General features: G+C 61.9%; 52 protein-coding genes (1 of these 52 cut by a window edge). 18 read left to right on the top strand and 34 right to left on the bottom strand.

The features are described from left to right. The 11 genes from paaE to M6D32_RS11285 all read right to left on the bottom strand — a co-directional run. Nucleotides 1-799, bottom strand: the 5' portion of a protein-coding gene (gene paaE, locus M6D32_RS11335) for a 1,2-phenylacetyl-CoA epoxidase subunit PaaE (RefSeq protein WP_298256026.1). 278 nt of this gene lie to the left of the window's left edge; 799 of the gene's 1,077 nt are visible here — the first part of the coding sequence; its start codon is at nt 797-799; its stop codon lies off the left edge, out of view. Between the two features lie 2 nt (nt 800-801). Continuing rightward, the gene (gene paaD / locus M6D32_RS11330) at nt 802-1,305 is read right to left on the bottom strand and encodes a 1,2-phenylacetyl-CoA epoxidase subunit PaaD (RefSeq protein WP_298256024.1); all 504 of its coding nucleotides are present in this window, start codon (nt 1,303-1,305) and stop codon (nt 802-804) included. Beyond that, nucleotides 1,299-2,075: a 1,2-phenylacetyl-CoA epoxidase subunit PaaC gene (paaC, locus tag M6D32_RS11325; RefSeq protein WP_298256022.1), complete on the bottom strand. Its 777-nt coding sequence runs from the start codon at nt 2,073-2,075 to the stop codon at nt 1,299-1,301. Before paaC ends, paaD begins: the two co-directional genes overlap by 7 nt. Before the next feature lie 142 nt (nt 2,076-2,217). Further along, nucleotides 2,218-2,505 (bottom strand): 1,2-phenylacetyl-CoA epoxidase subunit PaaB, encoded by a 288-nt coding sequence (paaB, locus tag M6D32_RS11320; RefSeq protein ID WP_298256020.1) that lies wholly within the window; start codon nt 2,503-2,505, stop codon nt 2,218-2,220. Between the two features lie 9 nt (nt 2,506-2,514). Beyond that, complete coding sequence (gene paaA / locus M6D32_RS11315) at nt 2,515-3,525, bottom strand: 1,2-phenylacetyl-CoA epoxidase subunit PaaA (RefSeq protein WP_298256018.1); 1,011 nt, start codon at nt 3,523-3,525, stop codon at nt 2,515-2,517. 73 nt (nt 3,526-3,598) lie between these two features. Further along, nucleotides 3,599-4,465 (bottom strand): phenylacetic acid degradation operon negative regulatory protein PaaX, encoded by an 867-nt coding sequence (gene paaX, locus M6D32_RS11310; RefSeq protein ID WP_298256015.1) that lies wholly within the window; start codon nt 4,463-4,465, stop codon nt 3,599-3,601. A 225-nt stretch (nt 4,466-4,690) separates the two neighbouring features. Then, nucleotides 4,691-5,458, bottom strand: coding sequence for an alpha/beta hydrolase (locus M6D32_RS11305; protein ID WP_298256014.1), 768 nt, complete (start codon nt 5,456-5,458; stop codon nt 4,691-4,693). A 226-nt stretch (nt 5,459-5,684) separates the two neighbouring features. Beyond that, nucleotides 5,685-6,161 carry a phasin family protein gene (locus M6D32_RS11300; RefSeq protein ID WP_298256011.1) on the bottom strand — a complete coding sequence of 159 codons (477 nt, stop codon included), beginning with the start codon at nt 6,159-6,161 and terminating at the stop codon, nt 5,685-5,687. Nucleotides 6,162-6,351: 190 nt separating this feature from the next. Beyond that, complete coding sequence (locus M6D32_RS11295) at nt 6,352-6,948, bottom strand: GNAT family N-acetyltransferase (RefSeq protein ID WP_298256009.1); 597 nt, start codon at nt 6,946-6,948, stop codon at nt 6,352-6,354. Beyond that, a complete protein-coding gene (locus tag M6D32_RS11290) occupies nt 6,945-8,042 on the bottom strand; it encodes an alpha/beta fold hydrolase (RefSeq protein WP_298256007.1) in 1,098 nt (365 codons plus the stop codon). The genes M6D32_RS11295 and M6D32_RS11290 overlap by 4 nt, the downstream gene beginning before the upstream one ends. Beyond that, a complete protein-coding gene (locus tag M6D32_RS11285) occupies nt 8,039-8,419 on the bottom strand; it encodes a poly(R)-hydroxyalkanoic acid synthase subunit PhaE (RefSeq protein WP_298256004.1) in 381 nt (126 codons plus the stop codon). Before M6D32_RS11285 ends, M6D32_RS11290 begins: the two co-directional genes overlap by 4 nt. Nucleotides 8,420-8,654: 235 nt before the next feature. Between M6D32_RS11285 and M6D32_RS11280 the strand changes: the two genes are divergently transcribed. Together M6D32_RS11280 and M6D32_RS11275 are read left to right on the top strand one after the other, a co-directional pair. Beyond that, entirely contained in the window at nt 8,655-9,578 is a 924-nt protein-coding gene (locus M6D32_RS11280) for an alpha/beta fold hydrolase (protein WP_298256040.1), read from the top strand. A gap of 18 nt (nt 9,579-9,596) precedes the next feature. After that, on the top strand, nt 9,597-10,010 hold the full coding sequence (locus tag M6D32_RS11275) for a GFA family protein (RefSeq protein ID WP_298256002.1): 414 nt from the start codon (nt 9,597-9,599) through the stop codon (nt 10,008-10,010). Between the two features lie 164 nt (nt 10,011-10,174). Here M6D32_RS11275 and M6D32_RS11270 read toward each other — a convergent pair whose 3' ends face one another. The 6 genes from M6D32_RS11270 to M6D32_RS11245 all read right to left on the bottom strand — a co-directional run bounded on the left by M6D32_RS11270 (nt 10,175) and on the right by M6D32_RS11245 (nt 18,539). Continuing rightward, a complete protein-coding gene (locus tag M6D32_RS11270) occupies nt 10,175-13,408 on the bottom strand; it encodes a cytochrome P450 (RefSeq protein WP_298256000.1) in 3,234 nt (1,077 codons plus the stop codon). 114 nt (nt 13,409-13,522) lie between these two features. Next, on the bottom strand, nt 13,523-14,518 hold the full coding sequence (locus tag M6D32_RS11265; protein ID WP_298255998.1) for an alpha/beta hydrolase: 996 nt from the start codon (nt 14,516-14,518) through the stop codon (nt 13,523-13,525). Nucleotides 14,519-14,527: 9 nt separating this feature from the next. Beyond that, on the bottom strand, nt 14,528-16,078 hold the full coding sequence (locus tag M6D32_RS11260; RefSeq protein WP_298255996.1) for a wax ester/triacylglycerol synthase family O-acyltransferase: 1,551 nt from the start codon (nt 16,076-16,078) through the stop codon (nt 14,528-14,530). 67 nt (nt 16,079-16,145) lie between these two features. Then, complete coding sequence (locus M6D32_RS11255) at nt 16,146-16,943, bottom strand: alpha/beta hydrolase (RefSeq protein WP_298255994.1); 798 nt, start codon at nt 16,941-16,943, stop codon at nt 16,146-16,148. Next, a complete protein-coding gene (locus M6D32_RS11250) occupies nt 16,940-17,194 on the bottom strand; it encodes a DUF6489 family protein (protein WP_298255992.1) in 255 nt (84 codons plus the stop codon). The genes M6D32_RS11255 and M6D32_RS11250 overlap by 4 nt, the downstream gene beginning before the upstream one ends. A 103-nt stretch (nt 17,195-17,297) precedes the next feature. Further along, nucleotides 17,298-18,539 carry an FAD-dependent oxidoreductase gene (locus tag M6D32_RS11245; RefSeq protein ID WP_298255990.1) on the bottom strand — a complete coding sequence of 414 codons (1,242 nt, stop codon included), beginning with the start codon at nt 18,537-18,539 and terminating at the stop codon, nt 17,298-17,300. A 188-nt stretch (nt 18,540-18,727) separates the two neighbouring features. On the opposite strand from M6D32_RS11245, the gene M6D32_RS11240 reads away from it, so the two are divergent. From M6D32_RS11240 to M6D32_RS11185, 12 genes are all read left to right on the top strand, one after another. Further along, nucleotides 18,728-20,323, top strand: coding sequence for an ABC transporter substrate-binding protein (locus M6D32_RS11240; protein WP_298255988.1), 1,596 nt, complete (start codon nt 18,728-18,730; stop codon nt 20,321-20,323). Nucleotides 20,324-20,425: 102 nt separating this feature from the next. Further along, nucleotides 20,426-21,406 carry an ABC transporter permease gene (locus tag M6D32_RS11235; protein WP_298255986.1) on the top strand — a complete coding sequence of 327 codons (981 nt, stop codon included), beginning with the start codon at nt 20,426-20,428 and terminating at the stop codon, nt 21,404-21,406. A gap of 10 nt (nt 21,407-21,416) precedes the next feature. Continuing rightward, on the top strand, nt 21,417-22,376 hold the full coding sequence (locus tag M6D32_RS11230; protein ID WP_298255984.1) for an ABC transporter permease: 960 nt from the start codon (nt 21,417-21,419) through the stop codon (nt 22,374-22,376). Continuing rightward, a complete protein-coding gene (locus M6D32_RS11225; RefSeq protein WP_298255982.1) occupies nt 22,373-23,359 on the top strand; it encodes an ABC transporter ATP-binding protein in 987 nt (328 codons plus the stop codon). The genes M6D32_RS11230 and M6D32_RS11225 overlap by 4 nt, the downstream gene beginning before the upstream one ends. Beyond that, complete coding sequence (locus tag M6D32_RS11220; RefSeq protein ID WP_298255980.1) at nt 23,356-24,357, top strand: oligopeptide/dipeptide ABC transporter ATP-binding protein; 1,002 nt, start codon at nt 23,356-23,358, stop codon at nt 24,355-24,357. Before M6D32_RS11225 ends, M6D32_RS11220 begins: the two co-directional genes overlap by 4 nt. Before the next feature lie 259 nt (nt 24,358-24,616). Next, a complete protein-coding gene (locus M6D32_RS11215) occupies nt 24,617-26,419 on the top strand; it encodes a gamma-glutamyltransferase family protein (protein WP_298255978.1) in 1,803 nt (600 codons plus the stop codon). A 6-nt stretch (nt 26,420-26,425) separates the two neighbouring features. Further along, on the top strand, nt 26,426-27,136 hold the full coding sequence (locus tag M6D32_RS11210; RefSeq protein ID WP_298255976.1) for a DUF1028 domain-containing protein: 711 nt from the start codon (nt 26,426-26,428) through the stop codon (nt 27,134-27,136). Then, the gene (locus M6D32_RS11205) at nt 27,133-28,122 is read left to right on the top strand and encodes an ABC transporter ATP-binding protein (protein ID WP_298255974.1); all 990 of its coding nucleotides are present in this window, start codon (nt 27,133-27,135) and stop codon (nt 28,120-28,122) included. The genes M6D32_RS11210 and M6D32_RS11205 overlap by 4 nt, the downstream gene beginning before the upstream one ends. Before the next feature lie 199 nt (nt 28,123-28,321). Further along, nucleotides 28,322-29,401, top strand: coding sequence for a dipeptide ABC transporter ATP-binding protein (locus M6D32_RS11200; protein ID WP_298255972.1), 1,080 nt, complete (start codon nt 28,322-28,324; stop codon nt 29,399-29,401). Nucleotides 29,402-29,446: 45 nt separating this feature from the next. Then, a complete protein-coding gene (locus M6D32_RS11195; RefSeq protein ID WP_298255970.1) occupies nt 29,447-30,958 on the top strand; it encodes an ABC transporter substrate-binding protein in 1,512 nt (503 codons plus the stop codon). 171 nt (nt 30,959-31,129) lie between these two features. Next, entirely contained in the window at nt 31,130-32,071 is a 942-nt protein-coding gene (locus M6D32_RS11190; protein ID WP_298255968.1) for an ABC transporter permease, read from the top strand. A gap of 2 nt (nt 32,072-32,073) precedes the next feature. Then, on the top strand, nt 32,074-32,961 hold the full coding sequence (locus tag M6D32_RS11185; protein ID WP_298255967.1) for an ABC transporter permease: 888 nt from the start codon (nt 32,074-32,076) through the stop codon (nt 32,959-32,961). 64 nt (nt 32,962-33,025) lie between these two features. Here M6D32_RS11185 and M6D32_RS11180 read toward each other — a convergent pair whose 3' ends face one another. The 6 genes from M6D32_RS11180 to M6D32_RS11155 form a co-directional block, all read right to left on the bottom strand. Beyond that, nucleotides 33,026-33,781, bottom strand: a complete 756-nt coding sequence (locus tag M6D32_RS11180; RefSeq protein ID WP_298255966.1) for a hypothetical protein — start codon at nt 33,779-33,781, stop codon at nt 33,026-33,028. A gap of 323 nt (nt 33,782-34,104) precedes the next feature. Continuing rightward, nucleotides 34,105-37,200, bottom strand: a complete 3,096-nt coding sequence (locus M6D32_RS11175; RefSeq protein ID WP_298255965.1) for an efflux RND transporter permease subunit — start codon at nt 37,198-37,200, stop codon at nt 34,105-34,107. A 46-nt stretch (nt 37,201-37,246) separates the two neighbouring features. Next, on the bottom strand, nt 37,247-38,440 hold the full coding sequence (locus M6D32_RS11170) for an efflux RND transporter periplasmic adaptor subunit (RefSeq protein WP_298255964.1): 1,194 nt from the start codon (nt 38,438-38,440) through the stop codon (nt 37,247-37,249). A 2-nt stretch (nt 38,441-38,442) separates the two neighbouring features. Further along, complete coding sequence (locus M6D32_RS11165; protein WP_298255963.1) at nt 38,443-39,144, bottom strand: TetR/AcrR family transcriptional regulator; 702 nt, start codon at nt 39,142-39,144, stop codon at nt 38,443-38,445. A gap of 111 nt (nt 39,145-39,255) precedes the next feature. Next, nucleotides 39,256-39,846: a thiamine pyrophosphate-dependent enzyme gene (locus M6D32_RS11160; RefSeq protein ID WP_298255962.1), complete on the bottom strand. Its 591-nt coding sequence runs from the start codon at nt 39,844-39,846 to the stop codon at nt 39,256-39,258. Further along, on the bottom strand, nt 39,843-40,388 hold the full coding sequence (locus tag M6D32_RS11155; protein WP_298255961.1) for a phosphonopyruvate decarboxylase: 546 nt from the start codon (nt 40,386-40,388) through the stop codon (nt 39,843-39,845). The genes M6D32_RS11160 and M6D32_RS11155 overlap by 4 nt, the downstream gene beginning before the upstream one ends. Before the next feature lie 106 nt (nt 40,389-40,494). Here M6D32_RS11155 and M6D32_RS11150 point away from each other — a divergent pair, with 106 nt between their 5' ends. Both M6D32_RS11150 and M6D32_RS11145 read left to right on the top strand, forming a co-directional pair. Continuing rightward, nucleotides 40,495-41,724 (top strand): cytochrome P450, encoded by a 1,230-nt coding sequence (locus M6D32_RS11150; protein WP_298255960.1) that lies wholly within the window; start codon nt 40,495-40,497, stop codon nt 41,722-41,724. 102 nt (nt 41,725-41,826) lie between these two features. Beyond that, on the top strand, nt 41,827-43,323 hold the full coding sequence (locus M6D32_RS11145) for a hypothetical protein (RefSeq protein WP_298255959.1): 1,497 nt from the start codon (nt 41,827-41,829) through the stop codon (nt 43,321-43,323). Between the two features lie 35 nt (nt 43,324-43,358). Here the strand turns inward: M6D32_RS11145 and M6D32_RS11140 are convergent, their stop codons facing one another. The 9 genes from M6D32_RS11140 to M6D32_RS11100 form a co-directional block, all read right to left on the bottom strand. Next, entirely contained in the window at nt 43,359-43,676 is a 318-nt protein-coding gene (locus tag M6D32_RS11140) for an antibiotic biosynthesis monooxygenase (protein ID WP_298255958.1), read from the bottom strand. Nucleotides 43,677-43,759: 83 nt separating this feature from the next. Then, nucleotides 43,760-44,623, bottom strand: coding sequence for a sugar phosphate isomerase/epimerase family protein (locus M6D32_RS11135; protein WP_298255957.1), 864 nt, complete (start codon nt 44,621-44,623; stop codon nt 43,760-43,762). Beyond that, nucleotides 44,623-45,816, bottom strand: a complete 1,194-nt coding sequence (locus M6D32_RS11130; RefSeq protein WP_298255956.1) for a dihydrodipicolinate synthase family protein — start codon at nt 45,814-45,816, stop codon at nt 44,623-44,625. Before M6D32_RS11130 ends, M6D32_RS11135 begins: the two co-directional genes overlap by 1 nt. Before the next feature lie 15 nt (nt 45,817-45,831). Further along, entirely contained in the window at nt 45,832-46,983 is a 1,152-nt protein-coding gene (locus tag M6D32_RS11125) for a Gfo/Idh/MocA family oxidoreductase (protein WP_298255955.1), read from the bottom strand. Next, complete coding sequence (locus tag M6D32_RS11120) at nt 46,980-48,383, bottom strand: hypothetical protein (protein WP_298255954.1); 1,404 nt, start codon at nt 48,381-48,383, stop codon at nt 46,980-46,982. Before M6D32_RS11120 ends, M6D32_RS11125 begins: the two co-directional genes overlap by 4 nt. 12 nt (nt 48,384-48,395) lie before the next feature. Continuing rightward, complete coding sequence (locus M6D32_RS11115; protein WP_298255953.1) at nt 48,396-49,244, bottom strand: ABC transporter ATP-binding protein; 849 nt, start codon at nt 49,242-49,244, stop codon at nt 48,396-48,398. 150 nt (nt 49,245-49,394) lie between these two features. Then, nucleotides 49,395-50,375, bottom strand: a complete 981-nt coding sequence (locus M6D32_RS11110) for an ABC transporter substrate-binding protein (RefSeq protein WP_298255952.1) — start codon at nt 50,373-50,375, stop codon at nt 49,395-49,397. Nucleotides 50,376-50,438: 63 nt separating this feature from the next. Further along, nucleotides 50,439-51,248, bottom strand: a complete 810-nt coding sequence (locus M6D32_RS11105) for an ABC transporter permease (protein ID WP_298255951.1) — start codon at nt 51,246-51,248, stop codon at nt 50,439-50,441. A gap of 146 nt (nt 51,249-51,394) precedes the next feature. Further along, complete coding sequence (locus tag M6D32_RS11100) at nt 51,395-52,102, bottom strand: TetR/AcrR family transcriptional regulator (protein ID WP_298255950.1); 708 nt, start codon at nt 52,100-52,102, stop codon at nt 51,395-51,397. A 310-nt stretch (nt 52,103-52,412) separates the two neighbouring features. Here M6D32_RS11100 and M6D32_RS11095 point away from each other — a divergent pair, with 310 nt between their 5' ends. Beyond that, nucleotides 52,413-53,324, top strand: coding sequence for a sugar kinase (locus M6D32_RS11095; RefSeq protein WP_298255949.1), 912 nt, complete (start codon nt 52,413-52,415; stop codon nt 53,322-53,324). Between the two features lie 14 nt (nt 53,325-53,338). On the opposite strand, the gene M6D32_RS11090 is transcribed toward M6D32_RS11095, so the two are convergent. Then, nucleotides 53,339-54,559 carry an FAD-dependent oxidoreductase gene (locus M6D32_RS11090; RefSeq protein WP_298255948.1) on the bottom strand — a complete coding sequence of 407 codons (1,221 nt, stop codon included), beginning with the start codon at nt 54,557-54,559 and terminating at the stop codon, nt 53,339-53,341. Between the two features lie 5 nt (nt 54,560-54,564). Continuing rightward, complete coding sequence (locus M6D32_RS11085; protein WP_298256038.1) at nt 54,565-55,752, bottom strand: cytochrome P450; 1,188 nt, start codon at nt 55,750-55,752, stop codon at nt 54,565-54,567. Between the two features lie 302 nt (nt 55,753-56,054). Here M6D32_RS11085 and M6D32_RS11080 point away from each other — a divergent pair, with 302 nt between their 5' ends. Then, the gene (locus tag M6D32_RS11080; protein WP_298255947.1) at nt 56,055-56,849 is read left to right on the top strand and encodes an enoyl-CoA hydratase-related protein; all 795 of its coding nucleotides are present in this window, start codon (nt 56,055-56,057) and stop codon (nt 56,847-56,849) included. Nucleotides 56,850-57,064 lie beyond the last annotated feature (215 nt).

Here is a 57,064-nt window from a genome sequence, read left to right as displayed (position 1 = left end):
TCGGCGGCGCACTTGCGGGCGCCACCGCCTTCGGCCGCGGCTTGCCGCCGAGGCCGGACACGAAGCGCTCGACGTGGACGCGGTCGTCCGCAATGCCGATATCGCGGCAGGTCGCCTCGATCTCCTCGCTCATCCCGGTCGGGCCGCAAATGAAGACATGATCGACGTTGGCCGCCGGCACCAGCGAGCGCAACAGCACCCTCACCTTCTCGCCATCGAGCCGTCCATGAAGGATAGGAACGTCCTGCTCTTCGCCCGAGATAACGTGAAACACCGAGAAGCGCGCGATGAAACGATCCTTGAGTTGCCCCAGCGCTTCGCGGAACAGCATGCCGTCGGGCGAACGGTTGCCGTAAAACAGGAAGAAGCGGCTATTCGGTTCGCGCGCCAGCACGCCCTTGACGATCGAGAGAATGGGCGTGATGCCGGAACCGGCGGCAAAACCGACATGAATGCGCGCCGTCTCCGGCGCAGGCGCAATGCCGAAACGTCCGGTCGGCGTCATGACGTCGATCTCGTCGCCGCTTTTTAGTTCGTCCGCCGCCCAGCTGGAGAACGCGCCACCGTCGACCTTTTTTACCGCGATGCGCATTTCACCATCATCCGGCCCGGAGCAGATCGAGTAGGAACGGCGCACCTCCTCGCCGTCCATCGTCGTGCGCAGCGTCAGATACTGGCCCGGCGAGAAGCGGTAATCGTCCTTCAATTCATCGGGGATCGCAAAAGTCAGCGAGACCGCATCGCGCGTTTCCCGACGCAAATCCTTGACAGCCAGGCGATGGAAACGGGGTGTCGACATCTTTAGTGGCACTTGAAGTAGTCGAAAGGTTCGCGGCAGCTCTTGCAGCGCCACAACGCCTTGCACGAGGTCGAACCGAATTCGGAAAGCAATTCGGTGTCGCCGGAACCGCATTGCGGGCAGACAACCTGTTCCACGCCGAACAGCGCGCGGCGGGAAGTCGAGGCCATTGGCGGCGCGATACCGTATTCCCGCAGCTTGCGCCGGCCGTCTTCGCTCATCCAGTCGGTGGTCCAGGCCGGCGACAACACAGTGCGGATTTTTGAATCGCGAAAGCCTGCGCGCTCCAGCGCAAGCTCGATTTCAAGTGCAATCATGTTCATCGCCGGACATCCGGAATAGGTCGGCGTGATCGTGACCTCGACCCGGCCTTCGCTGACGGCAACCTCACGCAGCACGCCGAGATCGGCGATCGTCAACACGGGAATTTCGGGATCGACGACCCCGGCCGCGATGTCCCAGGCGCGCTGCCTCGTTTCCGCATGGTCGTCCAGATCGATCACCATGACGCACCGGGAAAGGTTCGCTGCATCGATTGCAATTCGCTGAGGAGATGACCGAGGTGCTCACTGTGACGGCCGCTGCGGCCACCTTTTTGCATCCACGCTGTGTTCGGCAACGCAAGCGTCGCCTCGCCGACAATTCCCGAAACCGTCCTAAGCCATTGCGGACGCAGCGTCGCCGGATCAATCGCGACATCCGCCTCGATCAACGAGCGCTCGCTGTCATCGGCCTCGAACATTTCGCCGGTAAACGACCAGAGATCGTCGATGGCCGTTTGCGTGCGCGCATGGCTCTCCGCGGTGCCGTCGCCGAGCCGGATCACCCACTCCGATGAATGGCGCAAATGATAGGCGCTTTCCTTTTCCGACTTGGCGGCAATCGCGGCCAGCGTCGCGTCCGAAGACTTCGTCATCGCGCGCCAGTAGGGGTCGGCGAACGACGAATAGAAAAACTGTCGTACGATCGTGTGGGCAAAATCGCCGTTCGGTTGTTCGGCGAGGAGAAGATTGCGGTATTGCCTGACATCGCGCAGGTAGGCAAACTTGTCTTCGTCGTTGCCCTTGCCTTCGACTTTGGCCGCGTAGGAATAAAGCTCCCGCGCTTGCCCCAAGAGATCGAGGCCCATATTGGCGAGCGCCATGTCTTCTTCGAGCATCGGCGCATGCCCGCACCATTCCGACAACCGGTGTCCGAGGATCAGCGCATCGTCGGCACGGCGCAGTACATACAGCACCAGCGGCGTTTCGGAGACTTCAATATTGGCAGCGACCATGGCTCTCAACTACAACCATCTCGCTCGGCCTCATCCTGAGGAGCCTGCACAGCAGGCGTCTCGAAGGATGGGTGGCCAAGCAACCATTGTGGCCTCATGGTTCGAGACGGCGCGCCGCGCCTCCTCACCATGAGGGTTAAAATCACATATGCCCGACTTCGTCGGGTACCTCGTAAAAAGTCGGATGGCGGTAGATCTTCGATTCCGCCGGCTCGAACATCATGCCCTTATCGGCCGGGTCGGACGCGGTGATGGCGCTTGAGGGCACCACCCAGATCGATCGCCCCTCGCCACGTCGGGTGTAGACGTCACGGGCAGCCTGGAGCGCGAGCGTCGCGTCGGCCGCATGCAGCGATCCGACATGCTTGTGTGCAAGACCGTTGCGGCTTCGAATGAAAACTTCCCAGAGTGGCGTGATCGGCGTGGCCACGGCGATCTCCTATTCAGATGCTTGCACCACGGCGCGTTGCCGGCGCTTTCCGGCGTAAGCCGCGGCGGCCTCGCGCACCCAGGCGCCCTCTTCATGCGCCTTGCGCCGCGCCGCCATTCGGTCGCGGTTGCATGGGCCGTTGCCGGCGAGCACTTGTTTGAACTCGGTCCAGTCGATCGCGCTGTATTCCCAGTGGCCGGTCGCTTCGTTCAGCTTCATGCCGGGATCCGGGATCGCAAGTCCGAGATAGTGCGCCTGCGGCACCGTTGCATCGATGAATTTCTGACGCAGTTCGTCATTGGAGAAGCGCTTGATCTTCCAGCGCGTCGAGGTGTCGCTGTGCTGGCTCGCGCTGTCCGGCGGACCGAACATCATCAAGACCGGCCACCACCAGCGATCAAGCGCGTCCTGCGCCATCGCCTTCTGCTCAGCCGAGCCGCGGGAAAGCATCAGCATGATCTCGTAACCCTGGCGCTGATGGAAAGATTCCTCCTTGCACACGCGGATCATCGCGCGCGCATAGGGACCATAGGAACAACGGCACAGCGGAATCTGGTTCATGATCGCTGCACCATCGACCAGCCAGCCGATCACGCCGATATCGGCCCAGGTCAGCGTCGGGTAGTTGAAGATGGACGAATACTTGGCCTTGCCGGCGAGCATCTGGTCGACGAGCTCTTCGCGGGAAGTGCCCAGCGTTTCGGCGGCGGCATAGAGATAGAGGCCATGGCCGCATTCATCCTGAACCTTCGCCAGAAGTGCTGCCTTGCGGCGCAGCGACGGCGCACGCGTAATCCAGTTGCCTTCCGGCAGCATCCCGACGATTTCCGAATGCGCGTGCTGCGAAATCTGCCGCGTCAGCGTCCTGCGATAGGCGCCCGGCATCCAGTCGTTCGGCTCGATCCGCTCTTCGGCATCGATCCGCGCCTGAAACTGCGCCGCCCGCGCGGCGTCCTCGACGACGCGCCCCTCACTTTCCGAACTATTAAGCGCCTGATCATTGAGGGCTTGGGTGTACATGCGCCAGCCTCCGGAGTTGTTATCGTTTAACGTATAACAAAATTATCAAATTGCAACACGTTTTTGTAACATATTAATCGCGGAACCGGCGCGCTAGGTCCGCGGCCGCCGCCGGCAATGCGCCGCTTTCGTTCAGGCCGTGATGGTCGAGCCATTGCTCGGAGGCCGGCAACACTGCGCGATAGACCTCCCTGCACAGCCCACGCGCAGCTTTTCCCGGCCAATTCTTGGGCAGCAGCGCCAATGGGAGCAAGGGATCGCGCAGCACCACCCTCCGGTAATGATGGATCAGCAAGATCCGCGCCGTGAAGGCTTCGAGTTCCGACAGGGCTGCGCGGCGGTCGAGCCGGGCTCGCAACGGCTCGAACATTTTCATGAACTTCAGATAGGCGTCGGCGGTGCGCTCCAGCGGCCAGCTTTCGGAAAGCAGACGTCGGCCGCTCTCGTCCTCCGCCGATACTTCCAGCCGGATCGCAGAAGCAGCCTCTTCCGGAACCGGAACGCCTGACGGCGCAACCCAAACGCCCGGCAACGGACTGCCAAAGCCGGCATTGCGCAGCGCCTCACGCGAGGCATCGCGATCAGCCGCCTTGGCAATCAAAAGCAGTTCGAACCGCCCGCTCCAGTCGGATGGCTGCGGATCATAGATGTGCCGCGTCGCCGCCTCGAAAGTTCGACGGCCGCTTGCCGCCAGACGATAGAAGCTGTTGCGGCCGACCTTCTCGCGCTCCAGCCAGCCATCGGCTGCCAGCCGCGACATCGCCGTGCGCACGACGCTACCGTCGATATCAAGTGCTTCGAAGAATTTCAGCAGCGTCCCAAGCCAGACCGAGCCGCCGCGCGGCACGATGGCGTCGCCAAACACGGTGATGACGATCGAGCCGGTGCGCGAAGGTTCGCGCTTTAGCTGATCGACGATGCGGGCAAGCGGCTGCGTCATACTAAACGCATACCGCGTTTTGCGGATTCTCGAAAATGCGGGAGCACGCCCCAGGTTTTCGAGGGCGCGCCTTTCCCTTCTCCCGCTTGCGGGGAGGAGGTCGGGACAAGGGGCAGTTTCCGCATGGGTGGTGAAAGATGCGCTCCGTGAGAGTCCCCCTCACCCGGATCCGCTTCGCGATCCGACCTCTCCCCGCAAGCGGGGCGAGGTAAGAGATGCACAGATCTACCGGTTCGGGTCGGGATAGACCAAGCTGCGCCAGCCCGTCCGATCGAACGGCTTCCACTGGCCTTCGGCCTGCGCGAGGCGATCGGCCACCGCATAAACGACGGCGGGATGATGACCCATGCCGCAATGGCTGCTTTCGACCTCGATGCTTTCCGCGATCGATGACGATTTCTCCATGCAGCCCTGCCAGGCGCAGATACCGTCGGTGCGGCTGAAGATCGCGGTGGTCGGCACCGGCGGCGGCTCCGACAGCGCTCCGCCGAAACGATGGTCCTCCTCGGCGCGGCGACCGCTGGCGAACTCATAGACGCGCCACGCATTGGTCGCCTTCGGGTGACCGGCGAAGGGACTGCCAAGCGTGATCACTGAACGCACCCGCTCGGGCATCATCTTGGCAAGCTGCCGCGCATAAAGGCCGCCGAGGCTCCAGCCAACCAGGCTGACCTTGCGTCCATGCGCGTCGCTGAGCTCGTGCACGAGATCGACCATCGCCTCCTGCACACCGTGGCGCAAGCCGAGATTGCGGCCCTGCCGCCAGCCGCTCACGGCGTACCCCTTGTTCTTCAGAAAGCTACGGAGCGGCCGGGTCGAAACATCGGAGGCGACAAGCCCGGGAAGCACCAGCACCGGATGTCCGTCGCCACGCGGCGCCAGGCTCAACAGCGGCAAGGCTCCGAGGAATGCACCGAACTCGTGAATGGCCCGGCCCTCGAGAAACATCAGGGTCTTTGACGGCGGGCGAAGCGTCTGGGCGGTCGCGGACATCGTGTCTCCCTCTCAGGCTCAGTCCTAAAAGCTATGGCGCTGATTCCATCATTCAAGCGGTTGCCTCCGGACGGGACAAGAGCCGGGGTCACAAAGGGTCGGAAAATTCAGCGGGGGCGCCTCTTGCAAAGCCGGGAATCCCCCTCTCCGCAACAATCCGTGCAGCGCAAAAAAGAAGGCCCGCAAAGCGGGCCTCAGAAACAACGCGACGCTACGGAAAGAGCGATCAGGCAGTCTTGGTGTAAACCTTGGTCAGGTTGTCCTGCGCGGTCTTCGCACCTTCGCTGACGAGCTTGCCGAAATACTCGGTCGACGCCTTGGCGCGCGACACGATGGTCTCGCCGTGGGCGCGGAGCAGGTCCGACTGGATCTGGACGGCTTCGTTGATCGATTTCGCAGAAGCGAGCTTGTCGATACCGGCGAAGAACGTCTCGGCATCCTGGTAGAGCGCCTGCTGGATGTTGCGGCCGATCTTGGCGGCTTCGCTGACCGAACCGGTCACGGCGGATTCGAACACTTCGCTGGCCTTCTCCGAACCGGCGTAGAAGTCGGCGGCGCGCACCTTGGCGGTCTCGGCCTGCTTCTTCACGAATTCACGGGCAGCCTCCGGCACTTCCAGGTTCTGGAAGTTCTTGAAAGCTTCGGTCACGGGCGCAAAGACTTCTTTGAAGCTGCCGAACACGGAATTGGTCTCGGTGGTCATGGGGTTCTCCTCATCCTCAGGGTTTGAGCTATGGGCTCACCCCGTCCGCTTGGCCCGGGGCAACACTTATATGGCACGGTTAATGGTGCGATGCAATATTGATGTTGCATCGCGATATCACGAATTCGTGATCTTGGGAACAACCAAAATGGGGGGCAATTTTCCCGTCAAACCAGCCCGTTATGCCCTTTCAGGAGGATGTAACCGCCCCCGGCAGGCCATAGGCCTCCAGCTGTGCCCGAACTTGCGCCACGTTATGCCCCAGCACGACGATGTCGTGCTTCTGGCCACCGGCGTCCCGGACATGGTCGCGCAGCAGCGCCTCAGCCTTGAAACCGAGGCTTTCGAACAGCGCAATTGCCGCACGCTGGTCGACGGTCATCTGCGCCGACAGTTTTTCCAGGCCCGAACTCAGCGCCAGCGCAAAGGTCTCCTGAGAGAGTGCCCTCCCAACCCCCTTCCCACGCACGTCGAGCGACACCACCATCCGGATTTCGCCGACATGGGGCGACCAGGAATGGGAATCCCTCACCAGGGTGCCGCAACCGACCACCGCGCCACCTTTGCGCGCGAGCAGACTGACGATGTCGCCGCGCTCGATCTCGTTGATCCAGGCCGACAGCACTTTCGGCTGGCTGATATTGCGCGGCAGGAACAGGAGGTCGTGCACCGGTAGCGCCTTCGCGAACTTCAGCACGGCGGCTTCGTCGGCCCGCCGCATCAGATCGAATTCGATTTCGCCGGCTTCCGTATTAACGCGGCGCGGATAGGAACGTGTCTCGCTCATGTCGATCTCTCGCAAAGCCAGGAATCGAGTTTGGGCCAGAGGCGGCGGATGGCGTTGGGGCCGGCGACCAGGCTGACATGGCCGCCCTTGAGGATCACCTCTTCCTTGTCGGTCGAGCCGATCTTCTCGATCAGCGGTTTCGCCGCCTCGTAGGGAACGATGTGGTCGTGTTCGGCGACCGCATGCAGGATCGGCACCTTGATATTGGCGATGTCGGCCTTCCTCCCGCCGACCGTCATGGTGTCGCTAAAGAGCTTGTTGTCCCACATCAGATCCTTGGTGATGGAGCGGAAGTATTCGCCCGCGAGCGGCAGCGTATCGGTCGCCCAGCGGTCGAACATGCGGTACGACTTCACGAACTCGTCGTTCCAGATGTTTTCCCACAGCTGCACCTGGCTCGCCGCACGCGAGGCCGGACGCAGCATTTCGAAGGACGAAAGGATCATCTCCGGCGGCACGTTGCCGATGCTGTCGACGAGGCGATCGACATCGAAGTAACGGCGGTCGGAAAAATTCTGGAACAGCTTCATGCCCCGGAAATCGATCGGCGTGGTAAAACAGATCAGGTTCTTCATCGGCCCGCCGGCAAAGATCGAACCGTAAAGCAGCGACAGCACGCCGCCGAAGCAATAGCCGATCACGGTGACGTCGTGCTCGCCGGAATCCCGCTGAACGCTGCGGATGCAATCCGGAATGAAGTCGAGGACATAGTCCTCCATCCGCAAATTTTTCTCTTCCGGCTTCGGCGCACTCCAATCCAGCATGTAGACGTCGTAGCCGCGCTTCAACAGAAACTCGATGAAGCTCTGGCCGGGCACCATGTCGAGAATGTAGCCGCGGTTGGTCGTTGCCATCACGATCAGGATCGGCACGCGGTAGATTTCATCCGCGATCGGCCGATAGTGATAGAGATTCATCGTGCCGCGGACGCTGAGAATGTCTTTCGGGGTCGAGCCGAGCGAGGGTCCCGATGTCGAGATGTATTCGACGCCCTTGATGCTGCGCTGGATCGCGCGCTGAACCTCGGACTGAATCCGCTCGGGGATCGAAGCAAGGTCGAAACCTGCAAGATCGGGAGCGGAGGCCGGTTTCATTTGGGCTCTCCGCTCGCAGGCGGCGGCCGCTTGGTGCGCGGCGGCCTGGGTGCATATCCGCTGGATGCACTGGCCGATGCGCCCCGCATCTGATGCAGCATCGCCTTGATCTCGTTGAGCTGACCTTCGATCGATTGCAGCCGCTCGGCCATGCCGACCATCTGGGAGCGGCTCGGCAGATTCATGGAGAGAAGGTATTTTTCCATGAGCTCGCTGAGCTGTTTTTGCGCACCCGCGGTCGCTCCGCCAACCTGGTTGACGACCTTGCTGAATTCCGGAGACCCCATCGCCTGATTGGCGAAAGCGTTAAAGCCCTTCTCCATCTCGCCGATCATGTTCTGCCATAGCGCGACCGGATCGTTGCTTTTGTCTGCCATCGGCGTTCTCCAGCATGACCACGACATCAACGTCGGTTAGGTCGACAAATCGGCTGGCTTATTCCGTGAAACGGGAAAGCTGCCTCAATGATCCCTCTAATACCACACCGTTGCGTGAGGCCGGTCAACCGCATGGCTTCAATTTAGCGCGGGGCTGCTTCTGCAACGCGAAAAAGCGTGCCATAAAATGGCATTGAGACATTTCCTCCCAAACGTGCCAAAGGAAGCGCCCGAGGTGAACCTGTCCGCCCACCAGCCGCCGCAGATGGCGCGCACCAACGGTATCGAGCTCTGCTACGAGACCTTTGGCGATCCGGCCGCGGAACCGCTGATCCTGATCATGGGATTGGGCGCCCAGATGGTTCTCTGGCACGACGAATTCTGCCAACAGCTCGCCGCGCACGGCTTTTATGTGATCCGGTTTGACAACCGCGACATCGGCCAGTCCAGCAAGCTTTCCGGCGGCAAACCGTTGGGCGCCCTGGAGATGCTCAAGCTGCGTCTTCTCAAGATCCCGGTGAAAGCGCCCTATCGGCTGCGCGACATGGCCGAAGATACCGTCGGCCTGATGGACGCGCTTGGCATCGCCTCGGCGCATCTGGTCGGCGCGTCTATGGGCGGCATGATCGCCCAGGAAATCGCGATCTCGTTTCCGCAGCGGGTGCGATCGCTCACCTCCATCATGTCGACGACGGGCAACCCAAGACTTCCCGGTCCGACACGTGAAGCCATGGCCGTGTTGATGGCACCGCCACCGAAGTCGAAAGAAGAATACCTCGCGCGTTTTGGCCAGACCTGGAAAATCCTGCGCGTTGGCGCCTTTCCGGAAGACGAAGCGCGCGATCGCGCCCTCGCCGAGCGTACATTCGCCCGCGGGCTTAATCCCGCCGGCGTCGGCCGCCAGCTCCGCGCCATTCTCGCCTCCGGTAGCCGCAAGCAGCGGCTCCGCGCCGTCAAGGTGCCGACGCTTGTCATTCACGGCACCGTCGATCCGCTGGTGCACCCCGCAGGCGGCAAGGACACCGCCGCGTCGATTCCGGGGGCGAAGCTGATCATGATCGAGCGCATGGGCCACGCGCTGCCAATCCCGATGTGGCCGCAGATCATCGATGCGATCGACCAGCATGCGCATGGCGCATCGATCAAAACGACACATTAGACGCTACGGGAGAATGCCATGAAACTGGAAGGCGGATGCTATTGCGGCCAGGTGCGTTTCGTCGCCGAGGGCGATCCGATGTTCAAGGGCCAGTGCCACTGCCGCGAATGCCAATATATCTCCGGCGGCGGTCCGAACTTCTTCATGGTTATGCCGGTCAAAGGCTTCAGCTACAGCAAGGGCTCTCCCAAGAAATTCAGCCGCAGCGACCTTGAGAAGGCCGTCACGCGCGAGTTCTGTCCCAACTGCGGCACGCATCTAACCACGCTCCGGCCCGGACTACCGGCCGTGATCGTGAAAGCCGGCACGCTCGACGATCCCTCGCTTTATGGCAACCCACAGTCGGCGATCTACACCTGTGACAAGCAGGCGTTCCACTTGATCCCCGAGGGAATGCCGAGCTTCGAGAAACTGCCGCCGCAACGAGGCTAGTGTCCCGATTCCGAAGTTCGTAGCATTTACGGAGCCACGTTTCGAACTTCGGAATCGAAAGGACACTAGCGAATATATCGATCTAGTGTGGCTTTGGTTCAGAAGCCCGCATAACGAACCCGCGGCACAATTAATGCGGACTTCTGAACCGCCACACTAGCGCGTCAGCCGCCCGCCCAGACGTCGAGCACGTAACGATTCTTCGTGCCGAGATCGTCGATCCAGCGCGCCGCGGCATTCGGGTCGGTGCCGCTCTTGTCGCGATAGATCGACATCAGCGTCGCCTTGACGTCTGGCTCCATCTTGCTGCCGTCGCCGCAGACATAGACGATCGCGCCCTTCTCGATCAGCACCCAGACGCGATCCTTCTCGGCCGCGATCAGGTTTTGCACATAGGTCTTGGGGCCGTCGCCGCGTGAGAAAGCGGTGTAGAGTTCGGTAATGCCGTCGGCCTCAAAGCCCTTCAACTCGTCGGCATAAAGAAAATCCTGCTCCGGATGGCGGCAGCCAAAGAACAGCATGGCGGGACCGAGCGCAGCGCCCTTCGCCTTTAGTGCGGCGCGCTCTTGCAAAAACCCGCGGAACGGCGCCAGTCCCGTGCCGGGACCGATCATGATGACGGGCACGCTCGAATCGGCCGGCAGGCGAAAGCCCGCCTTGGTTTCGCGCAACGTCGCATGGATCGTGTCGCCGGTGCGCCGCCGCGCCAGATAATTTGAGCAGACCCCCTTGTAGATCCCGCGTCCGGAGCTTGCGGGCGCCTCCACCACGCCGACGGTCACACTGCAACGCGTGGGATCGGTCGAAGGCGACGACGAGATCGAGTAATAGCGCGGCGCCAGCAGCGAAAGCATTTCAAGGTAGATGTGAAACGGCAGTTCGCAGGCCGGATATTCCTCAAGCAAGTCAAACAGGGATTTTCGCTTGTCGAGCACCTCGACCCGGTAGCGTTGGGCGGAAGTCTCATCATCGGCTGCGAAAGCCGCAAGTTTCGGCTTGGTGACGGGACAACGCGTGTGTTCGGACATGGTCTGGATTTGCTTGCGGGTCGCGACCTGCTGCAATTCGACGAATTCCGTCAGCAGCCGGCCCACCGATATCGCATCGCCGATCGGCAACTGCGCACGGCGGCCTTCCGCGACTTGCAGGCGGATCTGATCGGCCGGCTGGAAGCCGAAGCGGCGCGCAACCGCATCGACCAGCGTCGGATCGTTGCGCGGCACGACGCTCAAATGATCGCCGACGCGATAGGCGGCGCCGGACGGCAACTGCACCTCGGTATGACGGGTCGACCGCTCCGAAAGGTTGGCACCCGATTTGTTTTGCAATTCGTCGTTCGCCAGCACCTTCATCGGCACCGCGCCGCCCTGTGTGACGATGGTATTGATGGCAGCGGCCGCGACAGGCTCGATCGCATAAAGCGGATCGTCATCGGCGGTGCGGGTGAAGCTGGAGTCGACACCGAACTCTTTCACCGCCTGGGGCGCGGCTTTCGCAAACCATTGCTCGAACTGTCCGTCGAGGTCGCTGCGGGCATCTCCCTCGCCACGCGAGTACACGCTTTTGCCACCATGGGCGGCCAGCCGCTCGTCGATGCGCCGCGGAATCGACTGATAGGTCGCGGCCCAATCGCTATTGCCGCAACCGAATACGGCATAGCGCAACTTGGCAAATGCGTCCTTTGGCAACTCGCCGCCGAGCCATTGAACGAATTGGGTGGCGTTGTCCGGCGGCGCGCCATTATACGACGCGCAGAAAATCAGAGCGCCGCCTTGCGTCGGCAATTTACCGACATAATCGTCGAGCGGAGCGAGCGTGGTCGCGAATCCGTTGATCTCGGCCAGATCCGCGACGCGCGTGGCGAGTTCTTCGGCAGTGCCGAGATTCGACCCATAAAGCACGAGCAGTGGCGTGTTGTGGCCGGGGCGCGTCCGTGCGCGCTGCCCAGCCGTGTTCGCCGCCGGTGTCGCGGCGGCAGCTTCGGCAAAATTGCTCCGCTCCTGATCGGTTCGCGGGCGCACCTTGATCTTGAAACCGTCCGGCTTGATGGTTAGCGTTTCCTTCAGATGCATCTGGTAGCGATGCACATCGATAAGCTTGAAGCGTTGCAGGATCATGCCGATCGCCAGTGCCGCCTCATGCATCGCAAAACCGCGGCCGATACAGGCCCGCTGGCCGTTACCGAATGGCTTCCATGCGTTGGCGGGGCGCGCGGCTTCCGCCTCGCGCGAAAAATTCTCCGGATTGAACACATCCGGATTAGGCCCCCAGACCGAGGGATCGCGATGCAGCGCCAACACCAGCACCGTGATGAAGGTGTTCTTCTTGAGCCTGTATTTGCCGCCGATCACCTCGTCATTCAGCGGCGAAATGCCATAGGCCGGCGCCGGCGGCCACATCCGCAAGGCTTCTTTCAGAATCTGCGTGATATAGGTGAGCTGTCGCACCTGCTGATAGGTGGGTTTTGCACTGATATCGGGCCCTAGCACCCGATCGACCTCTTCATAGGCCTTCTTCAGCACCTCCGGGTGTTTCAGCAGCGCGTAGATCGTGCAGGACAACAACCCGCTCGTGGTCTCGTGACCCGCAATCAGAAACGTATTGATCTGGTAGCGGATGTTGACGTCGTCGAGTTGCGTGCCGGTGACGCGGTCGACGCCGGTCATCATCGCCGCAAGCATGTCCTTCTTGTCGTCGGCAGCCGCCGTGTTCTGCCGGCGCTCGGCAACGATCTCGTCCACCATCTTGTTCATGAAGTCGACGTCGCTGGAGAGATCGCGCCGCCGCTTCTGCATCCACAAGTTTTCCAGCGGTAGCCCGCGGATCATCATGATGGTTTCGAGCGAGCGCACCAGCGACTCGACAAACGGATGGTAGTCGCGGCGGTAGAACGAATTGAAGCGGTAGTCGAACCCGCAAAGACCGATGGTGTCGAGTGTCAGTGCGGTCATGTCGTGGACAACGTCGATCTCGTCGTCGGCGTTGAGCCGCTGCCATTTTTTCACGAGCTGCTCGGCGATATCGACCATGCTCGGGTGATAAGACTGCATGGCGCGGTTGCCGAACGGCTGCAGCAGGATGTTGTGCGCCTTGGTCCAGTTCGGCTCCGTGGTGTCCGCGGTGAAAAGTCCGTCGCCAGCAATCGCGCGGACGCGCCGGAGCGGCCCGCGCACCGCCTTGTCGAACCGCTTCTCGTCGCTGAGCTCATCAACCAGGTCATGCCCGGAGACGATGACGATCGGCGCACCCATCATGTCGAGCCAGAAGATCGGTCCCAACTCCTTGGTGAGCCGCGCCAGATTTTGCACCGGCGCGGTCGAATCCAGCGACAGCATGTTGCCGACCACCGGCTTGGTCGGCGGGTGCGGGATCGGGCTCAGCCTGTTCTTCGACGCCATCTTGAAATTGCCTTTCCTTGCTCGGTCATTCCGGGATGGTCCGAAGGACCAGACTCGGAATCTCGAGATTCCGGATTCGATGCTCCGCATCGCTCCGGAATGACGACTGCGTCGTCAACCAAACCGCTTCCGTCGCCATTCGATCAGCTTGGCGCTGACCTCCTGCGGCTTTTCCTGTTGCGTCCAGTGCCCGCTACCGCGCACCAGATACTTCTCCAGGTCAGGCACGACTTTCTCCATGCCGTCGGTCGCTGACGGCGGCAGCACCGCATCGTTCTCGGCCATGATCATCAGCGACGGTACCCGAACCGTGTGATCGAGACCTTCTGAGCGTTGCCAGTTGCGCGAGAAATTGCGATACCAGTTGATACCGCCGGTGAAGCCGGTCCTGGTGAAGGTATCGACAAAGACCTTCTTTTCGTCCGCAGACAGGATCGGCGTGCGCGGATCGTATCTGGCGTCGTAGGTCGCGATCATTTGCGGAAACGCCAGATTGAGTTTCGGCGACGCCCCGATGCCCGCGGTTGGCGGTTCTGTCGACGCGTCGTCGCCGCGTGGCAGCGGCTTGCGCATGAAGGCGTCGAAGGTTTGCTCCACCCGGCTGCCGAATATTCGGTCCGGCTCGCGCGCGGGGTCCTGAAACTGGACAATATACATGCTGTCACCGAAGCGATGGCGCATCAGTTCGATCGGATCGGCCGGCGCGCGAGGCCAATGCGGCGTGTTGACGCCTACGACACCTGCAACGCGGTCGCGATGCGACAACGCCATCCGCCAGACGACAAAGCCGCCCCAGTCGTGGCCGACGAAGATCGCCTTGTCGATTTTCAGATGATCGAGCAAGCCGACGAGGTCGCCGGTCAAATGCTCCATGTCGTAGGCCTCGACGGGCTCCGGCCGGTCGGTCGCGCCATAGCCGCGCTGGTCGGGTGCGATCACGCGAATGCCGGCCCCGCTTAGCGCCTTGATCTGATGACGCCAGGAGAACGCGATCTCCGGCCAGCCGTGACACAGGATCATCGGCGGGCGATCGGTTTTCGGACCCGCTTCGTAGAAGCCCATCCGAATCCCGTTGACGTCCGCATATTGCAGCGGGGGCATTTCGATCATGGCTTGTCCCTACTCGGCCGCGGGCTTCACATCGGCCGGCCGCGGCGCAAAGGCGGCCTCAAGCGCCGAAAACTCCTCCGGCACCATGTCGCACAGCACCTGCACATGCGGAATGATGTTGGCTCCCGCGATAAAGCCGAAGTCGAGTTGATCGCGGTAGCTTTGCACGGTGATGTTCAGCGCGAGGCCATGGGTCGATATCGACACCGGGAAGATGTGCAGCAATTCAGCGCCCGCAGCATAAAGCGTCTGGCGCGGTCCGGGAACGTTCGACACCGTGATATTGGCCGCCGGCGGCAGCACGTCGGAGAGACTTGAGCGGCTATAGAGCAGCGAGAGAATCTGGACGAAAATCGGCGCGCCCAGCATCGAGACATTCTGGATCTGCGGCATCAAGGCACGCAGCGGATGCGACATCTCCTTTGACTTGGTGGATTGTGCAATGATCGTCTCAAGCCGCGTTTTGGGATCCTCGACGTTGGTTGCAATCGAGCAGATCATGCCGAACACCTGGTTGTTGGCGTCGGTATTGCCCTCCTCGCGCAGCGAAATCGGCACACCGGCCGTCATCGATTTCGACGGTAACGCGCCGCGCTCCACGAGATAGCGTCGGACCACGCTGCTCGAGATCGCCAGAACGACATCGTTGAGCTTGCCGCCGGCCGCTTTCGCAACCGCCTTGGCGCGGGACAGCGGAATGGAGACGCCGGCAAAGCTGCGCTCCGACGAGATCTGTTTGTTGAGGATGGTCGGCGGCGACATCATGCTGGCAATGCTGTCGCGCGACCGGGGATCGGCGATCTTTCCGACCACTTCCGACACGCTTTTGAGCAGGGTCGGAACATTGCCGGCAAACTTTACCGCATTTTCGATCTGGAACATCGCATTGTCGAACAGGATCGAGCCGAGGTCGCTCTTGCCGGAGCGCGGCAGCTCAATGCCCTTTGCCGCACCGGAAGCGCCGAACGGCTCCCGCCAAAGCTGCTGATAGGAATCCAGAAGATTGGCCGCGATATCGCGCGGCTCCTGCCCAACTTTCGCGCGCTCGGTCGGCGGCTCGATTTTCCGCGGCACCGGTGTCACGTCGTAGATCATGTTGGTCAGCGCGGCTCCGGCTCCGCCGTCGATGCAGGCATGGTGCATCTTGGAATAGAGCCCGATCTCGTTGTCCTTCATGCCCTCGAAGACATAGAACTCCCAGAGCGGACGCGCGCGGTTGAGCAGCTTGGCGTGCATCCAGCCGACGATGCGCTCGAGCGTCGCGCGGTCGTGCGGCGCCGGCAGGCTGCCGCGGAAGATGTGGCGGTCGATGTCGAACTGGTCATCCTCGACCCATGACGGATGATCGATGTCGAGCGGCGCTTTTTCCAGACGTGCTTTCAGGATCGGCGCGACGTGCAGGCGCGAGGCGATCATCGCCTTGAAGTCTTCGAAGAAGTCGCCCTTGTAGTCTTCCGGCAGCCGGAAGATCGCCATGCTGCCGACATGCATCGGCATTTCCGGCGTTTCCAGATAGAGAAACGACGCATCCATGGCCGACAGTTTCCTGGCGTCACTCATAGGCTCCTCCCGCGAAAAGTTATGCTGCACCTAGGGTGGCGCACAGTCCCTTAAACCGGGCCGCTAGTCAGGATTGTGCCCGCTCTCGCGGCGCATATGCAATGGCAAAGGGTCCGGATCGGTCAAATTGGCTGAATTGACCTTCGTGCTGGGCCAGACGGTCCGCTACTGCCCACAATACCGCGGGGTTGACACCAAGCCCGACGTGGCTCGCGAGATAGACCTCGACATTCTCGGCTGCGACTGAGGGGCGCAGCAAACAGGTATGCCAGTTGACCACACCGTCGGCGCGCGAAAAAATCGAGGTCGTCGGAACAGGCAGGTCACCGCCGATCGCCTGAAGAAATTCGGGATCGTCGCCGACCACCTCGCCCGACAGCGCCTCATAGAGCCGGGTCGCATTCGTTGCCCGTACGTCGTTGGCAAACGGGCTTCCCAGCGTCACCACATAGCGCACCATCTCGGGTGCGCTGAGCGCAAGGTCGCGCGCATAGACGCCACCCAGGCTCCAGCCGACGACAGAGACCTTGCGGCCGGAACTCGCGTGGATCTCGGCAAGCCGATCGCGCAAGGCAGCACGCAGGCGCGTCATGCCGCCGAGGTTTCGGCCCATCTGCCAGGCATGAGCTTCGTATCCGAGTTCGGTCAGATAGCGGCGCAGCGGCGCCATCGAGAGATCGCCGGCGAGAAAGCCCGGCAAGGCCAGCACCGGATGGCCGTCCCCTCTCGGCGCACGCAGCAGGAACGGCGCGGTCATCAGGCTGGCGTTGAACTCGAAGATGCCGCGCATCTCGGCGAGAAGCATACCGAGGCCCGGCGCGCGAAGCGACCTTGCCGGCCGTTCGCCTCCGTCGGGCGACATCATTTCTTGTCGGGCGTTCGCGTGCCGCCAAGGCCCGTCATGGCGGCAAACAGGTCACTGAACCGCTCCGCGAATTTCGGGTCAAACGAGAGCCAGCTTTGCATCAAGGCCTCGGGCGAGACCTTCTGGATATTGTCGAGCATCTGGTTCTGGAGCTTTTCCATCACCGCCGTCTGCATCGGCTGTACGTCCGGAAGCCCGAAAAACTGCCGCGCCTCCTGCGGCGTGCAGTCGATTTCGACGTTAACCTTCATGGGTGCTCCTGTGATCACATCCGAAAGCGCCGTGCAGTCATGCCAGTATCACCGCGACGGCTGCCGGGACGCAAGCCGTCAGATAGGCGAAAGGAAGATGTGATCAGCCAAAGCGGTCGGCGGCAAATGGACGGGGGTCGGCGAACGGCGTCGCGCCCGTCATCATTTCCGCCAGGAGACGGCCCGCGACGGGGCCGAGCGTGAGCCCATGGTGCTGATGACCGAAATCGAACCAGAGCCCCGCATGGCGCGGCGCCTTACCGATCACCGGCAGCATGTCCGGCAGGCATGGCCGTGACCCCATCCAGGGCTTTGCGTCAACCGCCTCGCCCAACGGGAACAGCGCGTGTGCCCGCGGCAACGCTTGCTCGACCTGGGTCGGTCTTGGCGGCGCATCGCGCCGGGCAAACTCCACACCCGTCGTCAGTCGAATCCCCCGGTTCATCGGCGCGAGCAAATAGCCGAGATCGGAATCCAGGACCGGATGATTGAGCACCGCGTTGCCGCGCGGTTTCAGGTGCAGGTGATAGCCGCGCTTGATGCCCAGCGGAAACGAATAGCCGAGCGGGCCGAATATCTGGTCGGACCATGGGCCAAGCGCCACGACGACCTCGCGTGCGGCTGCCCCGTTGACGCGCCATCCGCCGCTTTCCTGCGTCAGCGTTCGCGCGTCCGCGACCACAAAGCGTCCGCCTTTGCGGACGAACAACTCCGCATAGGCTTTCGCGAGCGCCCCGGGATCGGCAATGAAGCCCGGGGTCGGAAAATGGATGGCCCCGGCAAAGTCGCCGGTCAGATGAGGCTCGCGCGCGGCGATCGATTTGCTATCGAGCACTTCGGTAGGAACGCCATATTGCTTTGCGCGCTCGGCATCGCGCATCGCCGCCGCAAGGCTCGCCTCGACACGAAACAGCTTGAGCCAGCCGTTGCGGCGCAGCAGTTCGCCAACGCCGGCCTCCGCGATCAGCGCCTCGTGCTCGACGAGGCTTCTCTGGATCAGCGGCAGCACGGCCATCGCGGTGTGCTTCACCCGCGCTGGCGAAGACGCCAGGTAGTAGCGTATGATCCAGGGCAGGAAATCCGGCAATTCCGAAATGCGGTACCGCGCCTGCGGCAGACGATTCAGCGCATATTGCAGGATCTGGCCGAAATCGCGCGGAAACATGTACGGAAACACCGAGGCGCACTCGATAAGCCCGGCATTGCCGTAGCTGGTCTCCTCGCCGGCCTGCTCGTGCCGGTCGACCAGAATGACGTCGCTCCCGAGCTTTTGCAGGTGCAGCGCCGCACCGACGCCCACCATGCCTGCGCCCAGCACAAGAACGTCGGCCTTTGCTTCCGCCATTCATCACTCCCATTGAATTGGCGGGCTCCACAAAACCGCCAGCGCTAGACTTAGGCAGGACCTGATACCCGCACACCATTGCAGCCAGAGGAAATCGCCTTTGCGCGGCGGCCAAACTCTGGCAACATGGATCGATTGTCATTTGTTGCATCGCCGAACTTGTACACCACCGCGGAGCGCGTTCACCAATGCCGTTACGTCAGATCTTGCTTGCAACGGCCACCCTTTCGATCCTCGCCCTTACTGCGCTGCCGGCCTCAAGCCAGACCATACGGTACGCCAACCAGGGCGAGCTTAAATCGCTCGATCCCTATACACTCAAGGAAACCACGACCATCGCCCATCATGCCCACGTCTATGAGGGGCTGGTTACGCGTGACAAGAATCTGAAGATCGTTCCGGCGCTGGCGGAAAGCTGGGAAGTTCTCGATCCGACCCACTGGCGTTTCCACCTGCGCAAGGGCGTCAAATTCCACAACGGCGATCCCTTCACCGCAGATGACGTGATCTTTTCCGCCGAGCGCGTCCGCGCCAAGGGTTCGAACTTCCTCACCAACGTTCCGGCCGACGCCAAGTTCATCAAGGTCGACGACTATACGGTCGACGTCAAACTCGATGCGCCCAATCCCATTCTGATTTCGCAGTGGGACGGCTGGTTCATCATGGACAAGAAATGGTGCGAGGAAAACAATTCCGTCGCCCCGACGCCGGCTTCCGCAACCACGCCAAGCTACGCATCGCTGCACGAAAACGGTACCGGCCCATTCAGCATCGAAAGCCATCAGCCGGGCGTGAAGACCGTGTTCAAGGTCAATCCGAACTGGTGGGGCAAGCCCGAACACAACATCAAGGAAATCATCTTCACGCCGATCGCCTCCGCCTCGACCCGCGTCGCGGCGCTATTGTCCGGCGAAGTCGACGTGATCGAGCCGGTGCCGACGCAGGATATTGCCCGCGTGAATGCGGGCGGCAACGCGACCGTCCTGACCGGACCGGAAGTGCGCACCATCTTCCTCGGCATGGACCAGGAGCGAAACGAACTGCTCTACTCCAACATCAAGGGCAAGAATCCGTTCAAGGATATCCGCGTCCGCGAAGCCTTCTACAAGGCGATCGATGTCGACCTGATCAAGACGCGCGTGATGCGCGGCCTCTCGACCCCATCGGCGCTGATGATCGCTCCGCAGCTGTTCCTGCTGTCGAAGGATTTCATCCGGCCCAAGGCCGACCCGGCGGCCGCGAAGAAGCTGATGGTGGACGCCGGCTATCCGGACGGCTTCGAAGTGACGATGGACTGTCCCAACGACCGTTACATCAACGATGCCGACATCTGTCAGGCCGTGGTCGGTATGCTCGCGCGCATCGGCGTCAAGGTGAACCTGCTGGCGCAGCCGAAGGCGCAGTATTTCGGCAAGGTGCTGAAGCCCGGTGGCTATCAGACCTCGTTCTATCTGCTCGGCTGGACGCCGGCCTCGATGGATTCCCACAACGTGCTCTACGATATCATGGGCTGCCACGATCCCAAGGAGCCCAGCCGTGGCGAAGCCAATCTCGGCGGCTATTGCAACAAGGAACTCGATGCGCTCGCCAACAGGATTCTGGTCGAGACCGACACCGCCAAGCGCGACGAGATGATCAAGCAGGCGTTCGAGATCGGGATCAAGGATTACGGCTATATCCCGCTGCACCAGCAGTCGCTGGCCTGGGGCGTTTCGAAAAAAGTAAAGATCACCCAGCGTGCCGACAACCAGGTGCTGTTCTACTGGGCCACCAAGCAGGAATAGCAGTATCTTGAGGTTTAGGATCCCGGAAGTTCATCTTCCGGGACCTGCTATGTTCGATCCAGTCTCAAGAGACGTGTTCCAGAGAAGAAGTGAAAGGAAGAGATGCTCGCTTTCACGCTTCGCCGGGCCATTCAGGCGATCGGGGTCATGATCGCCGTCGGGATCATCTCGTTCTCGATGTTCCGCTTCGTCGGCGATCCCGTGAGCCAGATCGTCTCGATCGACACTTCGGCCGCGGAGCGGGCAGAGATCAGAAAATCGCTCGGGCTCGATGATCCCGTCGCCGTCCAATTCTTGCGCTATTTCGCCAATGCGGCGCAATTCAAGTTCGGCGTCTCCTATCAGTTTCGTCTGCCCGTGTCCGATCTCCTCAAGGAACGCATGCCGGCGACGTTGGAGCTTGCCACCTGCGCCACGATCCTGGCGCTGATATTCGGCATCCTGATGGGCGTTTATTCCGCGCTCCGATGCGATACCTGGCTTGCCAAACTATTCCAGGCGATCTCGCTGATCGGCATTTCGCTGCCGACATTCCTGATCGGTATCCTCCTGATCTATCTGTTCTCCGTGACGCTGGGTTGGCTGCCCTCCTTCGGCCGCGGCGAGGTCGTGAAGTTGGGCTGGTGGACTACGGGGCTTCTGACGATTTCCGGTCTTAAAGCGCTGATCATGCCCTCGATCACGCTGGGTCTGTTCCAGATGACCTTGATCATGCGGCTGGTTCGCGCCGAAATGCTCGAAGTGCTGCGCACCGATTACATCCGCTTTGCCCGTGCGCGAGGGCTCACTACCCGCGCCATCCATTTCGGCCACGCACTGAAGAACACCCTCGTCCCCGTGATTACAGTAGCGGGCCTGCAATTTGGATCGGTTATTGCCTTTGCGATCATCACCGAAACCGTCTTCCAGTGGCCCGGCATGGGCCTTCTGTTCGTGCAGGCCGTGCAGAATGTCGATATCCCGATCATGGCCGCCTATTTGCTGATGGTGTCGCTGATCTTCGTCACCATCAATCTCGCGGTGGACGTGCTCTACACGGTGGTCGATCCGCGTCTGCGCGCGACCGTCGGCCGCCCTGCGTAAGAGAGCTGAAATGTCCGACGCCGCGCTCTCACATAAAACCGCATTACACCCGCCGGCGCCGGGCCTCGTCCGCCGCGTGCTCGACAGCGACATCTCTTATTCCTTTCGCCGCTCGAAGCTGACGATGCTGGCTGCCGCGGTGACGCTGCTGTTTTTTCTGTTTGCGATCGCAGCGCCCCTCATCGCGGTTCAGAATCCGTTTGATCCCAGCCAGCTTCAACTGATCAATTCACGCGTCGCACCGCTCTGGATGGCGGACGGCCAGAGCCCGTTCCTGCTCGGCACCGACGAGCAGGGCCGCGATGTCCTGTCAGCCATCCTCTATGGTCTACGCATTTCGCTGGCCGTCGGCATTCTGGGCGTGGTGTTTTCGGGCGTGCTCGGCATCGCGCTTGGCCTGATCGCCGGATACTTCGGCGGCGCGATCGACGCAGTGATCATGCGCATCGCCGACGTCCAACTCACCTTCCCCGCCATCCTGATCGCGCTGCTGATCAATGGTATCGCGAAGTCACTGTTCGGCAACCGCATGGACGCCATGAGCATGCTTGCCGTGTTGGTGTTCGCGATCGGCCTGAGTTTCTGGGTACAGTACGCGCGCACCGTGCGCGGCTCGGTGATGGTGGAAAAGAACAAGGATTACGTCGCGGCCGCGCAGCTGATCGGCCTGCCCGCGCCCGTCATCATGCTGCGGCATGTCCTGCCCAATGCCATGGGCCCGATCCTGGTGATTGCCACGATCAACCTCGCGCTCGCCATCATCACCGAGGCCACCTTGTCGTTTCTCGGCACCGGCATGCCCGACACCATGCCGTCGCTCGGCACCTTGATCCGCATCGGCAACAACTATCTGTTCGCCGGCGAATGGTGGATCGTGGCCTTCCCGGGCATCGCGCTCGCGGCACTGGTTCTCGCCGTCAACCTGCTTGGCGACTGGTTGCGCGACGCCTTAAATCCGAAACTCCGATGAGCGAACCCGTCCTTTCCGTGCGCAACCTGCGGGTCGAGTTTGCCACCCGCCATCAAGTGCTGCGCGCGATCGACGGCATTTCGTTTGATATCGCCAAGGGCGAGGTGTTGGGCGTCGTCGGCGAATCCGGCGCCGGCAAATCCGTAACAGGACTTGCCGTGATCGGCCTGATCGATCGGCCCGGCCGAATTGCCGGCGGCGAAATCCATCTTTCGGGCACGCGGATCGACGACTTGCCGCCGGAAGAAATGCGCCGCATCCGGGGAAAACGGATCGGGATGATCTTTCAGGACCCGCTCACAAGCCTCAACCCGCTTTACCGGATCGGCGATCAACTGGCCGAGACCATCCGCACCCACACCGAGCTGTCGGATCAGGCCGCACGCAAGCGCGCCATCGACCTGCTCGTCGAAGTCGGCATTCCCGCACCCGACAAGCGTATCGATTCCTATCCGCATGAATTCTCCGGCGGCATGCGCCAGCGCGTCGTGATCGCGCTCGCGATCTGTGCCGAGCCGGAACTGATCATCGCTGACGAGCCGACCACAGCTCTCGACGTTTCGGTCCAGGCCCAAATCATCGCTTTGATCAAACGGCTCGGGCGCGATCACGGCACCGCCGTGATGCTCGTTACCCACGACATGGGCGTGATCGCCGAGACCTGCGACCGCGTCGCGGTGATGTATTCTGGCCGCATTGCCGAAATCGGCCCGGTGCGCGATGTCGTGCAAAGTCCGCTGCATCCATACGCCAAAGGCCTGATGGGCGCGATCCCGACACTGGCAAGTGACGCCTCGCGCCTGGTCCAGATTCCCGGCAGCATGCCGCGCCTGTCTGCGATCCCGCCGGGTTGTCCGTTCAACCCGCGTTGTGCCTTTGCATTCGATCGCTGCCGCAGCGAGCGGCCCGAGCCGATCACCTGTGGTTCGCAGGCGGTCGCCTGCCATCTCCATGATGCCGCCGCGAAGGAAAGCGCGGCATGACAGAAAAGCCCTTTGTCGAGGTGAAGAACCTGCGCCGCGTCTTCGACGTTTCGAAGCCGTGGCTGAATCGCCTGCTCGAAGGCGGACAGCTGGAATTCCTGAAAGCCGTCGACAACATCAGTTTCGATATCGCCAAAGGCGAGACCTTTGCGCTGGTCGGCGAATCCGGTTCCGGAAAAACCACCGTCGCACGGATGGTGGTCGGGCTATTGCCGCCGAGCTCGGGCAACGTCCTCATCGATGGCGTCTCGATGACGGAGCCGCACCAGGTGCAAGCGAGACAGCAACTGCGCCGCCGCATCCAGATGATTTTCCAGGACCCCTATGCGAGCCTCAACCCGCGGCTTCGCGTCGATGCCGTCATCGCCGAGCCGATCCGCGCCTTTAGTTTGATGCAGAGCGAAGCCGATGTTCGCGGCCGCGTCGGCGAGTTGCTCGGCCTGGTTGGCCTGCATACCGACGACGGCTGGAAATATCCGCACGAGTTCTCCGGTGGCCAGCGCCAGCGCATCGCGATTGCGCGTGCGCTGGCTTCCGAATCCGAATTCATCGTCTGCGACGAGCCGACCTCGTCGCTCGACGTTTCGGTTCAGGCGCAGATCCTCAACCTGATGCGCGATCTGCAGGACAAGTTCGGCCTCACTTATCTCTTTATCAGCCACAACCTCGCGGTCGTGCGGCACATGGCAACGCGCATCGGCGTAATGTATCTCGGCCGCGTGGTCGAGATTGCGGAGTCCCGCGAATTATTCGCTGCGCCGAAAATGCCCTACACCAAAATGCTGCTCGGCGCGGTGCCGGATCTGGCAATGTCCGGCCGCCAGCGGATCCCGGTGAAGGGCGAGATCCCGAACCCGATCAATCCGCCCTTGGGGTGTTCCTTCAATCCACGCTGCCCGCTGGCGTTCGATCTTTGCCGCCGCGAGACACCGCTACTGGTCAACGGAGTGGCCTGCCACGCGGTTAACAACCGTGCGGAAGCGGCCGTCGGCGTATGATCACAACATCGGCCGCTGAGGAACGATAGTGGAGTGGATTTGACATTCGCTACCTATCCGGCCAAGCGTTCGTAAAGCGAATGTCAAATCCAAAACTCCACTAGAAACTTATATTTGCTGGTGGTCCTTTGATTCTAACATTCGCAAAAGTGTCCGCTGAGAAGGGATGCGAATGTTAGAATCGGACCACCAGTTGGCAGAGCGCCCTGGCTGTGGTCAATTGCGGACCCCGTCAATCCAAGAAACGTAAAAAATCACGATGAGCCACATCAATCCCAATCCCTTCACCACCCGCCCCGAGATCGATGGCATGTTTGGGGTGGTGACCTCGACCCACTGGATCGCAACGGCGGTGGGCATGGGTATCCTGGAAAAGGGCGGCAACGCTTTCGACGCCGGCGTCGCCACCGCCTTCACTCTTCAGGTAGTCGAGCCGCATCTGAACGGCCCTGGCGGCGACGTGCCGATCATCGTGCATGACGTCAAGCGCGGCCGAACTGAGGTGATTTGCGGCCAGGGTCCGGCGCCAGCCCGCGCCACCATCGCGCATTACCGGAGCGACGGCCTCGAGATGGTGCCCGGCACCGGGCTCCTTGCGGCCTGCATTCCCGGCACGTTCGAATCCTGGATGCTGCTGTTGCGGGATTACGGCACCATGGAGCTGCGCGACGTGCTGGAACCGGCGATTGCCTACGCCCGCGACGGCTATCCGTTCCTGGAACGCGCGGCCGCGACCATCAAGATCGTCGAGCAGTTGTTCCGGAAATACTGGCATACGTCGGCGGCCGTCTACCTGCCGAACAACGAAGTGCCGAAGCCCGGCGCGCTGTTCACCAACGCCAGGCTGGCCGAAACCTATACGCGCATCCTGAAAGAAGCCGAAAGCGCCGGCGGCAACCGCGAGGCGCAAATCGAGGCCGCCCGAAGCGCGTGGTCGAAAGGCTTTGTGGCGGAAGCGATCGACAAGTTCTGCCGCACCCAGGAAGTGATGGATGTGAGCGGATCGCCGCATCGCGGCGTGCTCTCGGCCGACGACATGGCACGCTGGCAGCCGACTGTCGAAGCACCTCTGACCTATGATTACCGCAACTACACCGTCTGCAAGGCCGGCGTCTGGAGCCAGGGCCCGGTGATGCTGCAGCAACTCGCGCTGCTCAAGGGTTTTCAGTTCGACGGGCTCGACCCTGCGGGACCTGAGTTCATCCATATCCAGATCGAATGTGCCAAGCTCGCCTATGCCGACCGCGAAAAATTCTACGGCGATCCGGAGTTCACCAAAGTTCCGATCGGGACACTCTTGTCTGATCCCTACAATGACCAGCGCCGCAAGCTGATCTCGGACAGGGCCTCGCTCGATTTCATCCCGGGTTCGGTCGAAGGTTTTGGCGGCGTGGTGAAGCTGCGCCGTCAGGAAGGAAGCCGCGAGGCCGTCGGCGCGATGGGCGCAGGCGAGCCCACCGTGGGACGGATGGGCGAAGTGAACGGCGACACCGTCCATTTCGATATCATCGATAAGGCCGGCAACATGATCTCGGCCACGCCTTCCGGCGGCTGGTTGCAGTCCTCGCCGGTCATTCCCGAACTCGGGTTCTGCCTCGGCAGCCGCGCGCAGATGTTCTGGCTCGAGGAAGGCCACCCCGCTTCGCTCGCGCCTGGTAAGCGCCCGCGCACCACGCTCTCGCCGACCATGGCGCTGCGCGACGGCGAGCCGTATTTGTCGTGGGGTTCGCCTGGCGGCGATCAGCAGGACCAGTGGATCACGCAATTCTTCCTGCGGCATGTCCACGCCAGGATGAACTTGCAGGAGGCGATCGACGCACCGGCCTGGCACTCCGAGCATTTCCCGATCTCGTTCTGGCCGCGTACCTCGCGCCCCGGCGTGATGGTGGTCGAAAACCGGGTGCCCAAGGCCGCGATCGATAACCTGCGCGAACGTGGACACACCGTGGAGATCGGTCCGGACTGGTCGGAGGGCCGCCTGACGGCCGCCTCGAAAATCGGACGACGACGCCGTGCCGCCGCCAACGCCCGCGGCATGCAGGGCTACGCCGCCGGACGGTGAAACTCCATGACCTGGTCGATCATTGCCAAGGACAATGCCACCGGCCAGATCGGAATAGCGGTGGCCACGAAATTCTTCGCGGTCGGCGCGCGCGTACCCCACATCGCTCCCGGCGTCGGCGGCATCGCCACGCAGGCGCTGGTCAACCCCTATTACGGCATCGATGGTCTGAAGCTGCTTCGCGAAGGCCGTTTCCCGCGCGACGTTATTGAGACGCTTGTTGCGAGCGACGCTGGACACGCCAGCCGGCAGGTCCATATCATGGACGCCAAAGGGCAGATCGCCGCCTTTACGGGCAAAGACTGCGTCGACTGGTGTGGTCATCTCGAAGGCGACGGCTATTCGATTGCCGGCAACATGCTCGCGGGTGCGCGGGTTCTGAACGAAACCGCAACAGCCTATGTTGCCAACATCGGTTTGCCTTTTACGCGGCGCCTGATCGCCGCCCTGCGTGCCGGTGAAGCCGCCGGCGGCGACAAGCGCGGCAAGCAGTCGGCCGCGCTTTTGATTTACGGCGAGGAGGAATGGTCCAACCTTGACCTTCGCGTGGACGACCACGTCGATCCCTTGGCCGAACTGGAGCGGTTGGAGGCGGTGAGCCGCGAGCGCTGGGTGCATTTCAGAAAGTGCCTGCCGACCCGGAAAAATCCGGCCGGGATCACTAATCGCGCCGTGATCGATGCCGGCGTTGCCAACGCGGTCGAAAGCCAGCAATGACCGACGCGCCGCTGATCGAAATCAGGGATTTGCGTGTCACGTTTCGCGGCGATGACGGCCGCGCCACCCATGCGGTCGATACTGTCGATCTGGCCGTCGCGCGTGGCGCGACGCTCGGGCTGGTCGGCGAGTCCGGCTGCGGCAAAAGCGTCACCTCGCTCGCAGTGATGGGACTTCTGCCCAGGCAATCCGCCGAAGTGACGGGATCAATCCGCTTTGACGGCTTCGATCTCCTCGACGTTCCCGACCAGGTCCGGCGCGATTTGCGCGGCAATCGCCTCGCAATGATCTTTCAGGAACCGATGACGTCGCTCAATCCGAGCTTCACCATCGGCGACCAGGTCATGGAATCCATTCTTCGTCACCGCGGTGGCAGCCGCAGCGCCGCGCGCAAACGCACGATCGAACTATTGCGGCAGGTACATATCCCTTCGCCCGAGCGGCGCATCGACGAATATCCGCACAAACTCTCCGGCGGCATGCGCCAGCGCGTGATGATCGCAATGGCGCTGGCCTGCGATCCGCATCTCCTAATCGCCGACGAGCCGACGACGGCGCTCGACGTCACCCTGCAGGCCCAGATTCTCGACCTGATGCGCGAACTCAAGGCGGAAAGCGGCGCGGCAATCATCCTCATCACCCATGACCTCGGCGTCGTCGCCGAGGTCTGCGACGAGGTCGCGGTGATGTATGCCGGCGAAGTGGTCGAGCGGACGAGCGTCGACGCGCTGTTCGCTAGCCCCCAACATCCATACACCGTCGGCCTGCTCGGCTCGATTCCGCGCCTCGATCGCCGCACCTCGCATCTTGCGACCATCGAGGGCATGGTCCCGAACATGAGCGCACCGCCAAAAGGGTGCCGCTTCGCCGCGCGCTGTCCGTTTGTAGAGAGCGCCTGCACTACGGCCCCGCCACCATTCGCGCAAATAAGCCCCGGCCATTGGTCGCGCTGCGTCCGCGCGCCGCTGGAAAGGCTAGTGTCGTGATGAGGGCGCGATCGGAGGCAGAAGCTGTCTTTCCCTCCCCCCGCGAGCCCTTGCGAGTGGTGGGGAGGGTCGGCGTATCTTGGCGATGCGAAGCATCGTCCAGAAACGCCGGGGTGGGGGGCCGATATCACAAAAAAAGTCCCCCGACCCCCGACCCCTCCCCGCCGCTCCTCTTCGCTACGCGTTGGGAGGGGAGAGAATGACCGCGCTGCTGGAAGCTAGGAACCTGGTCAAGCACTTCGTTGCAGCGCGCTCGGCGTTCGGACGGCCGACCGCCTTTGTCAGAGCGGTCGATGGCGTTTCCTTCACCGTCAACGCCGGCGAGACGCTGGCCTTGGTCGGCGAATCCGGGTGCGGCAAGTCGACCGTCAGCCGGCTGGTGCTGCGCCTGATCGAGCCCGATCAGGGCGAGGTCCGGTTCGGAGGCCACGACCTGCTGGCGATGAGCGCGAGCGAGTTGCGCGCCTTCCGCCGCGACGCGCAGATCATCTTCCAGGACCCGTATGCTTCGCTGAACCCGCGAATGACCGTCGGGCAGATTCTCACCGAACCGCTCGTGCTGCATGATCTCGTGCCGAGCGGGCGGCGTCGAGAGCGGGTCGAGGAACTGTTGCGGCTGGTCGGGTTGGAGCCGCGCGCGGCGCGCCGTTATGCCCATGAGTTCTCCGGCGGCCAGCGCCAGCGCATCGCGATTGCGCGCGCGCTGGCTGTCGAGCCGAAGCTGATCATCTGCGACGAGCCGGTCTCGGCCCTTGATGTCTCGATCCGTTCGCAAATCCTCAATCTGCTGCGCGACTTGCAACAGCGGCTCGGGCTCGCCTATATTTTCGTTTCCCACGACCTTGCGGTGGTCAAGCATATCGCCGACCGCGTCGCGGTGATGAATCTCGGGCATATCGTCGAGACGGCGGCTGCCGAAACCCTGTTTGCCTCGCCGCGCCACCCCTATAGCCGCGCGCTCCTGTCGGCCATTCCCGTGCCGAGGCCGCAGGCCAAGCGCGGCCGTCTGGTATTGCAAGGCGAGATGCCGAGCCCGATCGATCCGCCGCCGGGCTGCCGCTTCCACACCCGCTGCCCCTTTACGATCGACCGTTGCCGAACCGACGTGCCGCAATTGCTGCCGAGCGGTGCCGGACACCTCACCGCATGCCATCGCGCGGACGATTTACCTCCGGCGGACGCGATCGTTCCCACCGACGGTGCTTTTTCACCCGAGCTGGAGCGATTGGTCGCAGCCTTTAACCGCACGGACGGACGTGAACCGGGGTTTCGGGGTTAGTATGAGCGGCGCGGCTGCGTAACGATGTCAATGGAGACAGGTCCGATGAAGATGATACGATTGGCAGCCCTTGCAGCAGCGATGCTGCTCTCCTTCGAGGCGGTCGCCCACGCCCAAACCACGCTGCGCATCGGCCTTGCCGAAGATCCGGATGCGCTTGATCCCACCACCGCGCGAACCTATGTCGGCCGGATCGTGTTCGCGGCGTTTTGCGACAAGCTGTTCGACATCGACGAGAGACTCAACATCGTGCCGCAGCTCGCCCTGTCGCACGAGACCTCAGCCGACGGCAAGGAAGTTACGATCAAGCTGCGGCCGGGCGTTAAATTTCAGGACGGCGAGCCGTTCGACGCTGAAGCCGCCAAGTTCTCGCTCGATCGTCACCTCAATTCGCCGGTATCGTTCCGCAAGCCCGAACTCGCCGCGCTCGACCATGTCGAGGTGGTCGATCCGCTCACGATCAAGCTCGTGCTGAAAACACCGTACTCGCCACTGATCGCGCAGCTCACCGACCGCGCCGGCATGATGGTCTCGCCCAAAGCCGCCAGGGAAGAAGGCGACAAGTTCGGACTTCACCCGGTCTGCGCCGGGCCTTACAAATTCGTCGAGCGCGTGCAGGAGGACCGCATCGTCTTCGAGAAGTTCAAGGATTACTGGAACAAGGATAACGTCCTCATCGACCGCATCGTGTACCTGCCGATCGTCGATGCTACGGTGCGGCTTGCCAACCTCAAGTCCGGCGGACTCGACCTGATCGAGCGCGTGCTCGCAACCGACATCAAGGACGTGCGCGCCGATCCCAGGCTCAAGCTCTCATCCGCGCTCGAGCTCGGTTATATGGGCCTCACCATTAACGTCGGCAACGACAAGAAGAAGGGCGGCCTCAGCCAATCGGAGAAAGTGCGCCAGGCGCTCGATCTTTCGATCGATCGCGATGCGCTCAACCAGGTTGTCTTCAACGGCGAATTCACGCCGGGCAACCAATGGGTCAGCCCCGAGCATCCCTATTATCAAAAGGCGTTCCCGGTTCCGAAACGCGACATCGAAAAGGCGAAGGCGTTACTGAAGGAGGCAGGCGTAACGCCACCGATCGGCGTCGACCTGATGGTGCCGAAGGGCGCGGAGAACGAGTCGGTCGCCCAGGTTCTGCAGTCAATGGCGGCCGAAGCGGGCTTCGATCTCAAGATCCGCCTGATCGAATTCGCAACCTCCTTCAAGCAGGCGCAGGCCGGCGAGTTTCAGGCCTTTCTGATCGGCTGGAGCGGCCGCATCGATCCCGACGGCAATTCCTACGTCTTTCTCCACAGCAAGGCGCCGCAGAATGACGGCGTCTATTCCAACCCGGAGGTCGACAAGGGTTTTGAGGATGCGCGGCTCACCAGCGATCCAGCGCAGCGCAAGACAATCTACGAGAAGGTGACGGCGCAAGTGCTCAAGGACGAACCGATCATTTATCTCTATCATCGCAAGTTGCTGATCGCGCATACCACCAGGCTTGAGGGCTACCGACAGATGCCGGATGGACTGGTGCGCGTGGTCGGGCTGAAATTGAAGTGAAGCTGCTGGCTCCATACGGGTGTCCCGGACGCGGTCAGCGTTTTCCCGGCGATGCAACGCATCGTCCGGTACGCTGCTCCGCAGCGCTGGGACATATCGACCGGCTCACATGGGTCCAATTCAGCAGCGCAACATTTCATGGTGCGCTACGCCCGGGTCGCGGATAGCCGTATGCTGAACTTCCTTGGCAAACGCGTCCTGCAGCTGATCCCGACACTGTTCTTCGTGTCGGTGCTGATCTTTCTTCTGCAGCACCTCCTGCCCGGCGATCCCGCGCTGGTCATGGCCGGAGAAGAACGCAATCCCGCCGTGATCGCGCAAATCCGCGCGAAATATCGTCTCGATCAGCCGATCCCGGTGCAATATTTCTATTGGGTCAAAGGCGTTGCGTCCGGCGACTTCGGTGAGTCGTTGCGCATCAAGGTCCCCGTACGCGACCTGATTGCGGAGAAGCTGCCCGTGACGATGCAACTCGCCTCGATGGCGATCCTCATCGCTTTCCTGATCGGCATTCCCGCCGGCATCATCTCCGCGGTGAAGAAAGGCACGGTCTGGGACTATGGCGCCAACCTGTTTGCGCTATGGGGCATCTCGACGCCGAACTTCTGGCTCGGCATCATGCTTATCTTCCTGTTCTCGATCAAACTCGGCTGGCTGCCGGCCTCCGGCTACGTTCCCCTCACCGAAAACTGGCGCGCCAGCCTTGCTTCCACCATCATGCCCGCTTTCGTGCTCGGTAATGCCATCGCGGCGATCCTGATGCGCCACACCCGCAGCGCCATGCTGCAGGTTCTCGAAAGCGACTATGTCCGCACCGCCCGTGCCAAGGGTCTTTCCGAGCGCGTCGTCATTCTCAAGCACGCCATGCGCAACGCGCTGACGCCGATCATCACGCTCGGCGCGCTTGAACTCGGCACATTACTGTCGGGCGCGGTGCTGACTGAACAGATTTTCTCCATACCCGGCTTTGGCAAGCTGATCGTCGACGCCGTATTCAACCGCGACTACGCCGTGGTCCAGGGCGTCGTGCTGGTCACGGCGACGATCTACATCACGCTGAACCTGATCGCGGACATCGCCTATATCCTCGTCAACCCGCGGCTGAGAGGTTGACGATGGCCGATGCCGCCTTCGCGATCCCCGCCGCTTCGTCCAACGGCGATTTCGAAACCCCCGCACGGCGCGCGTTGCGGCGGCTGTTGGCGCGCAAAGGCGCCGTCGTTGGTCTGCTTGTCATCGCGGCCTTTATCGGGCTCGCGCTGCTGGCGCCGTGGGTCGTGCCCTACGATCCCGTCGCGACAAGCTGGACGCTGGTGCGAAAGCCCCCATCGGCCCTGCACTGGTTCGGCACAGACGATCTCGGCCGCGATGTCCTTGCCCGCGTGGTGTTCGGCGCGCGGGCCTCGCTACTGGCCGGCGCGATTTCGGTCACCATCGCCCTTTCGATAGGGGTGCCCTTCGGATTGCTCGCCGGATACCGCGGCGGGTTTGTCGACGCGCTGATCAGCCGCATCACCGATGCGATGCTCGCCTGCCCGTTCCTGATCCTGGCCATTGCACTTGCCGCCTTTCTCGGACCGAGCCTGCGCGACGCCATGATCGCCATCGGCATCTCTACAACGCCGGTCTTTATCCGTCTGACCCGCGGGCAGACCCTCAGCGTCAAGGTCGAGGATTATGTCGAGGCGGCCCGCGCCATCGGCAATCCGCCCTGGCGTATCGCTCTGTTCCATATCCTGCCGAATATCCTGCCCGCTTTGCTGGTGCAGGCGACGCTCTCGATTGCGGCCGCTATCATCGCCGAAGCGGCGCTATCGTTCCTCGGCCTCGGCCAGCAGCCGCCGGCGCCCTCCTGGGGCAGCATGCTCAATTCGGCGCAGCGCTTTCTGACCAACGCCCCCTGGATAGCGATCTGGCCGGGACTTGCGATTTTCCTGGTCGTGCTGTCGTTCAACCTGATCGGCGACGGCCTGCGCGACGCGCTCGATCCAAGGCAGCGGTGAGGTTTCCCACCTCTCCGATTGGATCCGCACGGGAGAGGGGGCACACCTTTCTGCCGAAGCGAGATCAAATCACCACCTCCCGGCTCACCCGCCGGCAATCCATCTCGAATTCGAGATCGACCACTGGCGGGCGCGCGAAATGCCAAATCAGGCCGGATCGTGCGGCGCCACGGCGCGCGAGCTCCTCACGCATCACGGCGTGGAAATCATGCACGGTGTAGGCCTGTGCCGCGGTGGTGTCGCTCCACGCAAATCCGAACTCCGCGAGGCGGCCTTCCATTTCGCGCACCGTAAAGCCCACCTTCTCTTTCAGCCCCGCGGGGCTGAGATCGCGGTAACGCACGATCCGCTCGGGATAGCTGCCCGCGCCGCCGCGCGCTTCCGCTCCTCCCGCGACCACAAAGTCAGGGGTCGCCGTGCGGCCCTGTCCCTCGATCGGGCGAACGAATGAGAAGGCGAAGAAAGACGGCGCGGCGGGCGGATCGATCTCGGGGCAGACATTGCTGCGCGCGACCGGATTGGTGGTGCCGTCAAAGATGCCCCACTCGGCCAATGTCCTCACATAGTGCTGGTTGAAGGCGAGGAAACCGGCTTCGGTGAACGCGGCCGGCGACCGCAGCTCGCAGGCGCAGAACGACGTCAACCTCTCGCCCGCGGCCTGAATATATTTCGCGGCTTGCTCAAAACCCGCAGCCAACGGCACCAGGCGGTCGAAGCGCACGCGCTCGATCTGGAATCCGGGAAGGGCGCAGGCGCCACTCGAATACTGAAATACGGCCGGAATGAACCGGTAATTTCCGGCAGCAAAATCGCGGGTCATTCAGGCGTTTCCCTGGATCATGTCAGGTTCCATGGAACTTTAACATGATCTCCTATCCTGAAAATGGCCACACGATCCAGCGCGGCGAAAGAATTTCCGCGCTCGCGTTTTTTCACCTAGTGCCCACTTTCCGAAGTTCGTGCTCCATCGCAGCACCCACCTTCACGAACTTCGGAAAGTCATGGGCTACTCACAAAATTATTGATTCTAGTACCGCTTTATCGATCTGAAGTCCCGGATCGAATTCGCCGCTTGTGGTGCCGGGACTTCAGATCGGCGGTACTAGGCCATTGGCCGACCAAACAAGGCCACTGGCCGACCCGTCACGTCGGCTTGAGCGCTTTCGATTCGAGATCGAACTCGGCGATTTCCCTGGCGCGCTCGGATTCGGCGCCGGCGCGATGGTCGGTTGCGATCCAGACGTAGACCGCCGGCAGCACGAATAACGTGAACAGCGTGCCGATGGTCATGCCGGCGACGACAACCAGGCCGATCGAGAAACGGCTGGCGGCGCCCGCACCTGAGGCCGTCAGGAGCGGCAGCAAGCCGGTCACCATTGCCGCCGTGGTCATCAGGATCGGACGAAGCCGGACGCGGGCCGCCATCTCGATCGCGGAACGGCGGTCGAGGCTTTCATTGAGCTGAAGCTCGTTGGCGAACTCCACCATCAGGATGCCGTGCTTGCTGATCAGTCCGACCAGCGTCAGCAAGCCGACCTGCGTATAGATGTTGATGGTCGCCACGCCGAAGAACAGCGGAAGCAACGCGCCGACCATCGCCATCGGAACGCTGATCATGATGACGAGTGGATCGCGCAAACTTTCGAATTGCGCAGCCAGCACCAGGAAGATGATGATCAGCGCGAAGGCGAAAGTGATCGCAAGCTGATTGCCTTCCTGCACATATTGCCGGCTGTCTGCCAGGTAGTCGTGGTTGAAGCCCGCCGGCAGCTTTTTCGCTTCGCCTTCGAGGAAATCGACCGCCTGCCCGACCGTCACGCCCGGCATCGGCACAGCCTGGAAGGTTGCCGAATTGAGCTGGTTATAGTGTGTCAGCGCGTTGGCATCGGTCCCGGTTTCGATCGAAACCACCGTCGACAGCGGAATCTGCTGACCGGTCGGGGTCGACAGGTAATAGTCGCCAAGTGCTTCCGGCGACAACCGGCTGATGCGCGGGACCTGCGGGATCACCTGATAGGATCGTCCCTCGAGGTTGAAGCGGTTCACATAGTTTCCGCCGAGCATGGTCGCGAGCGTGTTGCCGATGCTCTGCATGGTCAGGCCAAGGTCACTTGCCTTCGAGCGATCGACCTTGATTCGCACCACCGGCTGGTTGAAATCGAGATCGCTGTCGGAAACGATGAACAAGCCGCTCTTGCGCGCCGCGTCCTTGAGCTTGGCCATCTGCTCGTAAACCGACTGGAAGCTATTGGTCGAAGAGACCACCATCTGGACCGGCAGACCGCCGGGACCGCCGGGCAGCGGCGGCAGGTTGAAGGCAAAGGCGTTGATGCCCTCGACCTTGCTCAGCTCTGCCTGCACCAGCGGCTTCAGCTTGATCGACGAGCGCTTCCGCTCATCCCAGGGCTTCAGCAGCATGCCGGCGATGCCGCCCTGCGGACCGCTGATGCCATTCAGGACGAAACGCAGATCCGTTTCGGGGAATTTCGCAAAAGCCTTGTCCAGCTTATCGCTGTAGAAATCGTAATAGTCGATGTTGGCGTATTTCGGCGCCTTGGTCACCGCAAAGACGATGCCCTGATCCTCTTCGGGCGCGAGCTCTTTGGCGGAGTGCAGATAGAGGAAGCCGACCAGGCCCAGGATCGTCAACGCGAACAGTCCGGTGATCGGGCGATAGTCGAGCGAGCGATCGAGCAGACGGCCATAACCGCGCGTCACCGCACCGAATACCCGGTTCACGACCCGGGCAAAGCGGCTCTCCTCCGCGCTCTTGAGGAACATCGAGCACATCATCGGCGACAGCGTCAGAGCGATAATGCCCGACACGATCACCGAGCCGGCAAGCGTAAAGGCGAATTCGCGGAACAGCGAGCCGGTGAGGCCACCGAGGAAGCCGATCGGCGCATACACCGCGGCGAGCGTGATGGTCATGGCAATGACGGGGCCGACGATTTCACGCGCACCCATCATCGCCGCCTGCACCGGCGGCTTGCCCTCTTCCAGATGGCGGTGGATGTTTTCGACCACCACGATGGCGTCGTCGACGACGAGGCCGATCGCCAGCACCATCGCGAGCAGCGTCAGCAGGTTGAAGCTGAAACCAGCGATCAGCATCAGGCTGCATACGCCGATCAACGACAGCGGAATGGTCACAACCGGGATCAGCACCGAACGGAACGACGCCAGGAACAGGAAAATCACGACGACGACGATGATGACCGCCTCGCCAAGCGTCTTTTCCACCTCGTCGATCGAAGACTGAATGAACTTGGTCGAGTCGTAGGCCACCTTCATCTTCATCGAGGGCGGCAGGTTGCGCTCGAGTTCGGGGAATAGCGCGCGGACGCCTTTCACGAGGGTCAGAGGATTGCCCGTTGGCGTTGCCTGTACGCCGATGAAGATCGCGTGCTCGCCATTGAAGGCGACGCTGGCGTCGGTGCTTTGCGCCGCAAGTTCGACCGTTGCGATATCGTCGATCCGGACGAAGCCGCCGTCCTTTGACTTGACGATCATCTTCTTGAACTGATCGAGGTTTTGCAGGTCGGTGTTGGCCGAGACGTTGGAGACGATGAAGAAGCCCTTGGACTGGCCCGCCGCCGCCTGGAAATTGTTGGTGGCAATGGCCGCCTGCACATCCGCCGCCGAAACGTTGCGGCCGGCCATCCGAACGGGATCGAGCCAGAGCCGCATTGCGAAGGTTTGTCCACCGAGAATATCGGCCGAGGCGACACCATCGACGGTCGAAAGCACCGGCTGCACCACGCGCGTCAGGTAGTCGGAAATCGCCGAGCCCGAAAGCACCTCGGAGGAGAAACCGAGATACATCACGGCCGTGGCCTGGCCCGTCGTCTTGGTGACGATCGGGTCGTTGGACTCTTTCGGAATGAGGTATTTGACCGAGTTCACCTTGGCGAGAACCTCGGTCAGCGCTTGGTTCGGATCGAAATTCAGCTTGATGTAGACCTGGATCGTGCTGGTGCCGAGCACCGAGGACGACGTCATGTAGTCGACGCCTTCGGCCGACGCGACCGCCTGCTCGATCGGCGTCGTGATGAAGCCCTGAATCAGATCGGCGGCCGCGCCGGGGTATACGGTCGTGATATTCACCACCGTGTTCGACAGCTTTGGATATTGCCGGATCGGCAACACGGTCGCGGCGCGCAAGCCGATCAGGAGTATCAGCAGGCTGACGACGACCGACAACACCGGCCGCTTGATGAAAATATCAGTCCAGACCATCGTGGGGCTCCGGCTTCTTAATTCGAGGACGCGCGATCAACAGCGATCAGTAGCGCGGCAGCTTTGCCGGAATCGGCGGTGGCGGATCGGTCGAGATTGCGACGGCTGCGCCGGATTGCAGCTTGTTCTGACCGACCGCGACGACACGATCGCCAGGCTTGAGGCCTTCGACGATCTCGGCGCGCCCGTCGATGCGGTCCCCGGTCCGCACGAAGGTACGCACCGCGGTCAGGCTGGTTTTGCCGTCATCGCCCTTTTTCTCGGTGATGAGGAACACGGAGTCGCCGTAGAGCGTATAGTCGACCGCGGTCTCGGCCACGGTGATGACCGGCGGCTTGTCCGGCAACACCACCGTCGTGGTCGTGAACATGCCGGGCTTGAGGATGCGGTCAGGGTTGGCAATCGTGGCCTGAACGCGGATGTTGCGGGTATCGGCCAGTATCTGCGGCTCGATCGTGGTGATCTTGCCGTCGAAGGTCCGGCCGGGATAGGCGTCAACCGAGATGCGCACGGTCTGGCCGACCTGAAGCGCGCCGCTTGCCTTCTCCGGCACGGTGAAGTTGGCATAGAGCATCGACGGATCGGTCAGCGTGACGATCTGGGTTCCGGCGCTGAGATATTGTCCGACTTCGACACGGCGGACGCCGAGTTCGCCGTCGAACGGCGCGCGCACGAGCTTTTGCGAAATCAGCGCTTCGGTCTTGGCAATACCGGCAACGGCCTGATCATAGGTCGCCTGCGCGGCATCGGCGGTCGATTGCGGCCCGAACTGGCGCGCTGCCAGCTGCTTGGCACGATCAAGCGCGAGCTGAGCGCCGGTCGCCTGCGCCTTGAAGCTGGCCAGATCGCCCTGCTCGGGACCGTCGAACAACTGCAGCAGCGGGCTTCCAGCCTTCACCGAAGCGCCGGCCGTGAACATGATGTCAGTGATGCGGCCCGAGACATCGGAGGTGACGTTCACCTGATGCACGGCGGCGAGATCGCCCACCGCCGTGATCAGATTGGGGACCACCTCGGACTTCGCCTGGACCACCGTCACCACGGTCGGAGGCGGCTTGTTGTGGGCGAAGAACTGCTTGATCATCTCGGCCCGGAAGTGATTGAACCAGACGAGACCGCCGACGAGGACAGCCAGCACGCAGCCGACAATCACGAACCACCGTCCCATCCGCACCGGACGCGAATGCGGCTTCTCTCCGATCGGCTTCCCCGAGATATGGCCTTCGGTCACAACGTTCATGTTCATGCACTTTCTGCAATCACCGGCTGCCCGGAATCCCAGGCAAGGTCGCGGTCGAGGTAGTTGGCAATCGCGGCTTCATTCAAGCCGATGCCGCGGAGGATAAATTCGCAGAGCTGCCGCTCGAAATCGGTACCGTCGCCGAAAGCAAGGCAAGGCACGACAGGCAGGCGCGTCAGAGTTACCATCAGTAACGTGTGATGGGCAAACCAGAACAGATTCATGGGCTCGCGCCCGATCCGTCTGGCGTCTCCCGCCTCGATGGCCCGACTGAGTGAGACATCGAAGATCGGGCCGATCAATCCGCCGACCTTCTCGTAAATCAGCCGCGCAAATTCGCCGTCGTCGAGGTGGCTCGCCATCATGAGGCGAAATCGCTGAGCCTCCTGCTGGTCGGGCAAGGCGTGCACCTCGTCGAAATGGCGAACCATTCCGCGGATCAGGATGACGAGCGTCCCCGTCGAGGGCTCGAGCTCGAGCAGGCGATGCAGCGCCGGATCGGCCGCGCACTCTTCTGCAAGGATTTCCGCATACAGCGCCGATTTGGTCGGAAAATGCTTGAACAGCAGCGCTTCGGAAATGGAGGCCGCCGCAGCCACGCTCTTGGTCGTCGTGCCTGCAAAGCCGTGGCGCGCAAAGCAACGCTTTGCGGCGCCCAGGATCAATTGCCGACGCAAATCGCTGGTCATGCGAAGGGTGCTCATCGTTGTGAGTAAGCACTCACCTTTAACCAAAAGTCAAGGAATTTGCTGCGGCGCAAAATTACCCTGGCGGAGCCTGAAGTTGCGTTAGCTACCGCCGGTTGTTGGCCGGCGTTAGATCGGACTAAATCCGAGCGCGCCCCGTATCCGGTTCACGATGAAGGTGCCATCGCGGTTGGCCAGCACCCGCTCCAGATTGGCGCTGTCGATCTTGATGCTGGCAAAGCGCGGCCCGGCCGTAAGGTCCTGCATGGAGGCGGCGAATGCCTTGATCTCGGCGAGCGTCGCCATGGCGCGGGAATCGCTGATGCCACAGGCCTTGGCCACGCCGACGAGGTCGGTGTTCGCGCCGGTGTGGCTCGCCTGCCCGCCGGTCTCGCCATAGACCTCGTTGTCCAGCACGATGATGGAGAGGTTTTTCGGCTGCTGCAGGCCGACGGTGGCGAGACTTCCCATTCCCATCAGCATCTCGCCGTCGCCCGTGATCACGACAACCGGCAGTGTGGGCTGCGCGAGCGCAATGCCGAGGGCGATCATCACCGCGCCGCCCATCGCACCCCACAGATAGAAGTTGCGGTCGTGATCGCCGGCTGCCGCAATGTCGTAGGTCGAGGCGCCGAGACCGCCGATGACGACCGCGTCCTTGCGCCCCTCAAGCAGGGCCGATACGACGCTGCGGCGTTCGAGAAGATTTGCCTTGCTCATTTCACGAACACCTTTGCGCCGATCAAACGTTGCGACAACAGAACGGCCGTCGGCGTGCAGGCATTGTAGGCCTGGCCGGCCGCAGCCTCGACCACGTCCCTCACCTCGCCAGCATGCGAGGCGCGCAAGACCTTGATGCCGGATAGTTCGAACACGCCCGCGGTGGTCGAGCCCATCGGCACCTGCCACGGATTGAACTCGCCCCATTCGCCGCGCATCGTCACCAGCGTCAGGAACGGAAAGCGGAAGATTTGCGTCAGCGAGAACATGTTGATGCAATTACCGACCCCGCTCGACTGCATCAACAAAACGCCCCTCTGACCGCCGGTCCAGGCGCCAGCGAGCAATGCGACGCCCTCCTCTTCCGTCGTCAGCGGTACCGCCCGCATGGAACGCTCGCCAAGCACGCGCTCTATCAATTGCGAATGACCGGCATCCGGCACGTAAGGCACCTGGCGGACATCGAAGCGCTGCAAAATCTCGAAAATATCCTCCGGCCAGGAGGGTTCGACCTCGGCCGGCGCGTCGCTACGGGCATGCATCTTCATTTCCTCAAGGAATGACTCGACCGCCGACTTTAGAGGGACTTTCGCTTTTCGAAAGATCGAAAATGGCATATCGATGCTCCCTCAAGAGATGGCAGCATGAATGCGAACGAACGAGAGAGCTAACACCGCACTGGCAGAGCGTTTCGATCTCGAGAACCTGACGCCCGAGTTCTACGCGGATCCGTATCCGACCTATCGTGCACTGCGGGAGCACGCGCCTGTCAAGCGCATGGCCAACGGGTCTTATTTCCTGACCCGCTATGACGATTTGCTCACCGCCTACAAGAACACCCGCACTTTCTCTTCTGACAAGAAAAAGGAGTTCGCGCCGAAATACGGAACCTCCCCGCTCTACGACCATCACACCACAAGCCTCGTGTTCAACGATCCGCCTGCCCACACGAGGGTGCGGCGGCTGATTACAGGCGCGCTGTCGCCCCGCGCAATCGCCGCGATGGAGCCCGGCTTGAGACGGCTCGTCGATCGCCTACTCGACGAAGTGGGGCGCAAGGGCGAGTTCGATCTGATCGCGGATTTCGCCACCGCGATCCCAATCGAGGTGATCGGCAATCTGCTCGACGTGCCGCAGGGCGAACGCGGGCCGCTTCGCGACTGGTCGCTTGCGATCCTCGGTGCGCTGGAGCCGGTGATTGGCCCGGAGGCCTTTGCGCGCGGCAACAACGCGGTCAAGGAATTCCTGGCCTATCTCGAAACGCTGGTGGCGCGGCGGCGTACCAAACCGGGCGATCCCGAGCGTGACGTGCTGACCAAGCTGATCCAGGGCGAAACCAACGGCGAGCGTCTCACCGAGAAAGAGCTTCTGCACAATTGCATTTTCCTCCTCAATGCCGGCCACGAGACCACCACCAATCTGATCGGCAACGGACTCGTGACGCTCATTCATCATCCTTCGGAAAAAGCGCGGCTGATCGAAAGCCCGGCTTTGATCAAAACTGCCGTCGAGGAAATGCTCCGCTATGAGAGTTCCAACCAGCTCGGCAACCGCATCACGACCGAACCAGTCGAACTAGGCGGCATCAAACTTCAGCCCGGCACATCCGTCACGCTTTGCATCGGTGCCGCCAACCGCGACGAAAGACAGTTCGAAAACGCCGAAGCCTTCGATGTGGGCCGCACGCCGAACCGGCATGTCGCCTTTGCCACCGGCGCGCATCAATGCGCCGGCATGACGCTGGCGCGGCTCGAGGGCGCGGTCGCGATCTCCGGGTTTCTGGCGCGGTTTCCGCGCTACGCGCTGAACGGGCTAGCCGTACGCGGCGGCCGCGTCCGCTTCCGCGGATTTTTGAGCGTACCCTGCGTCATCAATTGAGACGCTCGAACTGCCAAGCTCGAATTGACAGCGGACCCAAACCCGGCGAGGATTTTCACCGATAACAAGAACGCCAACAACGAAAACAAAAGAGCTTGTGGGATGAAAAACGCATCAAAATTCATAGCTCTCGTTTCTTGCCTGCTTGCAGCTGCCCTGATCACACCGGCATGGGCCGACGACGTGAGCCCACTTAACGGAGGCACCATCGTCGATCACCTGCAAAAGCAGACCGGCGTCTATGACCGCTCGACCGCGGGCAAGACGCCTGAATTTGTTGTCGATCCGACCTGGCCGCAGCCACTGCCGCATAGCTGGCTGCTTGGTCAAATCGGCGGGCTCTATGTCGATCATCATGATCATATTTGGGTGTATCAGCGACCGCGCACGCTCACCGATGATGAAGTGGGCCTCGACGGCCCGCTATCCGGCGCGACCGATGCCAAGGGCCAGCCGGCGAACGGCCTTGGCTTTGCACGCACAGGCGGCTTTGGCGCCGATTGCTGCCGCGCCGCGCCCTCGGTGATTGAATTCGACGCGGGTGGCAAATTGCTACGCGCCTGGGGTGGCCCGGCTGATCCCGGCTTCATCGGCGGCAAATGCAAGGCGGAAGCCGGCTGCATCTGGCCCAATGTCGAGCACGGCATCTATGTCGACCAGAAGGACAACGTCTGGCTCGCCGGTAATTCCCCAGCACACAAGCCGGGCGACAAGGAGATTCCCTGGACCACCAACAAGGGCGGCGGCGACGGCTTCGTCCTGAAGTTCGACCAGGACGGCAATTTCAAGATGCGGATCGGCGGCACGCCTCTGGCGCCCGACAGCAACAGCAAGGACGGCGGCCTCAATGGGACGCCCCAACTCTATCGTCCTGCGGACATGGTGCTCGACCCCAAGACCAATCGCCTCTATGTCGCCGATGGCTACGCCAACCGGCGCGTGCTGATCGTTGATGCCGATACCGGCAAATATATCGGCCACTTCGGCGCTTATGGAAACAACCCGGTCGACGACGCGGCCGCAGCCGCTGCCGGCACATGGCCGCAAGCCTCCGCGAAAGGCGAGACCAAGCCGGCGTTCTTCCGCAATCCCGTGCATTGCGTGAAGATCGCCGATGACGGCAAAATTTATGTCTGCGATCGCGGCAATGACCGCATCCAGGTGTTCGACAGCAAGGATCCGAACCTCGGCAAGGAGTGCAGCAATCCGAACGGCGAAACCGGCAAATGCGGCTTCGTGGCCGAGCGTTTCATTAGCCCGAAAACCTATACCCAGCCGATTATGCCCGGCACGGCCGTATCGATGAACTTCTCGCCCGACAAGACGCAAAGCTGCCTTTATGTCGGCGACAACACCAACCAGACGATCTATATCCTCGACCGTGACAATCTCGAACAACTTGGGCGGCTTGGGCATGGCGGCCGGATGGCCGGCGACTTCCACTGGCTGCATCAGGTGAGCCTCGACAGCCAGGGAAATATCTATACCGGCGAAGTCGACACCGGAAAGCGCGTGCAGAAATTCGTGCGTTACGGCGCTAGCGGCTGTAGCGGCACGGGCACCGCCGCTATCGGCGGCGAAGCGACGGAAAGGAAATAGCCGATCAGACTGTGTCGCGTAGCGCGGCCAGAATCCTACGCGTGCTTGAATGGCCCGATCTCGCGGATCACCTTGCAGATTTGCAGGTAGCCGCTGGCGTAGAATTCCGCATGCCCACGCTTCATGGTTTCGACATGTTCGGGGTGACTGCGCCAGGCTTCCAGGGCTTCCTCCGAGGCAAAGCGAAACACATCAATCTCTTCGCCATCGTCGGCCTTGAATGACTTGACCGATATAAAGCCGGGAAGCTGGCTGACGATACCGTACATGCGCTCGCCCAGACGGCCGTATTCATCGACGGCAGCACCTTCCCGCAGCTTCAGATGGCCAACGACAATCACTTCGCCGATCATTTGCTATCCTTCCAATCGAACCAGAGACCCAGCGCCTGAACGGCGCGCGCCATCCTACCAGTTCGATTCCAGGAACGCGTTTGTTACACGACCGTGCGATGCCGCGCGATGCAGGTGCGTAACACCTCATCCATCGGCCGCGCCCACCAATCTTCGGAAAAAATCTCGATTTCCGAATAGCCGACGAACCCTTGCGCCTCGACGGCGCGGCGGAGCGATCTGATATCGATCGTGCCGTCGCCCATCATGCCGCGGTCGTTGAGGATGTCTTTGGTCGGCACCAGCCAGTCGCAGACGTGAAACGCCAGCAGGCGATCCTTGCCGGCGCGCGCGATCTGCGACAGCACCTCTGGATCCCACCAGATGTGGTAAACGTCGAGCGCGACGCCAAGCGCGCCGGTGCGGTTGGGATCGAGGCGGTCGCATATATCGAGCGCCTGCCTGGTCGTATTGACGCAGGCGCGGTCGGCGGCATAGGCCGGGTGCAACGGCTCGATCGCGAGTGGCATTTGCGCGGTCTTCGCGTATTCCATCATCTCGGCGATGGCGTCTTCGACCTGCGCCCGCGCAGTCAGGATATCTTTCGACGGCGCGCTTCCGGGCCGAGAATATTGCGGCAGGCCGCCGACGACGAGCACAATGCAACAGGCGCCAAGCGCCCTCGCCTCGTCGACCGCGCGCCGGTTGTCATCGCGTACCTCGATGCGGCGCGCGGCATCCGAGGTGAACATCCCGCCACGGCAATAGCCGGAAAGTTCAAGACCGGCCTCCCGCACGGCGCGTGCCGCACGATCGAGCCCGACGGCCGCGACCTGGTCGCGCCAGGGATCGATCGCGCGGATACCATGCCGTGCACAGGCTTCGATAATCTGCACCAGGTCGCCCTGCTTGCGGACGGTTGCGGTGTTGAGCGACAACCAGCGATGGTCGACCGAAAAATCCCGCATCACGCCTCAATGCCTTTGAGGGCGAGTGTCGCCTTCATGCGCCGCGCCGCCAGTTCCGGATTGGCCAGGAGTCCCGCCTGATCGGCCAGACGAAACAATTCGGCGAGATGCAGCGTCGAGCGCGTGCTCTCCTGCCCGCCGACCATGGTGAAATGATCCTGATGTCCGTTCAGATAGGCCATGAAGACGATGCCGGTCTTGTAGAACCGCGTCGGCGCCTTGAAGATGTGGCGCGAGAGCGGCAAGGTCGGACCAAGCACGTCGTGGAAGCCTTCTGCGTCGGAGGCAGCCAGCCGCGACAGCGCGTAGGACGCCGCCGGCGCGATCGCGTCGAAAATGCCGAGCAGCGCGTGCGAATAGCCTTGGTCGTCGCCGGCAATCAGTTCGGCATAGTTGAAGTCGTCGCCGGTATACATCTTGATGCTATCGGCGAGGCGCCGGCGCATGTCGATCTCGCGCTGCTTGTCGAGCAGCGAGATCTTGACGCCGTCGACCTTGGCCGCATGGGCATTGATGACGGCAACCGCCGTGTCCATCGCCTTGCCGGGATCGGCCGCTCCCCAATAGCCAGCCAGCGCCGGATCGAACATGTCGCCGAGCCAGTGGATAATCACGGGCTCGCGCACCTGCGACAGCACGCGGCCATACACCTTGGCGTAGTCGTCGGGGCTGCGGGCGATTTTGGCGAGCGCGCGCGAAGCCATCAAAATGATGCGGCCGCCGACTTTCTCGATCGCGGCGATCTGACGCTCATAGGCGCGGATCACGTCGTCGAGGCTTTTGGCGTCTTCTACTGCAAGATGATCGGTCCCGGCACCGGAGAACACCAACGCGTTGCCCCGCGCCTTTGCGGCGCGCACCGAGCGCTGGATCAGTTCGAGCGAGGTCGGCCAATCAAGCCCCATGCCGCGCTGGGCCGTGTCCATCGCCTCCGCGACGCCGAGACCGAGATCCCAGACATGCTCGCGAAACGCGATGGTCTTGTCCCAGTCGACCGCGGCGGTCAGCCAAGGATCGACATCGGCGAGCGGGTTCGACACGACGTGCGCGGCTGAAAACGCCACACGGTTCAACGAACCTTCGAGCTTGGCGGGAAAGCTCCGCGAGGCCGCCAGGCGATAAGTTTCAAGCGAACCATTGGCAGTCGGCAGTTTCAGTGACAATGACGAGGCAGGCATCACCGGCTTGTTCATGACGGCTCTCCTCCTCTAGACCTCGATCGGCGCGACGTCGATCCAGCGCTTCTCGCGCCAGCTCTGCAGCGCGCATTCGGCGAGCTGCACGCCCTTGGCGCCCTCCAGCAGCGTGAACTTGTACGGCGCGTCTTCGCAGACGTGGCGAATGAACATTTCCCACTGTTCCTTGAAACCATTGTCGTAGGTCGCGTTCTCCGGCAGCTTCTGCCAGTCGCCATAGAAATCGTGCAGGCGTTTCTCGTCCGGATTCCACACCGGCCTTGGCGTCATCGGCCGCGCCTGGATCATGCAATCGGTCAGCCCCGCCACCGCCGAGCCGTGGGTGCCGTCGACCTGAAAGGTGACTAGATCGTCACGATAGACGCGCGTCACCCAGCTCATGTTGATGTGCGCGATCACGCCGCCCTTGAGGCGAAACGTCGCGTAAGCGGAGTCGTCCGCGGTTGCCTTGTATTTCTTGTTCTGCTCGTCCCAGCGTTCGGGAATATCGGTGTTGCCGATGCAGACCACGCTTTCGACTTCGCCAAAGAGGTTATCGAGCACGTAGCGCCAGTGGCAAACCATGTCGAGGATGATTCCGCCGCCGTCTTCGCTGCGATAATTCCAGGATGGACGCTGCGCTTCCTGCCAGTCGCCTTCGAACACCCAGTAGCCGAATTCGCCGCGCACCGATAACATGCGTCCGAAGAATCCGGAATCCCGCAGGAAAGCGAGCTTCTTCAAACCCGGCAGGAACAGCTTGTCCTGCACTACGCCGTGCTTGAGGCCCTTGCTGTTGCCGAGTTTCACGATCGCAACCGCTTCTTCGAGATTGGTTGCAGTTGGTTTTTCGCAATAGACGTGCTTGCTGGCATTGAACGCCCGGGTCAGCAAACCCGGGCGCGCCTGCGTGGTCGCAGCATCGAAGAACACCGTGTCTTTCTTGTCCGACAACGCGGCATCGAGGTCAGTGGTCCAGCGTTCCACGTTGAAGCGCTTCGCCAGCGCCTCGATCTTTTCCCGGTTGCGCCCCACCAGGATCGGATCGGGCATCACGCGATCGCCGTTGGAAAGCTTCACGCCACCCTGCTCGCGGATTGCGACGATCGAGCGGATCAGATGCTGATTGAGCCCCATGCGGCCGGTGACACCGTTCATGATCACGCCGAGGCGTTGGGTCGTCATATCGTCTGCTCCTGCAATGTTCTTGCTTTTGGTTGTCGGAAGGCCTGCATGGCCGGCCAGTTCGGATGCACGCCGGCGGCAAAGCCGGGCGCGGTCAGCGATCCCGTCAGAAGATCGCCGTCATGGATAGCAAGCCGCGCCTCGCCGCCGGCGCGGGCATATAGGTCGGGGTGCGCGGCGAGGAATGCCCCGGCTTCGTCGGGTGGCGTATCGGCAAAACCGTCAACATAGTGGTGGCCATTGCGTTCGGCATGGGTGATGCCAATAAGCGCGCCCAGCGCCAGGTCCTGCTGCACGGCAAGGCCGGCCTGACAGGTCAGGTCTTCGCCCGTGACAAAGTATTTTTCGCCACCCGCGCTCCATTTGGCCGCGCGCGTCGCATTGATCACGGACTTATAGATGCCCTTGCACGATTTCGAGGAAATGCCGCGATAACCGAGCGAGCGTGCAGCAACGAAGGCGCCATAGGAATCATCCGCCTCGTCGATGATGAAATCACAGGCCGCGATGTCCTTGAGCGGCGAAGTACGGGTCACCTCGCGCGGCATCGGCTGCTCGATATAAAGAAGCCGGCTTGCGATCGGCGCCAACGCGGCGTCGCGGCGGAGGCGATGGGCGAGGCTGCCAAGATTGTTCAAATCCGAATATTGCTCGTTGGCGTCAAGCGTGACGTGATAGGCATTAGGCCGTTTTGCAAGCTCGCGGCCGATGCGGACGAGCCGCGCAGCGTCGGCGTCCGGGTTTCCGGCCAGTTTGAGCTTGAAATAACGCGCGCCGGAATTTTCGTTTTCGTCGGCGACACCGCCCTCGCCTTCAACCTTGTCGTCGAGGCCGACGGTGTGGCGGACCGCGACGCGGTCGCGGCGGCGGCTTTGCGCCAGGAACAGCGTAATATCGTCGTTGTCCAGGTCAGGCGACAGCCGCGCGGCGACGCCGGCGATATTCGCCGTCATGCCGTCGAAGAAGTTGACGCCCGCGCCGCGCAGCAGCGCATCGAGAATGGCCTTGTCGATCTCGGCCGGGCCGAACATTGCCGCGAGCGGCGGAATATCTTCTCTGGCGCAGGTTTCGATCTGCGCGGCGATCCGGGAGGCGTGATGGCCGAACGCAGTGTCGAAAGCGGAGCCGGTCCGATAGAGATCGCTCGCGATCACCAGCGAGCGTCGCAATTCATCGACGGTCTCGTCAGGTGAAAGGCGCGCGCGCTTGTCGAACCATTTCGGCACCATCATCTCGGCGCTGGCGCCGACCGAGCGGCCCTTGCCTTCGATCTCGATCTCGGCGCGCACGAACAGCTGCGAGGCCGCGTCGATAACCACCGCACCAAAACGGAACGGCCGCGCAAAGCGCACGGCCCGTTCGAAAAGCGTGATATCCCGTACGGCCAGGCGCAGCGGCATCGACCTACACCTCTAATCCAGCGCGATTTGGGTGAAGAAATGCTTCCGGATACGCTGCACCAGTTCCGAGAAGACCGGATCGCTCATCACGTCGAGCGAGCGCGGGCGCGGTAGCGGCACGTCATAGATCGCAGCAATCGCGCCGGGCCGCTCGGTCATGACCAGCACGCGATCGGCAAGGAACACCGCTTCCGGGATCGAATGGGTGATCAGCAGGATGGTCTTGCCGGTCTCGCGCTGGATGCGCATCAATTCGACATTCATGCGCTCGCGGGTCATGGCATCGAGCGCTCCGAACGGTTCGTCCATCAGCACGATCTTGGGGTCATGCACCAGCGCCCGGCAGATCGATGCGCGCTGCTGCATGCCGCCGGAGAGTTGCCAGGGCAGCTTCTTTTCAAAACCTTCGAGCCCGACGAGTTTGAGCAAGGATTTCGCGCGTTGCAAGAACTCCGCGCGCTTCAGCCGCTTCATGTCGATCGGCAACATCACGTTGTTGATGATGTTGCGCCAGGGCAGAAGCAGCGCGTTCTGAAACACGATGCCGACATTGCCATGAGGTTTATCGACTTTCTCGCCCTCGACGAAAATCTCGCCGGCCGATGGCGGCAGAAGACCCGAAATCATTTTCAAGAGCGTGGATTTGCCGCAGCCGGACGGACCGACCACAACAAAAAATTCACCGTCGTTGATGTGAAAATCCAGCGGTTGCAGCGACGGCACGTCGCCGTCGCGCGAGCGATAGGTCTTCGACACGCCCGATAGCCGGATGCCGGGTGTCAGGGTCGCACCGCGATCGGCCACGACACGCAGATGCGCCGCGGACGAATCCGGGCTTGCGGTTTTTTTCGCTGCGTTCATTCAAGGTCCAGTTGGATGCCAGCGATCATCGTTCGAGACGGCTGCTGCGCAGCCTCCTCGGGATGAGGTCGGCGCAAGCGGAAAGATGAGAGACCCTCATGGTGAGGAGCCCCGCGAAGCGGGGCGTCTCGAACCATGAGGCCGCAAAGGTCACTTCGGCAGATACTCATTGGTGTAAAACGCCTTCGGGTTCTCGTTGGCCTTGGCATCGAGCCCGCCATACTCGACCATGAGGCTGACGCTGTCGGCCATGTTCTGATCGGTCACCTGGAATGGCCGCTTGCCCTTCGTTTCCGGCGTGCGGTAGAGCGGGATCGTTAGTTCAAAGCCCTGCGTCAGCGTATCGATCTTGCCGCCCTTTGGGTTGGCATCGAGGATCGATTGCGCCGCGGCCTTGGGGTCCTTTTCAGCGGCTTCCACGGCCTTGGTGGTCGCATCCATGAAGCGCCTGACCACGTCCGGATTCGCTTTGACGTAATCGGTATTGGCGACGAGGCCGGACGACACCATGTTGATGCCGTAGTCGGCGAACTTGATCGGATAGACGTCCTTGCCGGTCGCGTCCTTGATCTTCATCGATTGGTCCATGACGTAGCCGAGCAGAAGATCGGCGCGGCCGTTGATGACGGCCTGGAGCTTGGTCTGGCCATCGCCGGCGACCGTGGTGAAATCGCTTTCCTTCAGGCCGGTCTTCTTCAGGAACAGCGGCCATATCTGGGTCATGGAGTCGGCCGGCGTGATCGCGACGATCTTGCCCTTGATGTCCTCGGGCTTGCGGATGTTCTTCTCGACAAGGCCCATCACCGACATCGGGCTGGTCTGAAGCAGCACGCCGGTTGCGATGATCGGCGCACCCTTGACCGCCGCGCGCATCATGGTCGGCACGTCGACATAGCCGAAATTGGCGGTCTTCGCGGCAACCGCCTGTGTGGTCGCCGCCGAGCCGCGGCCTTCCTGGATCTCGAGATCGATGCCAGCGGCGGCATAGATTCCCTTGGCTTTACCGTAATAGAACGGCGCATGCTCGCCATAGACGTACCAGTTGAGCATCAGCACCACCTTGTCGGCGGCCTGCGCCGGCAGCGTCGTTCCGATCAACAGAGTTGCAAGGGCTGCAACCAAACGCACCATTTCATCCTCCCGGCCGTACTTCTTGAACCGCCCTTCGCGGGCTTTCCTGTTGCTATTAACCGCTCACGCGGCAACGATAATTTCCTCGCGCTGGCTGACGTGCCAGGGCACCACCAGCCGCTCGATGCGGTCGACGATCCAGAACAGGATCACGCCGAGCAGCGCCAGGATCACCAGCGCGGCAAACATCGTCGGCAAGTCGAACGTGCCGATCGAGCGCTGCATGACGTAACCGATGCCGGAATTGGAACCGACGAATTCGCCGACCACCGCTCCAACCACCGCGAGCGTGACCGAAACCTTCAGGCCTGAAAAGATCGCCGGCAAGGCATGCGGCAAATTGACCGCGCGGAAGACGTGAAAGCGGCTGCCCTGCATGGCGCGCGCAAGATCGACCATGTCGGGGTCGACCGATTTGAAGCCCTGCACGGCGGAGACCACGACCGGGAAAAACCCGAGCAAAAAGGCCGAGATGATTTTCGGCAAGATACCGAAGCCGAACCAGACCACGAACAGCGGCGCGATCGCGATCTTCGGCACCGATTGTGAGAACACGAGCAGCGGATAGACGTAGCTCTCCACCGTCTTGGATCCCGCGATCAGCATCGCAACGGGAATGCCGAACAGCGCCGACAACACAAATCCCCAGATCGTGGCATAGGTGGTCGGCCACGATTGCCGTGCGAGTTCAGGCCAATCCTGCCACAGCACTGCGACAACGTCGGCGGGCGCCGGAATTTGATAGGCCGGAATCTTGAACAGGCGGATCGACAGATCCCACGCGATGACGATGAAAATCAGGAACAGAAACGGCCGCACCCAGGCCGCGTTGAGCGCTTTCGACAACCTTGTTGGCGCTTTCGCTTCAGCCAAGTTTTCGCTCCCTCGCAATTCGGCTTTTCGTCTTCGATTTCGGAGGAAATTAACCCGTTGGATAAATACTGTCCAGCAGCTTCCGATGGTATTTTAGGACGGATTTTTGGCTCATCCAGGCACGTAAAAAGAACGAAGAAACCGCGTCAGGCAGGTTGTTCGGCCGGCGCCGACATCCTCGCCGGCTTCTTCCGTGCAAACGCCGCAAGGGATTTGCCGGTCAGCGCCGCCAGCACCAGCGCGATCATGTGGTCGAGCCGCTCATCCCTCGCCTCTTCGGAAAGGAGATCGCGGCCGAAGATCACGCTCAACGTAGCGCTGTTCGACAGGTAGAAGAAGCACAGCGCGGCGATGGAAATGTAAAGCTGCACCGGATCGACCGCGACGACGAAGTCGCCGCTCGCGACGCCGCGACGGACCACCATGCGGATCATCTCGACGAACGGCGAGTGCATCGATTTCACCTTGGTGGAGCGCTTCAGATGCTTCGCCTTGGCGAGGTTCTCGGTGTTGAGCAGCGCCAGGAATTCGGGATTGCTGAGGAAATAATTCCAGGTGAACTCGATCAACCGCCCGATCGCCTTGGGCGGATCGAGATGCTCGAGATTAAGCCCGCGCTCCTCGACCCTGATCTTCTCATAGGCGCCTTCGAGCACGGTGAGATAAAGCTCTTCCTTCTTGCCGACGTGATAGTAGAGCATGCGCTTGTTGGCGCCGGCCTTGGCGGCAATCCGGTCGACCCGCGCGCCGGCAAGGCCCTGCGCGGCGAATTCTTCCTTGGCCGCGTCGAGAATGCGAAGCCGCATCCCTTGCGGGTCACGCTGCCACTTCTGGTTTCGCCGCGTCTTGGCCAACTCGCGCACCTCGCCGAGGCGATGGACTTCCCCGCCTCGCCTGTCGCCTGTAGCACGCAACCACGAGAAAATGAACTGGACCGGACATCGAGGGCTGGGAGTTAGCGGCAACGACGCCGGTTCCCGAACCCCATCCCGTTGATATCGGTTGGGATCAGCGCTAGATGCGTATCGGGCAGCGCGCTGCCCCGATCTCGCGACCCCGCATGGCGTATCTTTACGAATAATTTCAGCGGATAAGCTTGTGGAACCGGTGCTAATCTCGACCGCGGTATGGCCGGGATCGCTCCTCAACCCATGACGGTAATGCATGCAGGCTCTCTTCATCGGACAAACCTACATCGACGTCACCTTCATCACCGACCACATGCCGACCGGCGACGAGAAGCATGTCGCCTCGGCCTATGCGGTCTCGTTCGGGGGCAACGCTGTGACGGCCGCGTTTTGCTGTGCCAAACTCGGCGTCGTGCCGGACCTGATCGCCACCGTCGCCAACGACTGGCTGGGGCGCATGTTCCAGGACATGAGCGCGAAGTACGGCATCTCGATTCATCCGCGCAAGGTCAACACGTCTTCGCTGTCCTTCATCATGCCGAAGGACGGCAAGCGCGCCATCGTGCGCTGCCGCGACGACGAGCACATTCATCCCTTCCCGCATTTGAACCTGAAGGGATGCAGCGCGCTGCACATCGATGGCCATCAGCCGGATGCCGCGATCTACTACGCCAAGCATTGCCGGGAGGCAGGTATCTTGACCTCGCTCGACGGCGGCGGCTTAAGGTCCAACACCCATGAACTGCTGGAATTCATCGATGTCGCAATCGTTGCCGAGCGCCTGTGCGAACAGATGAATCTGGAGCCGCGCGAGATGCTCGATTATCTCAAGAGCCGCGGCTGCCGCATCGGCGGCGTCACCATGGGCGAGCGCGGCCTGTTCTGGTACGACGAAGCAGGAGCAATTCGTACCATGCCTGCGCTGCCGATCTCGGGCGACCGCGTGCTCGACACCAACGGTGCCGGCGACGTATTTCACGGCGCTTACGTGTTTTCGTATCTCAACAGTCCCAGCAAGAGCTGGCACGACCATTTCGAGTTTGCGCGCGCGGCCTCGACGTACAAGATCCAACGACTCGGCAACGAGGCCGGATTGCCGACGCTTGCCGACATCGAAGCTGTCAAGCAGGAGTTTCAGATCGGGCGCAAGAAGGAATTTTGGGATTAGGCATTTCTGGTTCCTCAAGCCAGCGCCGACTTCAGGTCGAAGCCGGGATCGGCGGCCTTTTCCGGCTCGATCGATCGGTTCATGCCGAGAATCTTGCGGCCGAACACATGGTCGGCGGCGCGATTGACCGACTCGATACCTACAAGTTTCCGCTGCTTGTAGCAGAACGCCGAGAACGAGCGCGCTTCGCGATCGCCGCGCTCCACGACCTGGTCATACCCGGTGGTGAGGCCGGCGATCTGAAGCTTGTCATCGCCCTGGTCGCTCCAGAACCACGGCAAGCCGTCATAGATCTTGGTATCTCCCGTCAGCCGCGCCGCCACGCAGCGCGCCTGGTCGGTGGCGTTCTGCACCGACTCAAGCCGGAGCGAACCGCCAAAGCGCGGGCTTTCGAACAGCGCGCAGTCCCCGATCGCCGAAATATTCGGATCGGCGGTCAGAAGATGCTCGTTGACGATGATCCCTGATGCGACCGGCAAGCCAGCCTCCGCCGCGATCTCGACATTGGGCAACACGCCGACGCCGACCACGACGAGGTCGGCCGGAATGCGCCGTCCATCGCTCAGGCTGATACCGGCAAGCTTCTCACCGGCGCTCTCGATGCTGGTCGCCTGAACGCCGAGGTGAATGCGGATACCGGCCGCGGCGTGCCGCTTCTGAAAGTACTCCGAGATTTCGGCGGTGACCGCGCGCGCCATCACCCGCGACCCGAGCTCGATCACATCGACCTCAAGCCCCTTGCCGCGCGCGGTTGCCGCAAATTCCAGACCGATAAAACCGGCACCAATCACCGCGACATGCTTCGCCGAGCCAACCCGCTGCCGCAGCGCCTCGCTTTCGTCAAGGATGCGCAAATATCGAACATCCGCAAGGTTGGCGTTGGGCAAGTCGAGCAGACGATTGCGGGCGCCCGTCGCCAGCACGACGTGGCCATAATCGAGGAATGCGCCGGAAGCGAGCAGCAGCCGTTGCGCCGCGCGGTCAATCGAAACGGCGCGATCGGCGATCAATTCGATCTTCTGGTCCTGATAGAATTTTTCGGGCCGGAACATCAGGCTGTCGGGTTTCCCCTCGCCTTTCAGATACGCTTTGGACAAAGGCGGCCGCTGATACGGCAGATGCGCCTCATCATTGATGAGGCAAATGCGCTCAGCAAAGCCATGCTGACGCAAGGAGGCTGCAACCTGGTAGCCGGCATGGCCGGCACCGACAATCAAAACGGCTTTTTGGGTCATTTCTATCAGACGGTCGTAAGGCGAAGCGGGAGGGTATCGAAGCCACGCAACGTATTATTCAGCCGCCGCTTCGGTTCGGCAGTCAATTCAAACGATTCAACGCGTTTTGCAAGTGCGCCCAGCACCGCCTCCGTCTCCAGCCGCGCCACGGCCTGCCCGACGCAGCCGTGAATGCCGGTGCCGAACGTCATGTGCCCGGCCGCGCGGCGATTGACGTCGAACGTATCCGCCCGTTCCCAGCGGCGGGGGTCGCGGTTGGCGGCTGCCAGAAACAACAGTACCTTCTCGCCCTCGCCCAGTTGTACGCCGCCGACTTCGACCGGCTTCGTGGTGGTGCGGAAGAAGGTCTGAACCGGCGCCTCGAACCGCAGCACTTCTTCAAAGGCGTTGCGGATCAGGTTGGGATTCTGGCGGAGGATTTGCCATTGCTCAGGGTAACGCGCCAGGCAGTAGAGCGCGTTGCCGAGCCCGTAGACGGTCGTGTCGATGCCGGCCGACAGGAACGAGCGCACCAGCATCCCGGCTTCATCTTCGGACAGTTCGCCTGCATCGACGGCGTTAAAAATCTGTATGCCCAGTCCGGCCGGCGCCAGCGCCGCCCGGCTGCATTTCGACATGATCCAATCACGAACCGGGCCGGCATTGGCCATGGCCTGCTGGAAGAGATCATTCCGCGGGCCGAATGAGTTGAACACCATGGTGCCATAAGGAAGCAGGTTCTCGCGGCCGTCTTCGGAGATACCGACCGCATCCGGAAATACCTTTAGCGGATAGGCTTCGGCCAGGTCGGCGACCCCGTCAAATTCGCGCCGCTCGACTAGCCGCGCGATCAGCGCCTCCGCCTCGCGTTCGAACGTCTCACGCAGCACCTTGATCGCCATTGGCGACAGGATGCGCGTCAAGACCGTGCGAGTGCGCGTATGCAAGGGCGGATCGGCTTCGAGGATGATGCTCGGTGGCCGCCACGGCGGTTCCTTGCGGAAATCGCTCAAGCCGACGCCAGCCGACGAACAATAGGTCTGCCAGTCGGTCAACGCGTCGCGGACCTGCTCGTGCCGGGCCATCGTCCAGATGCCGTATTTATCGAGCCACACCACGGGCCCCGCCTCGCGCAGGACCTCATGGTCCGGATAGGGATCGCTGAGGAAGCCGCGCGAAAACGGATCGACGGTCGAAACCGGCCGGCTCAACATTGCCTGAACGCCCACGACGCCTGCTCCCTGTCCGTGTAGTGGATTTGACATTCGCTACCCATCTCGTCGCGGGCTCGTCAAGCGAATGTCAAATCCTAAACTGCACTAGAAACCTATATTTGCTAGTGGTCCTTTGATTCTAACATTCGCAAAGGTCCCCGCTGAGAAGGGATGCGAATGTTAGAATCGGACCACTAGCCGCTTCCGCGCTTTGCCCATATCTTGCAGGCTTCGTGCGGGATTGTCACCACTTCTTGCTTCGATTTAAATGCGGCAATCTCTTGAAACGCGGAGGTTTCCCGATGGCTGCGCCCTTTGACCAGACCGCCGAACCAGCGCTACTCGCAATCGACGGCGCGATTGCGACAATCACCCTCAACCGTCCCGCGAGCTTCAACTCGATCGATCTTGCAATCGCAAAGCGGCTGGAACAAATCTCGGCCGAGGTCGAGGCCTCCGACGAGATCAAGGTGCTGGTGATCGAAGGCGCCGGCCGCGCATTCTGCGCCGGCGGCGATCTCCAGACGATCGGAGCGGCGGCCGCATCGGACACCATCGCCGCCGTCGTCGGCGAAATGCTGCAGCACTACCATGCTTTCATCGCGGCCTTGCAGCGGATGCCCAAGATCGTGCTTTCAAGCGTGCACGGCTCGGCCGCCGGCGCGGGCCTGTCGCTCGCCTTCATGGCCGACCTCTGCATCGCGACCGAGGACGCCCGCTTCACCCCGGCCTATGCCAAGATCGGCGTGTCTCCCGATGGCGGGGGAACGGTCGGGGTCACGGCCGCGGTCGGGCCACGCCGCGCGCTGCAGATCTTTCTCGGCGAGGACAGCTTTTCGGCCGCGCAGGCGATGCAATGGGGCCTGGTCGTCAAGGTCGTGCCTGCAGCGGAATTGAAGGCGGCAACGCGCGAACTCGCGCATCGGCTCGCACAAAATACGCCGGCCGCGATCGCTGCGACCAAGATGCTGGTCCAGCGAGCTTCGGCAAATCCGATCGAGCAACAGCTCGATGCCGAGCGCGACGCCATCATCGACTGCATGCACACCGATGAAGCGCGCGCCGCGATCGAGAAATTCACCCGCAAGGGCAAGTAGCATTTCGCGCGAATCCATTGATATCGACTGGATTGCTTCGTCGCTGCCGCTCCTCGCAATGACGATGATCCCTCTCTGTCCGTAGCGGGTGAAGATGTCGTATTTTTGTAGCTCGTGATCTGTCGCCTTCGTTGTTGAGTTTCGGAGGAGCCGGAAAGCGTGGACGGTTCCGCCAGCCTGGTCATGCCATGGATATTGCTGCCGGGTTAGCCCTC

Origin of the sequence: Bradyrhizobium sp., from assembly GCF_027307225.1 — a bacterium.
GTDB lineage: Bacteria > Pseudomonadota > Alphaproteobacteria > Rhizobiales > Xanthobacteraceae > Bradyrhizobium.
This window is presented reverse-complemented; position numbering and strand designations above follow the sequence as displayed.

What these genes read in the sequence shown, in the direction of transcription:
- paaD (WP_298256024.1), bottom strand. Translation starts at nt 1,305, where the DNA reads ATGGTGATCGATCTGGACGACCATGCGGAAACGAGGCAGCGCGCCTGG.
- paaC (WP_298256022.1), bottom strand. Translation starts at nt 2,075, where the DNA reads ATGGTCGCTGCCAATATTGAAGTCTCCGAAACGCCGCTGGTGCTGTAT.
- paaA (WP_298256018.1), bottom strand. Translation starts at nt 3,525, where the DNA reads ATGTACACCCAAGCCCTCAATGATCAGGCGCTTAATAGTTCGGAAAGT.
- paaX (WP_298256015.1), bottom strand. Translation starts at nt 4,465, where the DNA reads ATGACGCAGCCGCTTGCCCGCATCGTCGATCAGCTAAAGCGCGAACCT.
- M6D32_RS11305 (WP_298256014.1), bottom strand. Translation starts at nt 5,458, where the DNA reads ATGTCCGCGACCGCCCAGACGCTTCGCCCGCCGTCAAAGACCCTGATG.
- M6D32_RS11300 (WP_298256011.1), bottom strand. Translation starts at nt 6,161, where the DNA reads ATGACCACCGAGACCAATTCCGTGTTCGGCAGCTTCAAAGAAGTCTTT.
- M6D32_RS11295 (WP_298256009.1), bottom strand. Translation starts at nt 6,948, where the DNA reads ATGAGCGAGACACGTTCCTATCCGCGCCGCGTTAATACGGAAGCCGGC.
- M6D32_RS11290 (WP_298256007.1), bottom strand. Translation starts at nt 8,042, where the DNA reads ATGAAACCGGCCTCCGCTCCCGATCTTGCAGGTTTCGACCTTGCTTCG.
- M6D32_RS11285 (WP_298256004.1), bottom strand. Translation starts at nt 8,419, where the DNA reads ATGGCAGACAAAAGCAACGATCCGGTCGCGCTATGGCAGAACATGATC.
- M6D32_RS11275 (WP_298256002.1), top strand. Translation starts at nt 9,597, where the DNA reads ATGAAACTGGAAGGCGGATGCTATTGCGGCCAGGTGCGTTTCGTCGCC.
- M6D32_RS11270 (WP_298256000.1), bottom strand. Translation starts at nt 13,408, where the DNA reads ATGGCGTCGAAGAACAGGCTGAGCCCGATCCCGCACCCGCCGACCAAG.
- M6D32_RS11265 (WP_298255998.1), bottom strand. Translation starts at nt 14,518, where the DNA reads ATGATCGAAATGCCCCCGCTGCAATATGCGGACGTCAACGGGATTCGG.
- M6D32_RS11260 (WP_298255996.1), bottom strand. Translation starts at nt 16,078, where the DNA reads ATGAGTGACGCCAGGAAACTGTCGGCCATGGATGCGTCGTTTCTCTAT.
- M6D32_RS11255 (WP_298255994.1), bottom strand. Translation starts at nt 16,943, where the DNA reads ATGATGTCGCCCGACGGAGGCGAACGGCCGGCAAGGTCGCTTCGCGCG.
- M6D32_RS11250 (WP_298255992.1), bottom strand. Translation starts at nt 17,194, where the DNA reads ATGAAGGTTAACGTCGAAATCGACTGCACGCCGCAGGAGGCGCGGCAG.
- M6D32_RS11245 (WP_298255990.1), bottom strand. Translation starts at nt 18,539, where the DNA reads ATGGCGGAAGCAAAGGCCGACGTTCTTGTGCTGGGCGCAGGCATGGTG.
- M6D32_RS11240 (WP_298255988.1), top strand. Translation starts at nt 18,728, where the DNA reads ATGCCGTTACGTCAGATCTTGCTTGCAACGGCCACCCTTTCGATCCTC.
- M6D32_RS11235 (WP_298255986.1), top strand. Translation starts at nt 20,426, where the DNA reads ATGCTCGCTTTCACGCTTCGCCGGGCCATTCAGGCGATCGGGGTCATG.
- M6D32_RS11230 (WP_298255984.1), top strand. Translation starts at nt 21,417, where the DNA reads ATGTCCGACGCCGCGCTCTCACATAAAACCGCATTACACCCGCCGGCG.
- M6D32_RS11225 (WP_298255982.1), top strand. Translation starts at nt 22,373, where the DNA reads ATGAGCGAACCCGTCCTTTCCGTGCGCAACCTGCGGGTCGAGTTTGCC.
- M6D32_RS11220 (WP_298255980.1), top strand. Translation starts at nt 23,356, where the DNA reads ATGACAGAAAAGCCCTTTGTCGAGGTGAAGAACCTGCGCCGCGTCTTC.
- M6D32_RS11215 (WP_298255978.1), top strand. Translation starts at nt 24,617, where the DNA reads ATGAGCCACATCAATCCCAATCCCTTCACCACCCGCCCCGAGATCGAT.
- M6D32_RS11210 (WP_298255976.1), top strand. Translation starts at nt 26,426, where the DNA reads ATGACCTGGTCGATCATTGCCAAGGACAATGCCACCGGCCAGATCGGA.
- M6D32_RS11205 (WP_298255974.1), top strand. Translation starts at nt 27,133, where the DNA reads ATGACCGACGCGCCGCTGATCGAAATCAGGGATTTGCGTGTCACGTTT.
- M6D32_RS11200 (WP_298255972.1), top strand. Translation starts at nt 28,322, where the DNA reads ATGACCGCGCTGCTGGAAGCTAGGAACCTGGTCAAGCACTTCGTTGCA.
- M6D32_RS11195 (WP_298255970.1), top strand. Translation starts at nt 29,447, where the DNA reads ATGAAGATGATACGATTGGCAGCCCTTGCAGCAGCGATGCTGCTCTCC.
- M6D32_RS11190 (WP_298255968.1), top strand. Translation starts at nt 31,130, where the DNA reads ATGCTGAACTTCCTTGGCAAACGCGTCCTGCAGCTGATCCCGACACTG.
- M6D32_RS11185 (WP_298255967.1), top strand. Translation starts at nt 32,074, where the DNA reads ATGGCCGATGCCGCCTTCGCGATCCCCGCCGCTTCGTCCAACGGCGAT.
- M6D32_RS11180 (WP_298255966.1), bottom strand. Translation starts at nt 33,781, where the DNA reads ATGACCCGCGATTTTGCTGCCGGAAATTACCGGTTCATTCCGGCCGTA.
- M6D32_RS11175 (WP_298255965.1), bottom strand. Translation starts at nt 37,200, where the DNA reads ATGGTCTGGACTGATATTTTCATCAAGCGGCCGGTGTTGTCGGTCGTC.
- M6D32_RS11170 (WP_298255964.1), bottom strand. Translation starts at nt 38,440, where the DNA reads ATGAACGTTGTGACCGAAGGCCATATCTCGGGGAAGCCGATCGGAGAG.
- M6D32_RS11165 (WP_298255963.1), bottom strand. Translation starts at nt 39,144, where the DNA reads ATGAGCACCCTTCGCATGACCAGCGATTTGCGTCGGCAATTGATCCTG.
- M6D32_RS11160 (WP_298255962.1), bottom strand. Translation starts at nt 39,846, where the DNA reads ATGAGCAAGGCAAATCTTCTCGAACGCCGCAGCGTCGTATCGGCCCTG.
- M6D32_RS11155 (WP_298255961.1), bottom strand. Translation starts at nt 40,388, where the DNA reads ATGCATGCCCGTAGCGACGCGCCGGCCGAGGTCGAACCCTCCTGGCCG.
- M6D32_RS11150 (WP_298255960.1), top strand. Translation starts at nt 40,495, where the DNA reads ATGCGAACGAACGAGAGAGCTAACACCGCACTGGCAGAGCGTTTCGAT.
- M6D32_RS11145 (WP_298255959.1), top strand. Translation starts at nt 41,827, where the DNA reads ATGAAAAACGCATCAAAATTCATAGCTCTCGTTTCTTGCCTGCTTGCA.
- M6D32_RS11140 (WP_298255958.1), bottom strand. Translation starts at nt 43,676, where the DNA reads ATGATCGGCGAAGTGATTGTCGTTGGCCATCTGAAGCTGCGGGAAGGT.
- M6D32_RS11135 (WP_298255957.1), bottom strand. Translation starts at nt 44,623, where the DNA reads ATGCGGGATTTTTCGGTCGACCATCGCTGGTTGTCGCTCAACACCGCA.
- M6D32_RS11130 (WP_298255956.1), bottom strand. Translation starts at nt 45,816, where the DNA reads ATGAACAAGCCGGTGATGCCTGCCTCGTCATTGTCACTGAAACTGCCG.
- M6D32_RS11125 (WP_298255955.1), bottom strand. Translation starts at nt 46,983, where the DNA reads ATGACGACCCAACGCCTCGGCGTGATCATGAACGGTGTCACCGGCCGC.
- M6D32_RS11120 (WP_298255954.1), bottom strand. Translation starts at nt 48,383, where the DNA reads ATGCCGCTGCGCCTGGCCGTACGGGATATCACGCTTTTCGAACGGGCC.
- M6D32_RS11115 (WP_298255953.1), bottom strand. Translation starts at nt 49,244, where the DNA reads ATGAACGCAGCGAAAAAAACCGCAAGCCCGGATTCGTCCGCGGCGCAT.
- M6D32_RS11110 (WP_298255952.1), bottom strand. Translation starts at nt 50,375, where the DNA reads ATGGTGCGTTTGGTTGCAGCCCTTGCAACTCTGTTGATCGGAACGACG.
- M6D32_RS11095 (WP_298255949.1), top strand. Translation starts at nt 52,413, where the DNA reads ATGCAGGCTCTCTTCATCGGACAAACCTACATCGACGTCACCTTCATC.
- M6D32_RS11090 (WP_298255948.1), bottom strand. Translation starts at nt 54,559, where the DNA reads ATGACCCAAAAAGCCGTTTTGATTGTCGGTGCCGGCCATGCCGGCTAC.
- M6D32_RS11085 (WP_298256038.1), bottom strand. Translation starts at nt 55,752, where the DNA reads ATGTTGAGCCGGCCGGTTTCGACCGTCGATCCGTTTTCGCGCGGCTTC.
- M6D32_RS11080 (WP_298255947.1), top strand. Translation starts at nt 56,055, where the DNA reads ATGGCTGCGCCCTTTGACCAGACCGCCGAACCAGCGCTACTCGCAATC.